General features: G+C 56.1%; 37 protein-coding genes and 3 pseudogenes (1 of these 40 only partly in view). 19 read left to right on the top strand and 21 right to left on the bottom strand.

Annotated features, from left to right (window positions below; all coding sequences use genetic code 11):
* Window positions 1-122: the 3' portion of a hypothetical protein gene (locus KR51_RS06330; protein ID WP_040655362.1), read on the top strand. Its footprint begins 97 nt before the window's first position; 122 of the gene's 219 nt are visible here — the last part of the coding sequence; its start codon lies beyond the left edge, outside the window; it ends in the stop codon at window positions 120-122.
* Between the two features lie 836 nt (window positions 123-958).
* Here KR51_RS06330 and KR51_RS06320 read toward each other — a convergent pair.
* Window positions 959-1,249: a Nif11-like leader peptide family natural product precursor gene (locus KR51_RS06320; protein WP_022605998.1), complete on the bottom strand. Its 291-nt coding sequence runs from the start codon at window positions 1,247-1,249 to the stop codon at window positions 959-961.
* Window positions 1,250-2,353: 1,104 nt separating this feature from the next.
* On the opposite strand from KR51_RS06320, the gene KR51_RS06315 reads away from it, so the two are divergent.
* Entirely contained in the window at window positions 2,354-3,988 is a 1,635-nt protein-coding gene (locus tag KR51_RS06315) for a DUF6930 domain-containing protein (protein ID WP_022605996.1), read from the top strand.
* Between the two features lie 316 nt (window positions 3,989-4,304).
* On the opposite strand, the pseudogene KR51_RS18660 reads toward KR51_RS06315, so the two are convergent.
* A pseudogene (locus KR51_RS18660) lies at window positions 4,305-4,505 on the bottom strand (DUF3616 domain-containing protein); the annotation flags it as partial.
* An 85-nt stretch (window positions 4,506-4,590) separates the two neighbouring features.
* Between KR51_RS18660 and KR51_RS20915 the strand changes: the two are divergent.
* The 4 genes and pseudogenes from KR51_RS20915 to KR51_RS06290 all read left to right on the top strand — a co-directional run bounded on the left by KR51_RS20915 (window position 4,591) and on the right by KR51_RS06290 (window position 8,941).
* Entirely contained in the window at window positions 4,591-4,722 is a 132-nt protein-coding gene (locus tag KR51_RS20915) for a hypothetical protein (protein WP_269634889.1), read from the top strand.
* A gap of 191 nt (window positions 4,723-4,913) precedes the next feature.
* Window positions 4,914-6,740, top strand: coding sequence for an ABC transporter ATP-binding protein (locus tag KR51_RS06295; RefSeq protein WP_022605994.1), 1,827 nt, complete (start codon window positions 4,914-4,916; stop codon window positions 6,738-6,740).
* Window positions 6,741-6,801: 61 nt separating this feature from the next.
* Window positions 6,802-7,011 (top strand): annotated as a pseudogene (locus KR51_RS20555) (transposase); the annotation flags it as partial.
* A 736-nt stretch (window positions 7,012-7,747) separates the two neighbouring features.
* A complete protein-coding gene (locus KR51_RS06290; protein ID WP_022605990.1) occupies window positions 7,748-8,941 on the top strand; it encodes a type III polyketide synthase in 1,194 nt (397 codons plus the stop codon).
* A 203-nt stretch (window positions 8,942-9,144) separates the two neighbouring features.
* On the opposite strand, the gene KR51_RS20125 is transcribed toward KR51_RS06290, so the two are convergent.
* Entirely contained in the window at window positions 9,145-9,360 is a 216-nt protein-coding gene (locus KR51_RS20125; protein ID WP_198016712.1) for a hypothetical protein, read from the bottom strand.
* Here KR51_RS20125 and KR51_RS06285 point away from each other — a divergent pair.
* The 3 genes from KR51_RS06285 to ltaE all read left to right on the top strand — a co-directional run bounded on the left by KR51_RS06285 (window position 9,258) and on the right by ltaE (window position 13,342).
* Complete coding sequence (locus tag KR51_RS06285; RefSeq protein ID WP_022605988.1) at window positions 9,258-9,830, top strand: GNAT family N-acetyltransferase; 573 nt, start codon at window positions 9,258-9,260, stop codon at window positions 9,828-9,830. The genes KR51_RS20125 and KR51_RS06285 overlap by 103 nt on opposite strands.
* Window positions 9,831-10,436: 606 nt before the next feature.
* Window positions 10,437-11,177, top strand: coding sequence for a cupin domain-containing protein (locus KR51_RS06280; protein ID WP_022605986.1), 741 nt, complete (start codon window positions 10,437-10,439; stop codon window positions 11,175-11,177).
* A gap of 1,130 nt (window positions 11,178-12,307) precedes the next feature.
* Window positions 12,308-13,342: a low-specificity L-threonine aldolase gene (ltaE, locus tag KR51_RS06275; protein WP_022605981.1), complete on the top strand. Its 1,035-nt coding sequence runs from the start codon at window positions 12,308-12,310 to the stop codon at window positions 13,340-13,342.
* 864 nt (window positions 13,343-14,206) lie between these two features.
* Here the strand turns inward: ltaE and ptsG are convergent.
* The 3 genes from ptsG to KR51_RS06260 form a co-directional block, all read right to left on the bottom strand.
* Window positions 14,207-16,063 (bottom strand): glucose-specific PTS transporter subunit IIBC, encoded by a 1,857-nt coding sequence (ptsG, locus tag KR51_RS06270; RefSeq protein WP_022605979.1) that lies wholly within the window; start codon window positions 16,061-16,063, stop codon window positions 14,207-14,209.
* A 138-nt stretch (window positions 16,064-16,201) separates the two neighbouring features.
* A complete protein-coding gene (gene ptsP / locus KR51_RS06265) occupies window positions 16,202-18,754 on the bottom strand; it encodes a phosphoenolpyruvate--protein phosphotransferase (protein WP_022605977.1) in 2,553 nt (850 codons plus the stop codon).
* A 631-nt stretch (window positions 18,755-19,385) separates the two neighbouring features.
* Window positions 19,386-20,678, bottom strand: coding sequence for a class I SAM-dependent methyltransferase (locus tag KR51_RS06260; protein WP_232214544.1), 1,293 nt, complete (start codon window positions 20,676-20,678; stop codon window positions 19,386-19,388).
* 41 nt (window positions 20,679-20,719) lie between these two features.
* On the opposite strand from KR51_RS06260, the gene mnmE reads away from it, so the two are divergent.
* Complete coding sequence (gene mnmE, locus KR51_RS06255; RefSeq protein WP_022605973.1) at window positions 20,720-22,105, top strand: tRNA uridine-5-carboxymethylaminomethyl(34) synthesis GTPase MnmE; 1,386 nt, start codon at window positions 20,720-20,722, stop codon at window positions 22,103-22,105.
* Between the two features lie 61 nt (window positions 22,106-22,166).
* Here the strand turns inward: mnmE and mdh are convergent, their stop codons facing one another.
* Complete coding sequence (mdh, locus tag KR51_RS06250) at window positions 22,167-23,117, bottom strand: malate dehydrogenase (RefSeq protein WP_022605972.1); 951 nt, start codon at window positions 23,115-23,117, stop codon at window positions 22,167-22,169.
* A gap of 773 nt (window positions 23,118-23,890) precedes the next feature.
* Window positions 23,891-24,109 carry an NAD(P)H-quinone oxidoreductase subunit O gene (ndhO, locus tag KR51_RS06245; RefSeq protein WP_022605970.1) on the bottom strand — a complete coding sequence of 73 codons (219 nt, stop codon included), beginning with the start codon at window positions 24,107-24,109 and terminating at the stop codon, window positions 23,891-23,893.
* 282 nt (window positions 24,110-24,391) lie between these two features.
* Here ndhO and KR51_RS06240 point away from each other — a divergent pair.
* Window positions 24,392-24,913: pseudogene (locus KR51_RS06240) on the top strand (N-acetyltransferase family protein).
* A gap of 54 nt (window positions 24,914-24,967) precedes the next feature.
* On the opposite strand, the gene crtH reads toward KR51_RS06240, so the two are convergent.
* Window positions 24,968-26,509 carry a carotenoid isomerase gene (gene crtH / locus KR51_RS06235; RefSeq protein WP_022605968.1) on the bottom strand — a complete coding sequence of 514 codons (1,542 nt, stop codon included), beginning with the start codon at window positions 26,507-26,509 and terminating at the stop codon, window positions 24,968-24,970.
* Between the two features lie 309 nt (window positions 26,510-26,818).
* Here crtH and KR51_RS06230 point away from each other — a divergent pair, with 309 nt between their 5' ends.
* A complete protein-coding gene (locus KR51_RS06230) occupies window positions 26,819-28,015 on the top strand; it encodes an AGE family epimerase/isomerase (protein WP_022605966.1) in 1,197 nt (398 codons plus the stop codon).
* 83 nt (window positions 28,016-28,098) lie between these two features.
* Here the strand turns inward: KR51_RS06230 and thiL are convergent, their stop codons facing one another.
* From thiL to KR51_RS06215, 3 genes are all read right to left on the bottom strand, one after another.
* Entirely contained in the window at window positions 28,099-29,106 is a 1,008-nt protein-coding gene (thiL, locus tag KR51_RS06225) for a thiamine-phosphate kinase (protein WP_022605964.1), read from the bottom strand.
* Window positions 29,107-29,188: 82 nt separating this feature from the next.
* Window positions 29,189-30,346, bottom strand: coding sequence for a peptidylprolyl isomerase (locus KR51_RS06220; RefSeq protein ID WP_022605962.1), 1,158 nt, complete (start codon window positions 30,344-30,346; stop codon window positions 29,189-29,191).
* Between the two features lie 43 nt (window positions 30,347-30,389).
* Entirely contained in the window at window positions 30,390-30,584 is a 195-nt protein-coding gene (locus KR51_RS06215) for a hypothetical protein (RefSeq protein ID WP_040655353.1), read from the bottom strand.
* A gap of 168 nt (window positions 30,585-30,752) precedes the next feature.
* On the opposite strand from KR51_RS06215, the gene KR51_RS06210 reads away from it, so the two are divergent.
* Window positions 30,753-32,627: a transglycosylase domain-containing protein gene (locus tag KR51_RS06210; RefSeq protein ID WP_408638084.1), complete on the top strand. Its 1,875-nt coding sequence runs from the start codon at window positions 30,753-30,755 to the stop codon at window positions 32,625-32,627.
* 267 nt (window positions 32,628-32,894) lie between these two features.
* Here KR51_RS06210 and KR51_RS06205 read toward each other — a convergent pair whose 3' ends face one another.
* Together KR51_RS06205 and KR51_RS06190 are read right to left on the bottom strand one after the other, a co-directional pair.
* Window positions 32,895-35,573: a two-partner secretion domain-containing protein gene (locus KR51_RS06205; RefSeq protein ID WP_022605959.1), complete on the bottom strand. Its 2,679-nt coding sequence runs from the start codon at window positions 35,571-35,573 to the stop codon at window positions 32,895-32,897.
* Between the two features lie 1,876 nt (window positions 35,574-37,449).
* Window positions 37,450-40,221, bottom strand: a complete 2,772-nt coding sequence (locus KR51_RS06190; protein ID WP_022605952.1) for a CHAT domain-containing protein — start codon at window positions 40,219-40,221, stop codon at window positions 37,450-37,452.
* A gap of 114 nt (window positions 40,222-40,335) precedes the next feature.
* On the opposite strand from KR51_RS06190, the gene lnt reads away from it, so the two are divergent.
* The 3 genes from lnt to KR51_RS06175 all read left to right on the top strand — a co-directional run bounded on the left by lnt (window position 40,336) and on the right by KR51_RS06175 (window position 45,118).
* Complete coding sequence (lnt, locus tag KR51_RS06185; RefSeq protein ID WP_022605950.1) at window positions 40,336-42,057, top strand: apolipoprotein N-acyltransferase; 1,722 nt, start codon at window positions 40,336-40,338, stop codon at window positions 42,055-42,057.
* A gap of 607 nt (window positions 42,058-42,664) precedes the next feature.
* Window positions 42,665-43,543 carry a ferredoxin:protochlorophyllide reductase (ATP-dependent) iron-sulfur ATP-binding protein gene (gene bchL / locus KR51_RS06180; protein WP_022605949.1) on the top strand — a complete coding sequence of 293 codons (879 nt, stop codon included), beginning with the start codon at window positions 42,665-42,667 and terminating at the stop codon, window positions 43,541-43,543.
* A 147-nt stretch (window positions 43,544-43,690) separates the two neighbouring features.
* Complete coding sequence (locus tag KR51_RS06175; protein ID WP_022605947.1) at window positions 43,691-45,118, top strand: ferredoxin:protochlorophyllide reductase (ATP-dependent) subunit N; 1,428 nt, start codon at window positions 43,691-43,693, stop codon at window positions 45,116-45,118.
* An 80-nt stretch (window positions 45,119-45,198) separates the two neighbouring features.
* On the opposite strand, the gene KR51_RS06170 is transcribed toward KR51_RS06175, so the two are convergent.
* The gene (locus tag KR51_RS06170) at window positions 45,199-46,632 is read right to left on the bottom strand and encodes an MFS transporter (RefSeq protein ID WP_022605945.1); all 1,434 of its coding nucleotides are present in this window, start codon (window positions 46,630-46,632) and stop codon (window positions 45,199-45,201) included.
* 96 nt (window positions 46,633-46,728) lie between these two features.
* On the opposite strand from KR51_RS06170, the gene KR51_RS06165 reads away from it, so the two are divergent.
* Window positions 46,729-47,253, top strand: a complete 525-nt coding sequence (locus KR51_RS06165; RefSeq protein ID WP_022605942.1) for a phosphoribosyltransferase — start codon at window positions 46,729-46,731, stop codon at window positions 47,251-47,253.
* A 98-nt stretch (window positions 47,254-47,351) separates the two neighbouring features.
* Here KR51_RS06165 and KR51_RS17345 read toward each other — a convergent pair whose 3' ends face one another.
* From KR51_RS17345 to miaB, 6 genes are all read right to left on the bottom strand, one after another.
* Window positions 47,352-48,107, bottom strand: coding sequence for a J domain-containing protein (locus KR51_RS17345; protein WP_156914990.1), 756 nt, complete (start codon window positions 48,105-48,107; stop codon window positions 47,352-47,354).
* A 185-nt stretch (window positions 48,108-48,292) separates the two neighbouring features.
* A complete protein-coding gene (locus KR51_RS06155) occupies window positions 48,293-48,889 on the bottom strand; it encodes a hypothetical protein (RefSeq protein WP_156914989.1) in 597 nt (198 codons plus the stop codon).
* Between the two features lie 383 nt (window positions 48,890-49,272).
* Window positions 49,273-51,018, bottom strand: a complete 1,746-nt coding sequence (locus KR51_RS06145) for a chorismate-binding protein (protein ID WP_040655345.1) — start codon at window positions 51,016-51,018, stop codon at window positions 49,273-49,275.
* A gap of 56 nt (window positions 51,019-51,074) precedes the next feature.
* Window positions 51,075-52,073: an MraY family glycosyltransferase gene (locus KR51_RS06140; RefSeq protein ID WP_022605934.1), complete on the bottom strand. Its 999-nt coding sequence runs from the start codon at window positions 52,071-52,073 to the stop codon at window positions 51,075-51,077.
* 216 nt (window positions 52,074-52,289) lie between these two features.
* Window positions 52,290-52,496: a hypothetical protein gene (locus tag KR51_RS06135; protein WP_022605932.1), complete on the bottom strand. Its 207-nt coding sequence runs from the start codon at window positions 52,494-52,496 to the stop codon at window positions 52,290-52,292.
* Window positions 52,497-52,537: 41 nt separating this feature from the next.
* Entirely contained in the window at window positions 52,538-53,914 is a 1,377-nt protein-coding gene (miaB, locus tag KR51_RS06130; RefSeq protein WP_022605930.1) for a tRNA (N6-isopentenyl adenosine(37)-C2)-methylthiotransferase MiaB, read from the bottom strand.
* Between the two features lie 956 nt (window positions 53,915-54,870).
* Here miaB and KR51_RS06125 point away from each other — a divergent pair.
* Both KR51_RS06125 and KR51_RS06120 read left to right on the top strand, forming a co-directional pair.
* Window positions 54,871-55,746 carry a shikimate dehydrogenase gene (locus tag KR51_RS06125; RefSeq protein WP_022605928.1) on the top strand — a complete coding sequence of 292 codons (876 nt, stop codon included), beginning with the start codon at window positions 54,871-54,873 and terminating at the stop codon, window positions 55,744-55,746.
* A gap of 145 nt (window positions 55,747-55,891) precedes the next feature.
* Window positions 55,892-57,625 carry an extracellular solute-binding protein gene (locus tag KR51_RS06120; protein ID WP_022605926.1) on the top strand — a complete coding sequence of 578 codons (1,734 nt, stop codon included), beginning with the start codon at window positions 55,892-55,894 and terminating at the stop codon, window positions 57,623-57,625.
* Window positions 57,626-57,671 lie beyond the last annotated feature (46 nt).

The raw sequence follows: 57,671 nt of genomic DNA, 5'->3' as shown, positions 1-57,671 counted from the left end.
CAGCGACCCTCATCCTCCGTAAAATAGCCGATTCGACGGAGCTGCGCGAATACCAATTAAGCTGGCGGCTGGATTACGGCAATGCCGAGCAAAGTGGACAGTTACTGTTCGGCAACCAGTAGGACAACCCATTATTCGGGAGCAGCGACACCGGCGGGCTTCAGAAAATCGACACAATTTCTCCGATAGATGCCTCGGACTGTTTTCTTGGCAGACGCTTCCATTCCTTCAAAAGACCGCGAACTTTCAAGCTGTTGGCGCATGGCCTCCAGATCTTCTCCTACCCACAGTTTGCGTTGATGAGAGTGGGCATGTCCTGTTATCGGCTCGAAAGTCGAGCGGAAGCCCCGGGCTTGACCTGAAGATTGGAACCAAACCATCTGCCTTGACCTGACTTGCTTTGGTCGGCGCGAGTTTTCCACTCAGTTGTTCTAGCCTCGGTGCTGTCTGCGCCCTACCCCTTTGAACAGCTTCAATTTCGCCGCACAGTAGCTCTTGAGTCGGCCCGTGAATCATGCGCGGAAAACGCTCCTGGGGCTTGTGGAGCGTGCGAAAGAACCGATCGAGGGGCTCCCTGATCTCTGCGGCTTCGATCGGGACGGAGATGACCTGACAGGTCCACAGCTGGTTAGTGGTAGCACGGCTTGATGATGTTGACATCAACATCATCAAAATGCAACTTATCGGCGAGCCTGGGGCGATGGCGACGAGTCTGATTTGCGTCAGCTTGGGCGAACTGCCGGCACCACTGACAAATTAACTTGTAAGTGAACTGGATGCCGCGGTAAAACATAAAGATCTGGATGTCGCCGAAGCTGAGCGGAAGGAATCATAGAGCCAAACACGCGAGGAGATGATGCCTGCCGGGAGGCAGTGACGTTGGCAGGAGATCTCGCTCATCGGGCAAGGGTCACACGACCCAAGACACCAGGCAACACGGTTCAGTTGTCAATCTCGCTTAATGCTTGGAAGGCACGTCACCGCTAAACGGTTGAACTCCCGTAGCAGGATAGTCATCGTGGGGAGGGCTAAAGAGGAGGAGGACTGCTTCAGCAAGAGCGCTAAAGAAACCTGGCTTTTGCTTTAGTTCCGTGAGAGCCTCTTCCACATGCTCTGGTGAGAATTCATACCCTGCTTGACTACCTACTCCAGCCAGCTCTTCATGGCTTGAGGCAAATTTTAACTGGGACTTTATCCGCTCGTCCTTAGCTGCCTCGGACAAGAAATGCAGTACATTTTCTTTGGACATGACTAGCACTTGAACTAATATCTTCTTTCCGCTGGATCTTGAGCTCCGTGCATAAGCTCCGGGGATAGATCCAGCCCTAAGTCCAGGTTAGACTGAATTCCTTTTGTCTCTGCATCCACTGCAATAAATCTTCAGGTGAAGCTATTGGCTCGCTCCAAGTGAAATCTATTGATATTTGTTTTGCAAGCCTTTCTTTAGGAAAGGTTTTGGTATAATTTAGAAATGTATTTTTTGGTGTTGTCCAATACGAAACCTGATTGGACTCAGATCCAAAAGTTTCGGTCTAGGCTTGGAATCCGAATTCAGCAGACGGTGCTCTGGTGGCTATGCGCTGATGCAAGACAGGTAGATATCTTTGTGAAGAAGCGGCAAAAAAATTATTAAATTCCTCAGAGTCTGTGATGTGATTGCTCCCAATTAACTTGTCTTTTGTGATAGTTTCTCAACTTGCCATCTCGATATTTGAATTTTTTGAATTGGATGCTCTGGAAAAGAGTTCGAGATAGCAATTTCTCAAATATAGACTGCTCGGGGAGCATTCCACCCAAAGCACGCAACCGTGTAAAGTCGACCTTGGAGCCGAGATAATTGCGACCGGACTCTTGGCAAGAATTCGAGCCGGTAGCGCTCGCCCGTTCGGTGATTTGAGTCAGTCGATTGTGAGTGCTGAATTCGCGCCGATTGGCAGTCAATACTCTGTCATTGCTGTCGAGTTACTATGGCACTTAGTACTGTGACGTAAAAACTCTCTAGCCGAAGAAACACCTACCACCCCGGCTTACTGACACATCTCCTGAAACCCCTGAAATCTGCCCACTAGCTTGTGTGGTTAGAAGCACTTGCCTCAGTCACTCAGCCCACCCCCCCTTGGAGGGGAGAGCGATAATGGATCCCAATTGAGGATCCCATTAACGATCTGCGGGTGATACAGCCAATAGAATGTTCGACAGGTCACTAATCGTCTCGGTCGCAAAGCCCTGTCAGAGTGCATTTAGCATCTCGCTACTTGCTCGGGCAAAGCATCGGAAAGGTTGCTACGCTGGGTTCTGTAAGAGTCGCCTTTGCTTCGGTTGCTTTTCGATCGCCGTCCGCTGAGAACTGCCCATGACCAGCCTCCATTCCACAACCGTAAGTCGCCTGCAAAGAATCCCTCAAATCCACAGCGTTTGGGAAGGCGACCGCCGGCCGATTGGAGACCTCGGAAGTGCTATTGATGCCGACGAAGACCGCGATGGTGAATGCGTGATTTGGGTGGACGGTTCTGAAGGGATGGTTCGGGCGATCGATGCGATCGAGCCCGACTCCGGCCACGAAGCCGTCGTGCGAACGCTGTTGCGCGCAATTGAAAATCCTCACAGCAACGCTCGCCCGGCGCGCCCGCGGAAGATCGTCGTACGCGATCGCGAAGTGCAATTTTTCCTGCGCGGAGCCCTGCAAAGTCTTGGAATTATCGTCGACTACGCTCCCCATCTCCCGTTGATTGACGACCTGTTTCGCGGTTTCCAGGAAAACAGTTTCGCCCGTCCGCCGCACCTACCGACCCGCTTCGCCGAACTGCTGCCCCAGGCTGCCCGCGAATTATGGCAAACGCCTCCCTGGCATTTCCTGACTGACAGCGACATCCTGGCAATCGACGTCAAACAGCCGGGCATTGAAACCCTTTACGCTTGCGTGATGGGCATGCTCGGGCAGGAGTTCGGCGTCTTGCTCTACCGCTCGCTGAACTCGTTGCGTCAGTTCCGGATGGCTGTTGCCGAACAGGGTTCGATCGAGCACCTCGAGCGCGCCTTCCTGCATCAAGACTGTTGGTTCTTGAATTTCGAGCCCCCTGAAGACGAGGAGGACGCATCCGGTCACTTCACGCTCGACGAGCTTCCAGACCATATGGAACCTTGCTTCGGTAGCGTCCATCCTTACGAAGGTATGCGACCGTTCCTCAGCGAAGAAGAAGCACTGCCTGTGTTTCTAGCGCTGAAAGCCCTTCAGCGTTTTGTCGTACAATCGCGCCAGCAACTGGTGGAAGACCCAATTCCCGCGATCGCCCGCCGCCACCAGATTCCCGTCCCCCAACCCGACGGTAGCGAGCAGCGATTGTTAGTGACCGTGCAGACTCTGCCCGACCTTGCGGCCGAGTTCGCCGAGTGGTTGGATTGCGGTAGCTCTGATCTATTGGACGACGGCGAGAATGAGGCTTCTGAGTGCACTTATTTTCCCCTGCACGATGACTTGATACCGGAAGATTCGTATCTGAGTATCGGTATGGTGGCATGGGAACTTATTGAAATGATGCGCGCGTCCCGCGGCCGGTACTACCAGTCGCGGGACGTCGGTGCAGCCGGGGAAGGCATGCCCGTCGTACTGATTCAAACCTCGCGGCCCAAAGCCAAAGTATTGATCGAGCGCTTGCAAGCTGCGGGCGGTCTCGACGGCATCGGGTTCAACCCCGGAGAAGTTCCGTCTAGCGAGATGGTATTCGACTTAGGTATTTTGCGAACGGGCGACGGCAACTTATTTCTTTTCGGCGAATTCGATAGCGACGACCCAACTCACCGGCAAGCACGCCTCCATTGGGAGCGGCGATCGCGTAAGGTTAAAGGCTTCTGTGCATTAATCGTTGCGAGTGGTTTGACCGGAGCGGCTCGCGGTCAGCCGGGTCTGCGCGAAATGATGGCGGTGTTCGAAGCCAAAGCCCTGTCGGACAGAGATTTTGGCATTGGCGTGTTGCGCACGATATCCTAGTCGAGCTGGAATAGCGTAGATCGACCCCCGGGGCGTTATTGCAGAGCGATCTCGCTACATCAGGTTATTTTCAGCCAGCAGTCGAGCGCGATTGCATTGGCGAGAATCCGGTCGGGGTTGCGCGGCCGTCAGTAAGCCGGCTCATCGAACCCGATCGGCAAACAGTCTTATTGATTGCGGTCGAGGCGCGTGAGACCTTCGGCACGATCGGCATCCCATCCAGACGGGAGCACGAGTAAAAAACTCCACGGACAGGGCTGGCGCTAGGAAAATCTGTTGTGTCCGTATCGCTCGTTTCGTCGCGCAGTCGGTAGGGTCAATACGGTCCATCGAGGTCCACGGTCAAGCCGGCAAGACCGATCGTGTCATCGGCTAACCAGCACCGGTCGCGTACGCCTACCCCATCGAACTCCAGAAAATGCGGGCGAAAGGTTTTTTCAACCGCAAAGCATTTCAACACCGGACCGCTCAACCCCAGTCTGAGCCAGCCACCACGGGCAACCAGTCCCTCGATGTCGAGACTGTTTTCTTACCGGGCAGAACGCTGCGCTCGGCATTTGCCCCAAGAGGCGAGCGCCGAGCGGTGTTTGAAGGTCTTATAGATGTCTGCGACCTCGGCATCGGCTGAGGCATTACTTTTGTCCTCATTACTAGTTGGGTTCAACCGTCGATTGGGGCGGGCGATCGCTTTGTCCCTCGAATCGATCGGTTCGCGTCGCGATCGTCCCACCTGACGCGTCGAAATAGCCAGTTCGCTTGGTTCCCGGCACTCCAACAGACCGCTCGCACAAGTTGCGCTGGCATTTTCCGAGCGTGTAGCTATCGAGCGACAAAACCGCTCTAAGTGCCTGTATGGCCGCTGGAGTATAAATGTTAGGGTTGGGGCGGTTGTGTGTAAAGTTTCTTAATACACGCGAGTGTTGCAATGACCGCTGTAGAACGCATTGACCTCCCTGAAGCCAGCTCCGAGAGCGACTGGCGTTTGCTGCTAAAACTCATCCCCTACGCACGCCGCTGCCGGGGTCCACTAGCAGTTTCGCTGGTTCTGCTGGTGCCACTAGCTGTAGCGGGTGCCATACAGCCGCTGCTGATCGGCCAGGCTATTTCGTTGCTCAACGGGGAAGCAACGTGGGTTTTTTTGCGCGATGCAGGCGTGATGGTAGCGATCCGCCTCTTGGGAATGTTGCTGCTGGGGACGATCGCAGTCCGGTTGGTATTCGCCGCCGCGCAAGGCTATCTCGTGCAGCGCGTCGGTCAGGAAATCACCGCCAGCATTCGCGAAGATCTATACCGACACGTCACCTCACTCTCGGCAAGCTTCTTCGACCGGACCCCAGTGGGCAAACTCGTAACGCGGTTGACGAGCGACGTAGAAGCGCTCGGTGATGTGTTTTCGACCGGAGCTGTTGGCATCGTCAGCGACGTAGCCAACATCGGTGTCCTCCTCGTGACGATGTTTTCGCTGCAGTGGAAGCTTGCCGTCATGTTGATCGGCCTCCTGCTGCCTGTGGCGGGAGCGATCGTGTATTTTCAGCAACAATACCGCGAGGCGAATTACAAATCGCGCGAAGAACTATCGAAGCTCAACACGATGCTTCAAGAAAATGTTGCAGGCATTAACATCGTGCAGCTGTTCCGACGCGAACAGTACAACAGCGATCGCTTCCGTCAGACGAATAAACGTTTCCTCAAGCAGGTCAATCGCACGATTTTCCACGACTCAGCCGTATCGGCAACGCTGGAGTGGATCGCGCTGGTGGCGATCGCGGGTGTTTTGTGGCTGGGCGGGTCGCTAGTGCTCGGGGACGCAATGGAGTTGGGCGCCCTGGCTAGCTTCATTTTGTTTGCGCAGAAACTATTCGACCCGCTGCGACAGTTTGCCGACAAATTCACCTTGCTGCAATCGGGATTTACCGGCATCGAACGTATCACCGAGCTCCTGAGCGAACCGATCTCGATCCGCGATCCGGATAGCGAGCGCCGCCAACAACTCGCCAGTTCGCCGACGGACGCGCGCAGCGGCGAGATTCAGTTCGAGAACGTTTGGTTCGCCTACAAAAACAACGAATACATCCTCAAGAACCTCAACTTCAAAATCCATCCGGGCGAGAAGATTGCTTTCGTCGGACCGACCGGAGCAGGCAAAAGCTCGATAATCCGACTGTTGTGCCGCCTGTACGAACCCACGCACGGGAGTATTCTCGTTGATGGCATCGACATCCGCGACCTACCCCAACAAGAACTGCGCCGCCACATCGGCGTGATTCTGCAAGAAAGCTTCCTCTTTGCCGGCAGCGTTCGCGACAATATCACCCTAGGTGAACCATACACCCTTGATGAAGTGCGCCGGGCTGCTCGGCTGACCGACATCGATCGCTTCGTGGAACAGCTGCCCCAAGACTACGACACCGAGTTGCGATCTCGCGGCACCAATCTCTCGGGCGGCCAGCGGCAGTTGCTTGCCTTTGCGCGCGTGGCCATCCGCGACCCTCGCGTCCTCGTCCTCGACGAAGCGACGGCCAGCCTTGACGTCGGCACCGAAGCGCAAATCCAAGCCGCCCTCGATCGCCTGCTGGTGGACCGGACGGCGATCGTCATCGCCCACCGCCTCTCCACGATCCGCGACGTCGATCGTATCTTTGCCCTCAAGCGCGGCGAAATTGTTGAAACCGGCACCCATGAAGATCTTCTCTCCCGGGACGGTCTCTATGCCAGCTTGTACAAATTGCAAATGCTTGGCAGCGCTGCTTGAGCCGATCTATTTGGCCGATCTATTTAAATGCAGCGAACTTGCACTCATATACGATCGCATTGAGTTGCTGTGGATGTGGTCTGCCGTAGAGAAGGGCTTGAAGTTCTGGCTTTCTGTCCCGACCAACCTCAAAAACCAAGATGAATAGCAGCTATTCGTCGCCTGCGTCGACGGACTGACGGGTTTCCCCGAAGACATCGAGACCGTTTTTTCTCAGAGCCTAGTCCAGCTATGCATCCTTCACCTGGTGCGCAATTCACTGAACTACGTTCCCTAGCCTGGATTATTCATGAACTTTTATGCGGAGACCCTAAACCTATTGCCGTTCATGGCTTGCAGACTCTTTTGCTCAATGACAGTGCGTTTCTATACACGTAGATTGGAGCCTAGTCAGAGCAAGGGTATGAGGCTACTTCAAAATCTTCGTGAATAATCCAGGCAAGAGCAACTCGACCTTGCACGATATGCGCTTGGTGTCCCAGGCAATTTTCCGAGTTCTAAGGAGGGGCTGTGGCGACTCAAGCTTCACTAGGGTCTACTGAGCGAGCAAGGGTTGGAGTGTCTGCCACACCCCCCAAGAAAAAAGTGTTCCTCTAGCCGGCAATGGGTCCAACCCAGCAAACCCGTTCACCCCTTCACGACGATTTCCCCAAACTTCGATGCCCATGCCAACCACAACGAAGCTCACAAAATAGCATTGCTTTAATTGTCGACCCCAGCAGAACCTCTCCGCCAAGGATGTGAAAGGGCTTATCCAAGCGTTGACGTCGTGAAGGTTGATTCTTAGATGAGTGAAGCCGATCCCTGCTTGGAGAGGAGCATCACTCCTACCAAGGCGATTGGCTTCAGCTCTAGACCGGTTTCGTTGATGGAAATACCTTCCCGAGCAGGCTTTTGGCTTATTCACTCGGTAGCAGACCAGCGACTAGGTATTTAAACCACTTTCTTGGCGATTTGCTGTATGATAATGTGAATTTAACTACCGAAGAATTTCACTTCTAACTAACATGGTAATTGACTTTTCCCGAAAACTCGAACCCTCGATTGAAGGTATTGCCACCGGTGTACCAGCCCATGTTGTTTTTCAGGATGATGCTGCAGAATTTGTGGCAAATATCCCCGAACTAAAACAGCATGAACACCGCATAAAAAAGATATATAAAAATACACGAATTCAAGCTAGACATTTGGCAATCAACTTGTTGACTAATGAAACATTAGCCTTCAGTCGAAAACGAAATACTATTGAAGAGAGGATGCACTTGTTTGAAAAATTCGGGGTGCCGTTGGCTACCGAAGTAGCAAGTAAAGCCTTTTTAAGAACTTTAAAATGCACTCGCTTTCTCACTTTGGATGACCTTAAAGAAAGTGTTGGTTTGATTGTTTTTGTTACCAGTACGGGCTTCTCCGCACCTGGCATAGATGCCAAACTCGTCAAAATTTTAGGACTAAGACGCGATATTGCTAGGATACCCATTAATTTTATGGGCTGTGCTGCGGCAATGAATGGAATTAGGGCAGGCTGTAACTACGTTCGAGCAAATCCGAGCCGTAAAGCATTAGTTATTTGCCTCGAGTTAAGCTCTATCAACGCTGTTTTTGAAGACCAGATGAATGATGTGATAATTCATAGTATCTTTGGGGATGGTTGCGCTGCCGTAGTCATTGGAGCATGTGAGGGAGAAGAATTAAGCAAAAGACAAAATCGATTCGTTATTCGAGACAACTTTAGCTATCTATCTAAGAATACAGAGGATGGAATTATTCTAGGGGTTAGGGATAACGGTGTTACTTGCTTACTCTCTCGCGAGTTGCCAAATTATATTCAAGACAACGTGGGAAGCATCATCAACAATTATCTGGAAAGCCGTAATCTCACAAAAGCAAATATTGATTTGTGGGTTGTCCACCCGGGTGGGACTAAGATCGTCGAAAATGCCCAAGTTTCTCTCGGACTTAGCGATCGGCAGGTCGCCCATTCCTGGGAGATCCTCGCTCAGTACGGCAACACGCTAAGCTGTGCAAGTCTATTCGTAATAGACAGAATGCTATCGAGAATAGGCAGCACGGAAGCCAATTCAGACGGTAGCAACGAGGTAAATGAGAAAAACTTTCTAGACGGTCGTAAAACATCATTAGGAATTGCATTTTCCTTTTCCCCAGGGGTTGGTATAGAAGGATTGCTGTTTGAGATGTTTTAGTTTTGGATGGTGATATGCAAGGTGTCTGTATAGGAAAGCTTAAAAGACATGTAGCGGTCGGGAAGACGGTCAGAACCTAGAGGCGGGAGTGTCGGGAATTCCATACCAGAGTAAGCTCAAGCTCTGGCTCTGGCATGGGGTTTACAAATTTTCTTGAGGATCTCCTCTCGGAATACAGGAGCACCGCAGACTGAGTTATGGAGCTAATCGAGGTGAAATATTCCGCTCTCTTCTAGAGAAGAACCTTTTTGCGAGTTTTCAAAATTCCATGAGAGATCGTGCTGATTATCAATTTTTTTGAACCAGGTTTCTAGAAATGAAGAAGGTGACTGCATTTCAGCCAGAAACACCTCGTCTAACCATGCGGCAATGGCAAGAGTCCGATCTCCCACATTTCGCAGCAATGAACGCGGACTCACGGGTGATGGAATACTTTCCCGCACCCTTGAGTACGGAGGAGAGTAATGCACTCGCCAAACGTTGTAGGGAACGCATTCAAAATTGCGGGTGGGGACTTTGGGCCGTCGAGCTGAAAAGTACGGCAGAATTTATCGGCTTTGTTGGACTGAGTCATGCACCCGACGTACTCTCCTTCGCACCTTGTATCGAGATCGGCTGGCGGCTGAACTATTCGGCATGGGGACATGGCTATGCTACCGAGGCGGCAAGAGCAGCACTCCGAGTAGGTTTCGAGGAACTGAATCTCAGCACTATCGTATCGTTTACTGCCATTGGTAACAGGCGATCGCGTGCCGTCATGGAGCGCTTGGGCATGACACGATCGAGTACATTTCTTCACCCAAAGGTATCGCCCTCTAGTGGACTCCAACTACACGTGCTCTATCGGATCGCACGCGAGGTTGGCTCTGATACACAGGATTCCCAGTAGGAAACACTCGGATCGAATCTAAGCGATCGCCTTCAAACGCCTGGCTTGCTAGTAGCAGTCCGTTCGACCCGCGATCGCCGCATTCATGACTGAGGTTGGCAAAACATTCGGCACTAAGATTTAGACGAATGTTGAAATGCCCGGGTCGTCGCGGTCGAGAGCGGAAACGCAAGCGTGGGCGAAATGAGTAATGAGAGTCTGCGAGAGGACGATTGGCACTTCCAATTGGACGATTCACGCCTGAAGCTGAAGAACCTCTACCCAAAAACTCCTCTTGACACAGCACTAGCTCTCGCAGGCAATGACTATCAGTCTTAAATAAGATGACACAGTGTAGGTTCCTCTGCCCTCTCAGCTTTGTTTAGACCTAAGTGTCGATTGCTTGACATGGAGGGAGGGGTGGTCTTTTCTGCGGAAAATGTGCTCAATACTACAAAGTTCTTTCTGGGATCTGTTTTTTTAATGTCCCGGAAGAAAAGCTAAAGATGAACTCTGTATTGCCCGTAGATGGGCATATAATTTGGCTGTTCGCTTTAGTCAACCGGGTTTCACCATCGGGGAAACCTAATTTTGCTCGACAATTCACAACAATTCAGGAGAACAAAAATGACGACTTCGGGAAATGTGACGGTAATTCCAGTCCGCGAAGCCTTCCAGAAGTGCTTCAGAAGTGGTCAAATCTCCTCTGGCAACGTTCTCGATGATGTTTTTGTGCAAACGTGGAACGGCGAGTCAATCTCACTGGATGAAAATGCAAGTCATTTTTTCATTGTTTTGAGCGGGGATTTGTTTGTAGCTTATGAAGGGAAGGAGATTCATCTCACAAAAACTTGGTACGGGGTATTACCTGGCGCGCTTAGGGTGTCAGGAAATGGCTCTGCTCTCATCGTTTCAAGTTTGAATTACATCAGCATTCCGCTCTTCGGTGGACCACTGGAAGAGCACGGGCGTCTTCGCTATGTCGATGGGTGCACAAATTCGCTTTTGCTCGCTCCGCCGGTGCTTGGAGAACCATGCCTCAACTTCTTGAACCTGCCCGCCGGTACTTATCAGACCCCGCACACCCACCCAACCATTCGCGTCGGCATGATCGTGAGCGGTAACGGTGGTTGCGGGACCGTAGAGGAGCGGTTGGTCTTCGAACCGGGCAGCGTTTTCATCATCCCACCCGACACTCTTCACAGTTTCCAGACCGACGATGAAAATATCCGCATTATCCTCTTCCATCCGGACTCAGTCGTTGGCCCGACGCATGACAATCAGACCATGCTAAACAACACTTTCGTTGAAGGTATCTGCGCCAAAGGTTTGACTAATCTTCACACTCGCGATTTGCAACCAGTATGAAGGTGATAACCCCCGGATTGTTTCGTTGACGAAAATTGGTTTCGTGGCTGTAAAGTAGCGATTGGTCCCAAAAGTTTTTTGATAGGGAAGTCCCGTCCAAAACTTTGGATTCCTTGCTTGTTTTGGATTACGTATCTTTATCGTAAATTTTTGGGACTAATTTCATGGACCTTTTTTGGCGGGAAGCGGCGGATAGGCAGGGTCGAGATGACTTGCTATGCAAATCGATGCTGCTATATTCGGTCGATTTTGCCAATCCTGAAGCGCGGACTGGGTCTATTTGGGATAAGTCCTCTGGGCTCTGATGAGCTGCTCTGGTTCGAGTGTCTGCTCGTTGTTCGGTTGCACAGTTTGAATGAGCTAGAATTGAAGTACGGATTGAAACTTACCATGGATTTATACTGTTTTTGCGCGCTCAATTTACATAGATCCTTCCCGGATGAGCTGAGTCATTTTCGCTTTCACAATGCGCATTTGTAGAGTAGTGTTTATTACGACTTTATGACCCGAGTTTGCGGTCAGAACGAGGGCCACAGTCTGAAGTTAAAGCAAGCGAGGGATTGAATGTAAACGTCATCTTGGCGAAAATTCCGCCTAGTCCAGCACATGAATAGATACCTCAGAAAACTAGGGTTGGGTTGAAGTACCCGTTCGTCAATGTGTGAGATTTAGAGCTGCTACCAATAATCGAAAGGTTAAGAATGGTTCATAATCTAAGTCTTGATGTCTTCAGACCCCAAAGCGCTGCTCGGATAGGTCACTTTCTCGCAAATGTGACAACTAACCTAGCCTCGGCCAGCTCAAGGACCGATCGCGATAAGCCTCAAGGGGCTAGGCTTCGAGTGACGTCCCACCATTTCAGGCTCGAGGTGTTCAATACGCTGGTAGCGCTCACCGCGACGATATGCGATTGCTTCCTCCAACTCAAAACCTTTCGCCTCCTGCCCGACGGAAGATTCCCCTTTCAACCGCATCAACCAATCGCCCGAGCAAATCAATCGATAGAGGTTGCATGTTAGGGGCCGGTTTCCTTCGCCGGCTCTCTGCTTGAACCAAGAAAGGTTTAGAAAAACCTAAATCCGGTTCAAATTAGTTGGGAAATGCTCTAGACCAATAAAGACCCAGGCGACATGGAACAGAATCTCGAACTAGATTTCAGAAGCGATACCGTCACCAAACCCTGCTTACGAATGCGAGAGGCCATGTTCAAGGCCGAGGTTGGCGACGACTACTACCGCGATGACCCGACGGTTCAGGAACTAGAGCGTTTCGCCGCCGACCTTTTCGGAAAAGAAGCGGCTCTCTTAACATCTTCGGGCACGCAGTCCAACCTGATTGCCATCATGTCTCACTGTCAGCGCGGCGAGGCCTTTATCGTCGGGCATCGCTCTCATGCCTACCTCCGCGAGTTGGGTGGGGCAGCTATGATTGCTGGAGTGCAGCCGCAAGTTGTCCATAACCGCGCCGATGGCAAATTGAGCCTGGAGGACATCAAAGCTTCTCTTTTTCCGGCCTCTATCTTGTTTGCACCTGTACGGCTGATTGCAGTTGAGAACACCATAGACGGCATGGTTTTGCCGCTGGACTATTTGAAAGACGTCGCCGATCTGGCTACAGAACACGGCTTGCAAGTCCACACAGACGGTGCGCGGATCTTCAATGCCGCCGCCGCAATTGGCTGTCCAGTTTCGAATATTGCCTGCTTCAGCAACACAGTCAGTTTTTGTCTTTCCAAAGGACTTGGTGCACCAGTTGGTTCAGTACTTGTTGGGTCTGCGCAGACGATCGAGAAAGCTCGCAGGCATCGGCAGATGCTCGGCGGTGGAATGAGGCAAGCTGGAATTCTTGCTGCAGCAGGCCTTTTCGCTTTGCAGAACAATGTTTCACGATTAGAGCGCGATCATGCACGTGCCAAAGAGCTTGCAGATGCCTTGTCAAATCTACCCGGACTGACTGTAGAAACTCCCCAAACGAACATAGTGTTCTGCAATGTGGATGCCTCTGTTCAAGGCAAGTTTTCTGAGTTTCTGAAAAAGAACGGCATCCGTGTTTCCGGAACGCCAGATCGTCAGCGTTGGGTCACACATCTTGGAATTGATGACGTTGCCTTAGCCACCACTGCAAACCTCCTCACTCAGATGCAGGGTAACTGCAATGAAAGCTGAAACAATTAATTAGATCGAGTGAAGCTTATATCGATAGGAACCGGTTGGGTTAATCCCTGTGGAGCATGGCCCGGAAGATAGCGATCGTATCCAGCTGACTCTATGCGAACCTTTGAGACAAAGTGGGCATATGCTAAGAGGATTACTACCATTTTTCGGTCCAAACCTCCATCGGCACTCAATTCTTCCGGGTAGTGGAAGGGCAGTAAACCAACTTGCTTGCACAGAGCTAGTGCCAGAAGCGATCGCTACCGTGCGGAACGCAGTGACCTCGATAAACCGATCTACTAAGGGACACCTCTATACATTGAGAGATTTTAGTGTATTGGCCACTGAAATGCCCATGCTGCCGTGCTCACCTTCAGTCTTGAGCGAATTAATCGAGGTGCCCTAGGGAAGGTGAGCAATTGATGCCACCGCTACCGGATTCAATCCGACAGAATAAGTAATAAAACCTGGGCTAGCCAGCTTCGCACTTATCTGAGGCAATGAGGCAACCAACTTGCCCGACTGACCTCTCGGTAGATGACCGTTCTGTTGCCAACTCTAGGTACATGCTAGGTTGCCGAGCAATGGACAATACGGTTGAGGAAAGGGATGGCCGTCTGCTGGATTTGTCACCGAGAATCTAGAGTGCTTCACCGACAGAGATTCACTTGCCTAGACAATAAACTTGACTGCACCGCTGCGGGTATCGCCGGCTGAAGACTGCGAGAACTTGCCAGAGTCGCCAGAGGTGAAGGTTTACACCGCGATGATTAGGGTTAGGTTCGGGCGTTTGGCACGATCGCACACACCCCAATCCTTTTTTAAACAGTCTTAAAGGTAAATGCGGAGTTTCAAGCCTCTAAGGTTTTCGGTTTTCTAGGTTTTAGTTTCGGTCTTTGAGTGGAGAACCTTACGTACTTCATTCACATATTGCTCCGCATTTAAACCAACGACTAAATGCAAGACCCGATCTCGGACGCGCATCGCGGCCTGCACTCCAGACTGTTTCAAAACAGTTTCATCAATCGCAGATGGATCTGAGATCTCGATACGCATCCGCGTCAGTGCTACGGGCGCGATCGCCGCAATGTTCCCGACTCCTCCCACCGCATCCACTATCAGTCGGGCTTTGCTCTCCGCATCTGGATCTGGCTTAACTCCAGACAGTTCTTTAAACCCAGACCCCATTGACTCTTCTGGAACGGCAACGGTTGCCTCATCGGCTTCAGGTCCGGCTGTCTTCAGGTATTCGATCATATCGGTTTTTAAATTTTCCGATCGCGGTCCGAAAATGGCTTGAGCATTACTGCCAATTTGAAGCACTCCAGAAGCGCCAAGGGCTTTCAGGCGAGCAATATTCACTTTACCCATATCCTTCACGCCCACTCGCAGGCGGGTGATGCAAGCATCTAAGCTTTCAATATTGCTGCGCCCCCCAAAGGCAAGCACCAACTCTTTTGCCATTGCTTCGGCATCCTTCGGCAGTCCAGCAGCCACATCACCAGTAATCTCTTGTTCTTCTCGACCGGGTGTTTTAAGGTCGAGACGCTTGATTGCGAAGCGGAAGCTGAAGTAATAAAGTGCTGCGAAGAACGGTGCAAATGCCGGAATCAGCCAGATCTTCGTGCCCAGGTTGTAAAAAAGGAAGAAGTCGATGAAGCCGTGGGAGAAAGTGAATCCCATCCGTCCTCCCGAAACGACGAAGAAAAAGTCTGCGAAGCTAGCGAGTGCGGCATGAAGTAAAAATAAGACCGGTGCGACAAAGACAAAGGAAAACTCGATTGGCTCGGTGATACCGGTCAGAAAAGAAGTGAGTGCTGCCGAAATCATAATCCCGCCGACCTGCTTGCGATTCTGAGGCTTAGCGCAATGCCACATCGCGATCGCCGCCGCTGGCAGTCCGAACATCTTGAACCAATAAGCCCCCCCGAGGATACCGGCTGATGGATCCCCTGCGAAGAAGCGGTTGATATCTCCAGTGACTATGTCTCCACTAATTGGATCGGTAAACGATCCGATCTGGAAGAAGAACGGCACGTTCCACACGTGATGCAATCCGAAGGGGATTAACAGTCGTTCGATAAAGCCGTAAACGGCAACTGTAATCGGAACGTTTCCACTTTCTGCAGCTGCCGTCGCAAATCCATCGATCGCCTCGCCAATGGGCGGCCAAACCAGACTCATGAGAATGCCAATTGCGATCGCTGCAAACGCAGTAATAATCGGCACAAAGCGCTTGCCGGCAAAGAAGCCGAGGTACTGAGGCAGCCTAATCCGAAAGAATCGGTTGAACATGTAGGCAGCCACGCAGCCCATAATCAAGCCCCCAAAGACCCCGGTGTCCAAAGCAGGGATCCCCAAAATCGGCTTCAAGGTTGTGGGGTCTAGGTTGAAAAACAGAACTGAAGCAACGCCCAGCGTTGCCAGAAATACGACGAATCCAACCACCGCGGCTAGGGCTGAGACACCGTCGTTGCCGGTGTAACCAATGGCAACAGCAAGTGCGAAAATAATGGGCAAGCTAGCGAAAATTGCATCGCCGGAGCTTTTCATAATCTCTGCTAACCAAGCCGGCAGCCAGCCGAACTTAGCTCCGGTCAACACCCCCTGCTCGATCTTCTGCAACTCGATCAAGCGAGCGCTGCCCAACCCCAATAAAACACCGGCCACGGGGAGCACAGACACCGGCAGCATCAGGGACTTTCCCATTTTCTGGAGCAATCCGAAGCCCATGCTCCACCAATGTTGCAAGCTGGAGCGTTCTGAAGAAGTTCTTGCAGCGCTTGACATAGATATCAGTTCTCGCGAATCAGTTTTTGTGAATTGGGTTTCGCCGAGTAAGGGAGGTTGATGGTTGATGCGCGACGCAGCTCAATCCCCTTCCAGAGGAACAAGATTGCGAACTTCAGACGCCGTTTCCAAGGTTAGGGCGCGCTCAGCCAGATCTCGACAGCGAGCGAGGTCGAGCGATCGCACCTGCGCCTTGATGCTGGGAATAGTCGAAACACTGACACTCAATTCCTTGATGCCTAACCCGATTAGGATAGGAACCGCTTGTGGGTCGCTCCCGATGCCGCCGCAGACTCCAACCCATATGCCGTGTTGGCTGGCTCCTCTCACCGCTAAGTCGATCAACCCCAAGACCGCCGGGTGAAGTCCGTCCAAACACGGGGCGAGTTTGGGATGCCCGCGGTCCATTGCCAGGGTGTACTGGGTAAGGTCGTTGGTGCCGACCGAGAAGAAATCCACTTCCTTTGCAAGCCGCTCTGCCATGATTGCGGCTGAGGGCACCTCGAGCATGATTCCGATCTCAACGGGCGGGACGTCAAGGCGCTGTCGCTCCTCTTCCAACATGGCTTTTGCCATTCGCAGTTCTTCGATGCGACCGATCATCGGGAACATAACGCGCAATTTGCCCTTGGTAGAGGCTCGGAGAATTGCCCGCAATTGGGTGCGTTGTAATTCAGGTTGGTCGAAACCGAAACGAATACCCCGCTCGCCCAAGAACGGGTTTTCCTCGTGCGGCATTGGCAGATAGGGCAAGGGTTTATCGCCCCCCACATCCAAGGTACGGATGATAGCGGGTTTATCCGGACCCAATACTTCTGCGATGCCCCGATAGATGCCAGTTTGCTCGTCCTCCGTGGGTGCCTGGGGGCGTTCCATGAACGCAAACTCCGTGCGCAAGAGCCCCACTCCTTCCGCCCCGAGAGCAACTGCTTCTTCTGCATCCTTTAGGCTGCCGATATTGGCTGCAACTTCGACTGGGTGACCGTCTTGGGTAATGGCAGGCTCGAAGGCAGTCTGTAGTTCGGCTGCTCGCATGGACTTTTGGCGCGCGATGCGGAGCTGGGTCCGCTCGAGTTCTGCCTCCGATGCATTGAGGCGGAGGGTTCCCTGAGTCCCGTTCAGGATAACGGGCGTCCCATCTGCCAAGTCCATCACGCGGGCTTCGGCTCCTGCGAGAGCGGGAATGCCCATCGATCGCGCGAGGATGGCGACGTGGGAAGTAGAACCGCCGGCGAGCGTACAGAACCCCACAACCCGGTCGCGATCCAGGTTAGCCATGTCGGAAGGCGTCAGGTCTTCCGCCAGCAAGATGGTATTGGTGGGATATTTAACGGCGATCGCTTCGACCCCAGTTAGAATACGCAGAACTCGCTGCCCGACGTCGCGGATGTCGTTTGCGCGCTGTGCTAATAGCTCGTTGCTCAGTTGCGATAGCCGCTCTGCTTGGGCAGAGTACGTTTGCTGCCAGGCGAAGGCAGCACTTTTTCCCTTGTCAATCGCGCTCGTAGCCGTGTCGAGCAGGTCGGGGTCGTCGAGAATTTCTTGGTGGGCGGCAAAGATAGCGGCTTTGCCCGGATTCCCTTGAGCGTGGACTTTGGCACGCAAGGACTCGACTTCTAGCGCCGCCGCGGCGATCGCATCCTCCAACTTCCGACGCTCGCGGGCTGGCGATTCGCCCTGCTCGTCAACATTCAACGTCTGTTCGCACACTCGGAAAGTTTTGCCAACGGCGAGACCCGAGGAAGCAGCGACACCCATGATGAGGTTGGGGTCCGAAGACTTGGGTTGAGGGGGAGGGGACTTCAGGTCGGATTGGGCGATACTGGCAGGAGCGGGAGAGGCACCTGCTTCACCGAGCCCGGAGCGAATGGCTGCGGTTAACGCCAGAATGGCATCTTTAGCATCCGGTCCGTCCGCATTGAGGGTAATCCGATCGCCATGGGCAATCTGCAGTCCCATCAGGGCGACGACACTCCGGGCATTGGCGCGATCGTCTCCTCGCAGGAGCTGGATGTTCGAGCGATACTTCTTTGCCAAGTTGACGAGCACTGCGGCCGGCCGGGCATGCAACCCGGAGGGATTGGGAACCACGATCGGCTCTGAAATAACGACTTCGCCTCCAGTTGTTTCTGCAGCGTTCGCTGGCTCGGTCAATACGAGTTCCAGGACGGTGTCGCGCCCGGATTCCACCATCCCCGACTGCTGGATATACTCCGCGACCCGATCGCCGTTCGTGACAACCATCTGCGTCAAAAGACTTTTGGCATGGAGAGCGACGAAATCGATGTCGAACTCGATCAGGACATCTCCAGCTTTCACGCGATCGCCGAGGCGAACGTTGGGCGAAAATCCTTTCCCCCGCAACTCCACGGTATCCAGCCCGATGTGCATCAGCACTTCAATGCCCTCAGCCGTCTCGAGCGTGACTGCATGGTTAGACGGATGCAGTTGAACGATTTTCCCATCAACTGGAGCCCTCAACGTTGCAGTAGTCGGATCGACTGAAACTCCATCCCCGACCATCTTCTGGGAGAAGACCGGGTCTGGAACCGACTCTAGATCCAGTGCGTAGCCCGATATCGGTGCGGCCAACTGAATCGTCTTGGCTTCACCTGCGCGGATCCGATCAGCCATGTTCGATCGTCCTGCACGAGTTCGATCGTTCCGCATGAGAATCAAAATATATACATGATGTATAGGCCTGCTTGGAGCGTTTCCTAACCAACCTTCGAACAGCTAAGCATCGATAATACATTTAGACATCTTCGATCTTCGATTGTGCAAAGACAAAGCAACTGTAAAGCTGCTTAAAACATTTCAAGCTTGATACTACCGTGCATGCAGACTTACTTTCTAAAAGTCGTCCAGAGATTCCCTTCATCAGGTCCGATCGTGTGGATCGGGTACACTCAAGTCAAAAAGCTGAAGCGATCGCGAAAAGAGAGATATATCCTAATCAATGCTGCAGCAATATCTTTGAATATGACTTCAAACAAACCAAAACCCTCTAGTTTAATGTTCGAGATAAGACACTAAGACTCTTTGCCCGATTTTATAGCACGCAGTTTGGAACCTGCTTCTGTATGCTTGCGTTTCTGTCACAGAACTTCAAGCTCCGAGCAAACAACTGTAATAACGATGCGTTCCGGCAACCCTCGATCGGAACCTTTTGCCACCTACTCTTGCGCTGAGCTAGTGCAGGACTTTGAGGGGGGTTCGCAGCCTCAAGAACCAAACAGATGACCGTAGAGATCGTCCAAAAAACCTATTCTCGGTCGAGCAGCGATCGCGCCACCTCCACGCAGACCTGCATGTCAGCATCGGTCTTGATTGCTTGAGTATCGACACAAGCCGTTGCGGCCCGATAGCCACGATCGCGGAGCGCTGCGAGCAGGCGATCGCGTTTGGGCAGGTCGATGCGCCCCCGCTTGCCGATTTCGCCCAGGGGAAAGAACCAAGGTGGACAGTCCGCTTCGGCAATCATGGCCGCCAGGAGCGTCGCGCGATCGGCCCAACCCCAGGCAATCGCCTGTTGCTGCATGGCTTGCAACCACTCGGGGTTGTGGAGAGCGCCCAACCATTGCGGACCGCTGTGGGTGAGGTCGCCGCCATCGCACGCGCACCGCGATCGCCCGAGGCGGTGCCAGGCAACGCGCGTGTAGTTCCCACACCGACGGCAGTATCCCAGGAAGCCGTAGTTTTGTGGCGTCAAGACGCGGGGCGATACGTAACGCACCAGTACGCGATAGGTCGAGCCCGTGAAATAAGCAAACACCGGTTCGATGCCGCGATCGAGCCCGGCTGCCTGACGCTGCGCCGCCCCGATGAGAACGCGTAGGGCCTGTTCGTGGGCGGCGGGATGCAACCGCGTGTAGACACCGTAGGCCTGCAACGCGCGGCGGGGCAAATTTCCCGTTCCCGCCCGGCCGTCGGTGCTGGTGAGGTACAGCAAACCCCCCAAACACGTTGCCCACAACGCCGTACCGAGATACTGTGCCGGCGTCCCGAAACTATCGATGTCGACCAGGTCGTAAAAGTCTTGTTGGCTGTAGCAGTTGAGAAACAGGCGGTGGGCATTTTCGACCGTGATGCCCGCCCGGCCGGCCGCGATCGCCGCTTGCAAGTTCTCCGCCAGCAATGCCTTCATGTCTGGGTTGCCGTCGTTAGCTCGCACGAAGTCGGCATGACTTTCGAGCCAGTAGCGCAACGATCGCACCCCACAGCCTGCCATTGCGTCGAGGACACGCAGGTGACCGACGCGATCGCGGTAGACTGCAGCGGCAAGCACGCCTAAATCGCGGACGACGCGGGTGGTCGGGCGGTAAAAGGCATCGCCAACGCGGAAGGACGCGCGACCTTCGTGGTGCAAACCAGCAGTGGAGTCGTCGCAATGAGTCACGGGCGATCGCATCGAGTAACTCGACGATCTTGCCACGCCCTTTGGCGAGAGCGATCGCGATCGCTTGCGCGGCTCTGCAGGCTGCGCGGCGATCGCGTGGCATTTCGGACACTCGCTGGCGAGCTGTGGTGTTATCCTGGCGAACTGAGTCCGCACCATGTTTTACATTCATTCGGTGGTGCTTCACCGGGAAAACTGTCGTGTCCCAACCCGAGATCGCGCAACAGGAGACAATCGCCGCGATCGCCACGCCGGTGGTATCGCAGCAGGGCAGCGTTAGCATCGTGCGGCTGTCGGGGGCAACGGCCGTCGCGATCGCCCGCGCGCTGTTTCGCGCGCCGGGTCGCCAAGCTTGGGAATCGCACCGCATTCTCTACGGCACCATTCGCCATCCGGACACGCAGGCGATCGTTGACGAGGCGCTGCTATTGTTGATGCGGTCGCCGCGATCGTATACGCGAGAAGACGTGGTGGAGTTCCACTGTCACGGCGGCATCGTACCCGTCCAACAGGTTTTGCAACTGTGCGTTTCCCGAGGCGCACGGCTGGCACAGCCAGGCGAGTTCACCCTCAGGGCGTTCCTCAACGGCCGCATCGACCTCACCCAAGCCGAGAGCGTGGCCGAGTTAGTCGGCGCGCAATCGGTGCGGGCATCGCAAGTCGCCCTGGCCGGATTGCAAGGCAAGCTCGCCCAACCCTTGCGACAGCTGCGCGCTGGTTGTCTGGACATCCTCGCTGAAGTCGAAGCCCGCATCGACTTTGAAGATGACTTGCCGCCGCTAGACGTCGATGCGGTTCGCGATCGCCTGACCGCAGCTCTGCACGAAGTCACGGATATCTTGGCAACGGCGGAACGCGGCGAACTGCTGCGCGCCGGGTTGGCAGTGGCGATCGTCGGGCGACCGAATGTGGGGAAATCTAGCTTGCTCAATGCCTGGAGCCGAAGCGATCGCGCGATCGTGACCGAGCTGCCGGGGACGACACGCGACGTAGTGGAATCACAACTAGTTGTGGGCGGCATTCCCGTGCGCGTCTTGGATACGGCTGGGATTCGCGACACGGGCGATCGCGTCGAGCAGCTGGGCGTGGCGCGCTCGCGCGCGGCAGCGGCAGCGGCAGATTTGGTGATACTGTTGGTCTCGGCGGCAGACGGCTGGACGGCCGAGGATGCGGAGATTTACGGCAGCGTCTGCGATCGCCCGCTGCTGCTGGTCGTCAACAAAGTCGATCTCGCCCCTCCGGAGCGCGTGCGGGTTCCCGCGGCGATCGCGCAGGTGGTGCCGACTGTTGCGGCGCGTCAGGAAGGTATCGACGCATTGGAAACGGCGATTCTGTCTGCAGTGCAAGCGGATGGAATTGCGATCGCCAACACGGATATTGCCATCAACCAACGCCAAGCTGCCGTGCTGACACGGGCACAGGTGTCACTGCAACACGTTAGCGAGGCGATCGCCGCTCGGTTGCCCCTGGATTTTTGGACTATCGACCTCCGGACCGCCATCCGCGCCCTCGGGGAAGTCACGGGTGAAGACGTTACCGAGTCAGTGCTGGAGCGCATCTTCAGCCGCTTTTGTATTGGTAAGTGAGCGCGGGTAAGTGAACGCGACTGCCCTCTGTTGGCGATTTATCCCAGCACGGTTGAGGTATTTAACCGTTTTCGAGGGCCGCGCGGGCGATCGCGAGGTTGGTTCGTACGGACTCTGCTGACGTGTGGAGAGCGTGGCGCTCGGCAGCGGTCAGCGATAGCTCGTGGATTTTGCCTGCACCGCGGCGATCGATGAAGCACGGTACGCCGACGAAGAGATCGGTGATGCCGTACTCGCCATTCAAATACGTGGCAGCGGGCATCAACCGGGCGCGATCGTGCACGATCGCTTCTACCATCTGATAGGTTGCCGACGCCGGAGCGTAGAACGCGCCGCCCGTCTTCAAAAGCTGGACGATTTCCGCGCCACCATTGCGCGTGCGCTCCACCAAGCGGGCGATCGCCGCCTCGTCGAGCAGCTCGGTAATCGGGACGCCGCGCACGGTGCAGTAGCGCGGCAGCGGGACCATCAGGTCGCCGTGGCCGCCCAATACCAACGCGCTCACCTCCGCCACATCGACGTTCAATTCCAAGGCAATAAAGGTTTGCAACCGAGCGGAATCCAACCCACCGGCCATCCCCAATACCTGTTGTGGCGGCACGCCTGCTGTTTCCCAAGCCAGATACGCCATTACGTCGAGGGGATTGGTAACGACGATGAGGATCGCCTCAGGGGAGCGAGCGATCGCCTGCCGGGTCACATCGACGACGATGCGGGCGTTGGTAGCAATCAAGTCGTCGCGACTCATGCCCGGTTTGCGGGGCAGTCCAGCCGTGATGACGATGACGTCCGATCCGGCGGTATCAGCGAAGTCGTTCGTGCCGCAAATGTGGCGATCGTGCCCCTCCAAGCTCCGCGCCTCCAGTAAATCGAGCGCAATGCCTTGGGGCAAGCCAACAGCAATATCGACCAACACGACGTCGGCAAGGTGTTTCTCGATCAAGCGCTGAGCAAGGGTGCTGCCAACCTTACCGGCACCGACAATGGAAACGAGCGGAGAGCGATCGACCACGATGTAACGGCAATGTAATGCCTGACAAAGTAATAACTGACGAGGTCACTATTTGACAACAGGTAAAACTCTTTCCCTACCTACCAGCGATGCTGTTCGGTCAGATCGATCAAGGGACTGGGTAAACTGCGAATAAGCTGGAGCTATTTATCCGTATTTCTTCGAGCATATTCCTCGTACTATTACTCCAAGATTCGGACTATTGACCCTATTTACCATTTTAACTTCGTTCCAGTGCTTCCGGCCTGTGCAACTAAAGTATAACCAAAGCCCGCAAGTCAAAATACTCATAACGCCCTCGGAAACTGCCATCCCTTTTGCGAGTTCTAGTGCAGAAGCAAAACTGGCATCCGAATAGCGATACCAGAACCTCAATCTACAAGATTGACACATTTGTATTGACCAAGAAAACCTTTAACTGTCTGGCGTTCGCAGTCTCTCCAAGAGGATCGCTCGTTAGTTAGATCGAACTTCTCTTTCTAGTAAATAGGACATCAGAGTCTTAAGCTTATTTTTGTCTTCGTTGCAATGACTCGCGATCTTTGCTGCTAAAGACTCGTGCGATGGATCGACTGGTGATAACCGGACATCAACCGTCTGAGCTTATGAAACGTTTGAATGCGATTAGACTATTTGCTCGACCAGCTACATAACCTGCTTGCATTCACGCTTAATAGTTTATTCCCAGTAGCAAGCGGCAAAAAGATTGACGCGCAAACGGCATTCGATCCACCGATTGCGCGAGGAATTCCCGCTGCCCGGCACGATCGCGCCTACTCGGCAGGAGTCAGTTGATCGAGGCGCAACCACACCGGCGGCGTCGGCACGAAGAATTTTACAAATGCATAGTCCCCATCCGTTTCCAGGATTTCGCCTTTGGTTTTGAAGATGTACTCCGGAAAGCGCGGGTCGCTTGCCCCAGCTTCGAGACTGTTTTCAAGCTGCTCGGGTAAAGCATGCACCAACGAGCCGCGTTTCAGTTTGGTTACCATATCGTCCGTTCGAGAATCCCTAAGGTGAACTTTGCTGAAAACCAGCTATAAACATTGTGAGCGATCCTGTCGCAACGCGATCGCCATCGTGTGTTCGCTTCAACTGACTCTTTTTTTATCGCCCGCTTCAGTGACCGGGAATCTTGCCACGCGCGATCGCGCCGACCGATGCACCACCTTACCTGGATCCGATCGGCACAGCAAGTGACGGATCGAACGAGCAAACCAGTCCATCCTTAACGCTACAATCGCTGACTTCAACCTACCCCCACATCGCAAAGCATGTCCGTATCCTCTGCTCGCCCTACCATCCGCCCGGCAACGCCCGACGACGTCCCCAAAATATTCGAACCGATCGTGGCACTTGCCGGCTACGAGCACCTAAGCGATGTCGTTACCGGAAACCCCGAACTCTAGCACGAGCTCCTGTTTGGCGCGCGTCCTTATGTTGAAGCCGCGATCGCCGAATGGCAAGGGGAAACGGCCGGTTTCATCCTTTTCTTCCACAACTACTGGACGTTTTTGACCAAACCCGGCATTTATCTCGAAGACCTCTTCGTTCTGCCGCAATTCCGGCGGCGCGGCATCGGCAAAGCCCTGCTGCGCTACCTCGCGCGACTCGTGCGCGATCGCGACTGCGGGCGATTGGAATGGAGCGTCCTCGACTGGAACGCACCGGCGATCGGGTTTTACAAACAAATAGGTGCGGTCATCCTGGAAGAATGGCGGATCTGCCGCGTTACGAGTAATGCCGCGATCGCCTTAAGCGAGCTGGAGCTTGAGTCAGGCGAACGGACCGAATAAGTGCCGGTGAGGCGATCGTCGTTTCACACTGGCTCGGTCGCTCGCCACCGAACTCTAAGCCTTCAACCCCAGATCTACAGCAATCCGGTGCGCGCAGGCGAAACCAGAGAAGGCAACGGCATTGAGTCCTTGCCCCGGAAAGGTGCTGTCGCCAACGCAATACAACCCCGGTACCGCCGTGCGATTGAACGGCATCCCCAGCAATCCCAACAGCTTGCGGCGCGGAATCGGACCGTATGTGCCGTCCGCGCGACCGAGAAAGCGGCGATGGGTGCGCGGCGTTCCCACTTCCTGGTAGTCGAGACCGGCTTCCAAGCCCGGGAAGACCCGCTCCAACCGGGCAATCAGGCGCTCTGCCGCAAAGTCTTTTTTCCGTTGGTACTCGCTAGGCGACAAATTCTGCCACCCGTCGATCCAGGTCGGCGTGAAAGTATGGAAAATATGATGTCCGGCCGGGGCCAAGTCGGGGTCGAGCAACGTGGGTATTGACAGGAAAATCGTCCCTTCCGAGCTTTCCATCTGCGCCCAGTCATCGAGCAGGATGTGGTGGCAGTCGGCGTTCGGTGGCACGACATCAGCCTTCACGCCCAAATGCAAGCTCAAGAAGCTCGGCGACTTTTGATAGCGCTGTTGCCAGCGTCGCTCGCGCCCGGGTAATGCCGACGCCGGTAATAATTTCTCGAAAGTATCCCAGCGCGTTGCGTTCGAGACAATACGCCGCCCCAGAAACTCGCTGCCGTCGGCCAACCGCACGCCCACGGCGCGCTTGCCCTCCTGCAAAATCTGCGTGACTCGGGCTTTGTAGAGAATCTTGCCACCGGCAGCTTCCAATCCTGCGACCAGCTTCTGTGCGATTTGCCCGACGCCGCCTTTCGGATAATTGATGCCGCCGTAGTGGCGATCGCTGAACACCATCCCCGCGTTGATCGCGGGCGTCATGTCCGCAGGCACCACCGACCAGCAGTAGCACTCGATGTCGATGAACCGCAGCAACTCCGGGTCGCGAATGTATCGCCGCGCCAGGTCGCCCGCGTTCTGAGGGAGATAGCGCGCCAGCCCCAAACAAGCCAAGGGATGCTGGAAGAACACGCGCGTCAGATAGCGGGGCTCCTCCAGCGACAGCAGCTCCATCGCATTCAGGCACTCGAACACCCGCCAGCATTCGTCGTAGAAGCGGCGAATGCCCGTTCGCTCGCGGGGAAAGCGATCGCCCAACTCCTGCAGAAACCGTTTGTAATCGCGATGAACGCGCACGCTCAGGTCGTTCGGCAAGTGATAGTGAATCTGCACCGGGTCGGGGATGGTTTCCAGGCTAACGCCAACGGCGTCCAGCGCTCGCGCGAGCAAATTGGTGGTGCCTTCGGTTCCGAATCCGAAAATCATCGACGCACCAACATCGAAGCGATAACCCGCCCGCTCGAAATATCCGGCACTGCCACCCGGTATCAGGTAGCGCTCCAGCACCAAGACCGATGCACCTTTGGCCGCAAGCTGCGTTGCCGTTACCAATCCGCCGATGCCCGAGCCGATGACGATCGCGTCGTACTCTCTTTGCCCACTGGTTGCCGCAACTGCTGCTGGCGCTACTGCACTCATCCCGTTCGATCCGCACCCTTACCCTACTGCCGGCTTTTAGTCTAACCGCAAACCTCAACCATAAAAAATGCGGGCCCGATAACCGAGCCCGCGTTCGTATCCCGCTTTCAGAGGAGAACCCTGACATGACCTCACTGTAACTCTATTGAAAATTATTGTCAACACTAATGCCATTAGTTTTCATTAAGCTTTGCTCGGACCGATCAGATGCTCGCGCAAATGGCTGTCGTATCCCTGTCAGTTCGTTAGACTGGCGGCGACTACAACCGCCGGGCGGTATGGCTCTGATAGATTTCGAGGGATTGCACCATGACACCATCTCCGGTCGCGATCGCAGCATACCGCCGCAAATACGAACGCGAGCTGTTCGAGCGTGTCATACCGTTCTGGTTGCAGTACTCTCTCGATCGCGAGCGCGGCGGCTACTTTAACTGTTTGGACCGCGACGGCAGTCTCTACGACACGACCAAGCACGTATGGCTGCAGGGACGCCAAGCGTGGCTGTTTGCCAAGCTGTATCGCACGGTCGAGTCAAAACCCGAGTGGTTGGCGGCCGCGCGCTTGGGCGTTGATTTTCTGCAGCATTTCGCCATCCGTCCGGACCGGCGCGCCTATTTTTCCCTGACTGAGGATGGCAAGCCCATTCAGCTGCAGCGCAAAATCTTCTCTGAGTGCTTCTACACCATGGCACTAGCGGAGTTTTCCCGCGCGAGCGATCGCCCGGACTTACTAGCGGCAGCGCGCGACGAACTCGCAACGCTGTGGGATTGGGCGTACGACTGGAGCTATGTCGGTCGTCCGGTGCTGGCCGGTCAGCACCCCGCGCAGAGCCTTGCCGTACCGATGATTTTGCTCAACCTGATCGAAGAAATCGCACCGGACGACGCCAGCGAATACGCCGTCGAAGTCGAGGACTGCATCCGACGCATCCTACTGCACGTAAACTCGGACGAGCAGCTGGTCTACGAAACCGTTGCGCCGGACGGCAGCCAAATTGCTTCGCCACAAGGGCGCTTGCTCAATCCCGGACACGCGATCGAGGCTGGCTGGTTCCTGCAGCATTGGGCACAGCGCCTGCAGCGGGAGGATCTGTCCGCTGATGCGATCGCGATCGTGCGCTGGTCCTTCGCACGCGGGTGGGATGACGAATACGGTGGCATTTTCTACTTCCTCGACGCCGAGGGGTACTCGCCGACGCCGCTGGAGTGGTCGATGAAGCTGTGGTGGGTGCAATGCGAGGCGCTGTACGCGCACTTGCTTAATTTCTCTCTGACAGGCGATCGCGACGATTGGGATGCCTTCGAGCGCGTTGATGCCTACTGCTTCGAGCATTTCAGCGATCCGAAATTCGGCGAATGGTTCGGCTACTGCGATCGCCAAGGGAACGTCACCCATCGCTTTAAGGGCGGTCCCTACAAAGGCTGCTTCCACGTTCCGCGTGCCCTGTTGCTCTGTTGGCGTTTGCTGCAGGCGCTGGAGACTCCCAATACCCAATCCGTTGCTTAGTTCGGCGATCGCTCCAATCTGCGCAACGCCACTTGCAGTTCGATCTCATTGCTTAATTGTCCTCATTGCTTACTTGTCGCCCGCTAGAAATGCTGGAATGTTTTGTCAATAGTCAGTACTCGCGTGCTGTTAGCTTGCATTAGCACCACCTCAGAACCGGGGAGGATCTCGCCGACGATCGCTGCCCCGCCACCGATTGCCGCTACGAGCTGCTGGGCGAGTTCCGGTGGTAGGCAAAGCACGAGTTCGAAATCTTCCCCACCGTAGAGGGCCCACTCCAGCGCGAGCTCGGTTCCAACGTAGCGAATGACATCCGGCGATTGCGGCACAGCAGTGGCATCGAGCCGCGCACCAACGCCGCTGCTCGCGCATAGCTGCCAGACGGCATCAACTAATCCGTCACTGCTATCGGCGGCGGCCGTGCGGGACTCGGCCGCGATCGCCCGTAGCACGGGCACCACATCCAACCGCGGTTTCGGGCGTTGGTGGGTGAGCCGGAGACGCTCGCAGGCAGCGGTTTCGAGGCGAAGGTTGGATTCCGGATGCAATAGCAGCTCCAGCCCCGCTCGTGACGCTCCGTGAATGCCCGTTGCCACGATCGCGTCGCCGGGTTGCGCTGCCGAGCGCTGCCAAACCCGATTCGCCGGCGCTTGCCCGATCGCGGTGATGGCAATCGTCGCGGTTTCCGAACGGGAAATGTCGCCACCCCAAATTTGCGTGCCGCTTGGTTGTAAACACGCGCTCATGCCTGCATACAGCTCTTCTACCCAGGTAACGGGTTGGTCCGAGCGCAAACCCAACGCCACGGTGATACCCCAAGGCGTCGCCCCCATGGCAGCAAGGTCGGACAAATTCGCGGCCGCCGCCCGCCAGCCCGCATCGGCTGCCGAAGTACTGCGATCGCTAAAGTGCACCCCGTCCACCAGCATGTCGCTCGTAACGACCAACACGCGATCGCTGTCGAGGGGCAGTACGGCAGCGTCGTCACCGACGATCTCGCGCGGGCAAAAGGCTTGAAGGCGCTGCAACAACCCGCGCTCGGCTAGAGTGCCGACGGTGAGTTCGGTTGGGGAGGTCTCGCGATCGCTCATCGGTATGCAATCGGTAATTCGCGATTGTTTCGGCGCAACTGCCTTCAAGGCGACAGCGATCGCCTGCAGCAAACGCGATCGCCTAAGCGGTTGGGCGCACTAGGTTCTCCAGACCGCTTACCGTTCGTGCTGACAGCACCTTGTCATCAGTTGTGAGGGCGCTGAGGATTTCACTGCCGTCTACCACGTAGCCGAACACGGCATAGCGACCGTCCATAACGTTAAAGCCCGGCGGCGTCAGTTCGGAATCGTACTTGAAGAAAAAGAACTGGGACGATCCGCCATCGGGTTCCGCATTCGGACGCGCCAGTGCGACTGCCCCGAAGGACGAAAACGGCAACACGGGAGGATCTAGATAAAGTCCGGCTTCTTCAAATGTGATGCCGTAGAGCGGCTCGGCATCCCCCCGCGCGCGAACTTCCAAAGGTACGGCACGATACGTACCCGTCTCCGGATCGATAAAACCGTCTTCCGGACCCACCGGATCGCCCGTCTGTACCACGAAGTCATCCGAGCGAATCACCGGCAGCCCGTCGTAGAAGCCGCGATCGACCAAGTCGACGAAGTTACCCGCCGTTATGGGGGCGTTGTAACCGTCAACGACGATCGTCAAAGTGCCTTGAGTCGTCTCTACGTCCACCACAGCCCGACCCTTCAGCCGGGGAAGATTGGCATATACTGCGGGGATTTCAAAAGGAAATCCTTGCACCATTGCCTCTTCAACAACGTCGAGCCGGTTGAGGATGATTCGGCGTTGTGTCCAGATTTGCTCTTTATCCTTGACTTCTGCGGCATCGCCGAGCGCGATTAGCGCGGTGCGAATATCCGCGAGCGCTGCTTCGGCTTCGGGTCTGCGCTCGGCGGGGATGTCGGCCAAGATGTCGTCGAGGTGAGTTGAGAGCGTCACGGATGCCGTTTTGATGTCCCGCCGCACTGGGCTCCAGCGGCGGCTGCGGAGCTGCGTCGAAATGTCTTCAATGCTTTTTTGCAGGCGCCGGGTCGGCTGGTTATCGATTGGCAGAGCGTAGCGCAAAAGGGCGGTTGGGTCGGTAATGGCATCGCCTTCGGGTAGGATGCTGGCACGGGCAGGGGGAGCGGGCTCCGATGCATCGCCGCCGGAGTTCCACCACGCGCCGCTCAATCCCACTGACAGCAGTGCCAGTACTAACGCCAATGCTCCTGTTTGCAGCCAGCGCCAGGTGGGGGCTGCCGTTCCAGATTGCTTCGCCGGTTTCGTCATTAGGTCCTGCTCGCTTGCGTTCGGTTCCCGTGCGCGCGTTCCGCTAGATCCGCTCGGCAAATCCAGAGAACGTGGAGTAAAGCTCGAAATCACCAATCGATCTTGCCATATCCTCGACACCCCGTGCGCCAAAGGCAGACTCAGCAAGGAACATTCCCAAACCCGGTCGGTCGGTCCCTGCAGTGCTCGCACGGCACCCGCGATCGCTATTTGCAAAGACTGCCGCAATCGGTGCCACAATCGTGTTGGTGCCAAAATTGTGATAGGGTTGCGCGCGTCGCGCAATTTACCACGTTTGCCGTCGAGTCGAGGAAACAGCCTTATCGTGTCCAGTCGTACGCTCAAGCGCGATCGCGAGCAATCGGCCGCACCCCGCCATCCCCGTCGCACCGGTTGGCGAGCGGCATTGGGCTTTACGGGTGGCGTGGTCCGCGTCACCTTCGGGACGTTTGTCTGTCTGACGTTACTGACGACCTCGGCAGTAGCAGGTGGATTGGTCGGATTGGCTCTAAGCTTCCGCAACCTCCCCGACGTGCGCGTGCTGAGCAAATATGCGCCAGCCGAGACGAGCTATATCTACGATGTCAAAGGACGCTTGCTGTTGCGTCTGCACGCTGAAGCCAACCGCGAAGTCGTGCTGTTGCCGGACATCTCCGACGAACTGAAACTCGCTGTTTTGGCGATTGAAGACAGTCATTTCTACCACCACCAAGGCATCAATCCAACCAGCGTCGCGCGGGCGGGTGTGGTGAATTACCGCAGCGGTGGGGTTGTTGAAGGTGCCTCGACAATCACCTTGCAGCTGGTGAAGAACTTGTTTCTGACGCCCGATCGGACCGTTAGCCGCAAGCTGGCCGAAGCTGTTTTAGCGCTGCGCATCGAGCAGATTTTTGAGAAAGACGAAATCCTAGAGTTGTACCTCAACGCAATCTATTGGGGACATAACAACTATGGAGTCGAAACCGCTGCTCTGACCTATTTCCAGAAGTCATCCTCGGAGCTGAATCTGGCAGAGTCCGCGATGATGGCCGGGTTGATCCAATTACCGGAAATCTACAGTCCGTTTAACAATTACGACGAAACCAAGCGCCGCCAACTAGTCGTACTGGACCGAATGCGCGATCTAGGTTGGATTACAGCGGAGGAAGCCTCGCAAGCATACCGCGAGCCCTTGTTAATCGGACGCCCAACTGCTTGGGAGCGCAGCAAACTGCCGTTTGTAACCGATGCAGTGACCCAGGAATTGGAACAGCGCTTCGGACGAGAAGTATTGCTCGAAGGTGGGTTACGGGTGCAAACCACGGTGGACTTCGACTTCCAGCGGATGGCAGAGTCGGTGGTGAAGAATGCCCATCAAGGTTTGCGCGATCGCGGCTTGAATGCCGATCAGGTCGCGCTAGTGGCGGTGGACCCGCGCACGCACTTTATTAAGGCAATAGTCGGCAGCGTCGATTATGAGTCCAGTCAGTACAACCGGGTGTTGCAGGCTCGCCGGCAGCCGGGCTCGTCGTTCAAGCCCTTCGTGTACTACACTGCATTCTCGACAGGCGTCTACGATCCCGATTCGATCGTTGAGGACACGCCGGTGAGCTATCGCGATGGCTCCAACTATTACTCGCCGCGCAACTACGGTGGTAACTTTTCCGGCCCGGTGCCGATTCGCACGGCACTGGCGCAGTCGAGTAACGTGCCGGTGGTTAAGCTCGGCCAGGAAATCGGGTTGGACAATGTCATCAACGTAGTGCGCGAGCTTGGAATCGAAAGCCCGCTGCAACCGGTGGTCTCGCTACCGTTGGGGTCGATTGGCGTGACGCCTTTGGAGATGGTGGGAGCGTATGCGACATTTGCTAATGGTGGCTGGCATGACGAAACCTCGATTATCGTGCGCGTGACCGATAGCTCTGGGAACGTGTTGTACGAGAACCAACCGCAGCCGCGCTTGCTGCTCGACCCTTGGGCTGTCGCATCACTGAATAGCGTGCTGCAAACCGCGGTCGAGAGCGGAACCGGCACGAATGGGCGGATTCCCGGCCGGCCGGTGGCAGGCAAAACCGGCACGACGACATCCGAACGTGACGTTTGGTTTATTGGATATACCCCGCAGCTGGCGGCGGCTGTTTGGATCGGCAACGACGACTATCGTCCCTTAGGAGTAGGCATTACGGGTGGAGGGTATGCTGCACCGGTGTGGCGGTCGTTCGTCGAGCAGGCACTGGCAAACGAGCCGGTTCTAAACTTCCCTCCTCCCAGTGCCTTTCCGCGCCCGGAGAAATCGGAGTAATCGGACGCGATCGCGACGCCTACCGTATCCACGAACATGGCAACGGATAGGTTGGTTGAGACAATCTCCAGAATAGAAGTCCCGATATATAGACGATTCAGACTTGAAGTGTCCCAAGCGGCTCATCAAATGCCTTACTTCAGGAGCGCTGGTCCGGGTTGCATACTTCGATCCATCCGCGCGAACTATTAACTGCAATCTGTCATCGCGCTCTATAATCCGCGTTCTTTAAGCCACAATCTGTAGAAAAAAGTTTTGAGGTTGGTATTACGGCAACCCAACGGGTTTTGAGCCTGCCGACAGGCGACAGGTGCTGCCCGTGGGCTCGGACGCCACGAGTCTGACGCGACCGTGCGGGTCAACTACCCATGTTTCTGCCTCTACCAGTTGGCGACTGCCAGGATGTGATGACGTTTCTGCTTCCGGTAAATCTAGATCTTCCCAGACCCCAAGATCGCCAGCGGCCTCGGTCGGTGCGATTGGAATGCCACCGCGGCCGAGGTTGGTGAAGCGGCTTTGCAAGACGCCCGTGTTCGCACCGCAGCTTTCCAAGGGAGCAGGTGTCTCGGTTTCGCTCGGTAAAACTGCTAGCGACCGGCTGGGATCGGTTTCAGGGTTGAAGATCTCGACGTTGCCATCAATACCGAACTCCGAGCTGGCGTCGATGCTTCCAGGTGGGAAGAAGATCGTCTCGGCCGTAATGAAGATATTACCGCCGTTCCCGCCGACAGCTCTAGCAGTAATGGTGCTGGTGTCGAACAGAATTACCGAATTCGAGATTGACGACGAAGCAAGCGGGCCGATCGTGATGTTGCCGCCGTCGGCCGGGCCGGTGGCGCTGGTCGAAATGCTGCTGCCGTCCCGCAGTCGCAGGTCTTCACTGCGGATAATGATGTTGCCGCGACCGCCAGCTGTTTCGGCATCGATGCGACTGTCCTGCAAGTAGAGGCGATTCGCTGCCAGTTCGATGTTGCCCGCTGCGCCGGTTTCCGTCGTACCGCGAACGCTAATGCGACCGCCATCCTCGAGCTGCAATTTCTCAGTAGCTGTTAACTTGATGTTGCCCGCATCTGCCGAACTGTTGTTCTCAGCGGCGATCGCGCTACCCGCGCCGCGAATGTAAATATTTTCAGCCGTCACGAAGAGCCCGCCTGGCGCCCCCGTCCCTGTGGCACTGACACTTAGGCGACCGCCGTCATCGATCTTCAGATCGTCGGTAATATCCAGCGAAACTCGGCCCGCATCGCCAGCACCAGTGCTCTCAGCTGCGATCGCGCTGCCGCTGCCGCTAACGCGAACGTTGCCAGCTTCGATTGTCAGCTCGCCGCCCGCACCCGTGCTGCCATCAGTCGTGCTGGCTATAATTTGACCCCCGTCACGGACGATGATGCGATCCGCAGTGATGGCGATCGCGCCACCATCGCCTGTAGTGCCCACACCGGTTGTTCCCGTCGCGATCGTTGCGCCATCAGTGACGCTCAGGCTAGGGGTTTGGATATCGATGCTGCCGCCATCGCTGGTTGCGGTGCGCTCAGAGGTCGCGAACACCCCGCTTCGCAAGGGGTTATCTTGCTCGATGAGGGTACCCAGGCCGGATATCTCAACCGATTCGCTTGCTCGGATAATAATGCTCCCGCTGCTACCTTCACCGGTTTCGCCAAATCGATCGCCTTTCGTCGAGCTTGCAATTAAGACACCGTCGCGGACTATCAGGCGGCCTGTTTTGATCGCAATAGTGCCAGCATCGCCTTCCAGAACAGGATTGTCCTTAAGGGCGAACGAGTCGGCGCGGATTAGGGTCGGACCGATGTCGGGGTCGCCTGCCAACTCCACCAACTCGCTGGCTGAAATCTCGATATTGCCGCCATTGCCTTCAGTTTGTGTCGTGGCAAAAATAAACGATTCATCCAGCACCCTCACGATCGGTGCAACGAGGCTAATATCACCGGCACTTCCTGTACCGCTAAAAACTGTTGTCAAGACTTGCGAGGATTTATCAATCACGATTTCGCGGCTAGCGCGAATGAAAATATCTCCACCGAGTGTGTTTCCCAGCACCGCTGCAGAAACTTGGGTGTTGCTAATGGACACTTGCTGCCCTTGCAGTTCGATGAAACCGTCACTCGACCCAAAAGTAGGAAAGGTATTTGCGAACACAAGGGCATCGGCAATACGAACGTTACGAAACTCTCTGACAGAGCTGAAGTCAGCTGACCAACCATCGTCCTGTGCAAGACCGACGCGACTGCCGGGTGCAACGCCGCCCAGAATGATGCGGCCGCCGAACGCTGTCAATCCCCCTTGATTCCCCGCAGCAGCTTTTCCAACAATTTCGATATCGCCACCAAGAAGAGCAAGGGTTTCCCCATAGGGAACTGTCAAACCGTTGGCAAAAGTGTCGAAATCAAAAAACTCCGAGCGGCTGACAATTGGAGCAGCGCGATCCCCAAACTGCAGTCCGACCGGTGCGCTCACAGTCAGCAAAGGTGTGGCGTGAACGTCCGTGGCGCTGAAGAATGTTCCATCGGCAAACTCGACGCGATCCGCAGTGCTGCCTATGAAAGACCCCCCGATGTCGAGTTCGGCACCAGGACCAAATATAATCCCGCGTGGGTTGATCATAATCAAGTCAGCACCACCCATGGCGCGAATGACCCCATCGATATGGGAGGCATCGTTTCCTGTGACCCGACTAAAGATATGATTCACGTCGATTGCGTTATTAAACGTTGCAGACCCCCCCGTAGGCAAGGAGAATCGTTCGAAGCTGTGAAAAAGATTACCGCCCGCACGTTTGCCACCGTCGATGGTAAAGTCAGTACCGTCCCCACGAACCTGCGTCGAGAGCGTATCGTCCTCCACGACTTGAGCGAGCGCGGATGAACACCATTTCAGGCTGCAGCCCAACACAAACACCAGCCAAAAGCGGACAACAAGCAGCTTCATATACGCACATCCCCCATAATTCATTAGTGAATGTAAAGCGTAAAACAGCGAAGGAAACTCATGGGGTCAACTCCAAACCCGGAACATTTGCCGTGCAACAGTCCTGCGCAATAAGGTTGGAGCAGGTGCAGAATCCGCATTTGCCAAGTACTAATAGGCTTTTAGCAGTCAAACGACACCGCTGCCCCATATCTCAAATCAGTCTTACAGATCTACAGTTCGGCAGGTTCGAGTTGCTGTAGTGCGGACATGGGAAAAACTTTCGCACCAAGCCGCATCGCTCCAGTTGGCTAGAATTTTAATCTGTTCCAGGGAAACCTATTGGAACTGACCCTAGGAGCTCCTCAAATTAACGGTAGGGCGCGAGTGCAAACAGCCGCATGTGAATGATGCGCATATGCCTTTCGCCACAACAGCGACGGTGTGGGACCGACCGAAGAGTTTTTAATTACAAATCGCACACATATTGACACCGCCCACCCAAAATGCATATTGTCCATTGTGCAAGCAGTTGAGGTTGCAATTAGATAACCCCCAAGACACAGGCGCTTGCGCAAGTGAATCGGTCATATCAGAGCTTGCAGGATTCGTCGCAAGCGCACGAACTTTGCTGGAGCAAATGGCTTGCTGGAGCGGGCGGGCGGGAGACTTCATGGCACTGTTCTCGGATATCGCATTTGCGTGCCGAGTGCTAATAGGGGACTTCTGGACGGCGATCGCTTTAGCTGATAGCTCGGCTGCTCTGACCGGTGTTGGTACTATACCGAGACCGAGCCCAATTAGCAGAGCCAGCCCTAACGCGATCGCAAATCTTTTGATGTTCATGGTTTTCTAGTTAGCCAACAGTAAAGGACTCAAACAACTAGCTCGCACTGCATATTGTGCAGGGGTTTCAGCCTTATCTCTCGATAAGAACTGAATGGACGGAGTGGCGATTTGGAAATACAATCGGAAAATCAAGATCCATTTACCCAGAGCATTTCCACTCTTATGGATAGCGGCACGGCAACTGTTGCACTTGAAGGTGAAGAATGTACCCCGCTAGGCAAAAGGAGGTGAGATCGAACGAAGGGTTATCTTTTACAAATCAAGCATTCCCCGACGCTTGGAATCCAAATTCCCGGTAGCCCATTGACTAAGCAGCTACCGCAGCCACCGAAGCTCAACTCCAGCGCTCGCGCAATCGGATAGGTGATATGCGAGTGCTCGGAATTCGTCGCGAGCGCGTGGGCTTTGCTGGAGCAAATGGTGTTCTGGAGAGGGCGGACGGGCAATTCAATAGCACCGTTCTCAGATTCGGCGTTTGTGAGCGTGGAGCTAGCAAGGGAGCTTGTCGCGTCGTTCGCCCTAGAAGCCAACTCTGATGCTCCAACCGGGGTGGTTAGAGTACCTAGACCAACCCCAAGGAGCGGGGCCAGCGCGATCGCAAATCTTTTGATGTTCATGGTTTCCTAGTTAGCCTTCATTGAAGGGCCTAAACAACCCACTCGCACCCAGCTTGGCGCACGTGTCGCAGTCATAATTCTCGCTATGAACGGGCCGAACAGAGTGTCTGTTTGGTAAAGCGAGAGCAAACTCGCTCCCAAATGGGCGGGCTGTTAAAGCTGGCGTTATCTGTTTAGAAATCTTCCAACCAATTTTCTCACAAGAACATCTGACTGACAAGGTAGATTACGACCGGCAGGTGAGGTTTTCGTAGCAAGAGGAATGTGAAAGTCAAGACGACTGAATGGAATGAGGCGTGAATTCTTGCTTGGTCGTAGCTGGAATCTTCATGCCGTTTTCGTATTGAGATTGCAAGTGCGTGATTGTCTCGGTCATTGGAACCAGATGGGTCGCATTCGCAGAGGTATGGGGGGACGAAATCGAAATTTGACTAACGCCAATTCCCCACGAGTACGTAGGGTCCCCAATCAAACGGATTCTGAGATTCCGGACGGGCGGCGAGTTGCTGCTGGGCGCGGTGAAGAGCTTCGGCTTTACTGACATTAGCAGCGATCAACTCGCTATAGAACTTTTCCATTAACGCGAGCGTGGAGTTGTCGCTCACTAGCCAGAGCGTAGCAAGAGTGCTGCGCGCGCCGGAGCGGACGGCCAGTCCCGCCAGTCCGAGGGGTGCACGGCTATCGCCGAACGCAGTCTGGCAGGCGCTGAGGATAAGGAGTTCGAGGCGTTGGCGTTCGGACAGCACGCGCGCGCGCAACAGGCCGTCTAGTTCGCGCGATCGCAAAAGCCGACCGGAGTTGCCGTCGCTGGCATCGTCATTGTAGGTCAGGATAAACGTCTCTTCGGGGTCGGAGCTGAAGCTGCCGTGGGTTGCTACGTGCAAAACGGAGACATCACTGGTAGCTAGGTTGGCTTGCAGGGTAGCCGGCGTAAATTCCTCGTCGAGCAAGACCGTGGTGTCCTCGACACTCGTGCGGATCCGTTCGAGTTCGGCGTCGGCTGCCAGGGCGGAAAAACTGCGGTTTTCGGCTTCGAGTGCTCGACTGATGCCGGCAGCAAGAACTTGAAGCGGTTCGCGATCGCTGCCGAGGTCGAAGAGCTGCAACCCAGGTAAAACGGCAGTAGCGTAAGGTTTCTCGACGACGTATTGGTCGTTGCGAGCATCGTAGAGCACGCCAACCGGTATGTTGCGAAAGTACCCATCGAGGATGAAGACCAGCGTGTCGATATTGTCAGTCCTTGCGGCGATCGCAGCTTCAGCTGGCGCGACGATCCACTCATAGGCCCGACCGGCCCGGTCGAGGAGGCGGCTGGCGTCGCGGGCGAAAAGTGCCCCCCGCAGCTCCTGCAACGTTTGCTCGACCTCAGCCCGGCCGACGTCCCAGGTGCGAAGCTGCAGGCTGCCGTCTTTCGGCAGTTGCGTAATGACCGCCAGGCGATCGGGCAAGACGATCGGGTAGACCAGTGCAGCCCGCGGATCGAAGGTTTCGAGGTCGCGATCGATCGCCAGATCGACTCCAAGTTCGCAGCCGAGGTAGTTTTCCAGTTCCGCCAGGTGCAGGGCTTCAATCGCGGCGATCGCGGCAGCAAGGTCGCTCTGCCCGGGCTGGCGATCGCTGCGCAGCAGCAAATTGACGAGTTCGCGATAGAGGGGTTCGACGTTGTCGCGAAAAGAGAACTGCACGTCGGGGTTGACGGCAATCAGGTCGCCGCGCACGGTTTGAAGCGTGGAGACAGCCGTTTGGTAGGCGGCGATCGCGTCGTCGGGTTGTCCCTGGCGGGCGCGGATCCGCGCGAGCTGCCATTCCCAGCGGTAGCGAATATCGGGGGCTTGGATGTTAGCAAGCACCAATAACGCATCGCGGGTCAACTGCTCGGCCGCGTCGAGCTGACCGTTCAGTTCGTATAGGCTACCGAGTTGGCCGAGGGCGAAGGCCGTAGCGCGCGGGTCGGCAAGCAAACGAGCGTCTTCCGCAGCATCGGCGACAATCGTGGCGATCGCGCGTCGGTCGGGGAGCCTCTCGCCGACCGGTGTTGCGGCAATCGTTGAGGGACAAAAGTCTGCCGAGCCAGCTGCTTCCGGGAGCAAGCATGTCAGGCTTTGGGCAAAATTCAGGCGGGCAAAGATACTCTGGCGGCTGGGCGGCAGCGCGCCGAGGTCTGTCGCGATCGCGTTGGCTAGTTCGGTGAGTCCTTGGCGCTCTCCAGTACGGACGGCGAGGGCCAAGATGTTGATGCGAGCACTGGCGCGAGTGTTGGGAGGGCTTGCGAGCCGGGCGGCTTCGCGGTAACTGGTGCGAGCAGCGGCGGCGAAACAGGTGGCATCGGGAATCCGTTCGTGGCTGTTGGGGTTGGCAATGAGGCGATCGCAGACGGCATTGCTGGCAATGGCGCCAGGATCGAGTCGGTCGCCGCGGGCGAGGGCGCGATTGAGCAGAGCGCTATAGGTGTTGCCTTGCTCGAGCCAGATTCGGGCGCGCAGATCGTTCTCGGTCGCAAGACTGCCGGCGCGCGCAAGCGCGCGTTCCGAGTCCTGCAATAAGCCGATGCGCCGGAGCGCCGCGCCGAGATGTTGGTAACCCGCTGCTTGCAGCGTAGAGTCGGCAGTAGCTTCAAGACTGGCAGCAACGGTCTCAAGAGTTCGGGAAGCTTCGCGGCTGAGACCCAGAGCTTGCAACGCTTGTGCTTGGTTGAGCTTGCTGAGCTGCACCCCGTCGACGCGATCGGCTGCGAGGTAGTTGCGGGCGGCAGCTTCCCAGGTCTCGACCGCCGCGAGATCGTCCCCACGCGACCATTCGAGGCGACCGCGTGCGTTCAAAATTTGGGCGCGAAGCTCGGCGTCATCGGGAGCGCAAGCGCCAGCCAGATCGAGGCTTTCGGCGATCGCCCCATTGGCAGACTCCCACTGCCCGAGGTGCTGGCGAGCCAGCGATAAATAGCGCAGGGCGCGCGCGCGCAGGATGCAATCGGCATTCTTGTCGAGGGTATCGACCACACCTTGCCAAGCATCGGCAGCAGCACTGAAGCGTTGCGCGCGATAGTGCTCGAGCCCCGGCTGCAGGAGCGCTACAACCGTATTGGTTTGGGCGGCTACGCGAGCGGGCGGCGCGAGTGCGGCAAACAGCGGCAGACCGAGGGCGATCGCCGCGCCCAAGAGTCCCAAAAGCAGCCATCGAAAGAACCGCCTCGTGCAATTAGCCATGGGTTGGTGGGAGGTACAGCGCCAATAATTCGCAAATCAATTCTATTCGAGGTGATCGGGCTCAGCAACTTGCCCTTCCGCCGATCGGCCATTTAGAGTAGCGTTGCCCGGCCGATGCGACAGGGGTTGTCGGCGATCGCACTAAGGTTGCAGCAATTCACCCGCTCGCGACCCGAGCGCGTTACGACAACCGGAGCTGAGGATACGCCCGACGAGCAATTCCTCTGCGCACTCCGATGCCTGCCCGTTGGTTCGCGCGCGGCAACCGATCTCCATGTCCCCTTGGCACCTCGCGACGGAGCTGCAATGTTCATCGTCCCGAACGTCCGTCTTAAGTCCGCGCGATCGCGCCTGCTGCTCTCATTGGCGGGCGGTATTTTGATGGGTTTAACCGTCGCGCCCGTGTCGGCTTGGTGGCTGGCATGGATCGCGCTGGTGCCGCTCTGGCTGGCGGCGACCGGTAGCAATTCTGTGCGAGCGGCATTTTTATGTGGCGGTGCATGGGGCTTCGGCTTTTACGCCACGATGCTGAGCTGGTTGCTGGGGATGCACCCGATGACGTGGCTGGGCGTGTCGTGGCAGACAAGTTTGGCGATCGCGTTGGCTTGCTGGCCGGCAGCGGCGCTGTGCTTGGCAGTACTGCCGGCTGTTTGGGCCGGCGGGCTCTGTTGGGTCGCTCGGAGCATGACTGGCAGCGCGACTGTAGTGGTCGGCGCAGCCCTCTGGTGCGCGCTAGAAACGCTGTGGAGTTGGGGACCAGTCTATGCCGGACCGCTGGCATTTACCCAAAGTCCGCACAATGCTATTGGTCTGCACGCAATGCAATTGTCCGGACCGGTGACGGTATCCGCCGCAATTGTGGCTGTCAACGGACTGCTCGCGATCGCGATCGGCAAACGCAGTCGTGGAGCGATGGCAGCGTCCCTCGCGGTACTCGTTGGCGTCCACGCTCTCGGCGGCGTTCTATACGCCCGATCGCCAGCCGACGATCCGGCAGCAGCGCTAAATGTCGGCATCGTTCAGGGCAACATCCCCAACGAGATCAAGCTGACGTCAGTCGGGTTGCGGAAGGCCCTGACCGTTTATACCGAGGGCTATCTCGAGCTGGCCGCTGCTGGGGCGGACGCCGTATTGACGCCGGAAGGCGCGTTGCCGATGTACCAGAACCGACTGCTCGGGAGTGCCCTCGGGCAAACGATCGAATTAGCAGGCATACCCGCTTGGGTTGGCGGCTTCTACAAACTCGATCGCGATCGCTACACCAATGCGTTGTATGCCCTCGATGGGTCTGGGGAGTTTGGCGATCGCTACGACAAAGTTCACCGAGTCCCGTTTGGGGAATACGTGCCGTTGGAGTCGATCCTGGGCGGTATCGTACAGCGCCTGTCGCCTCTGGACGAACACCAGCTTGCAGGCGATCGCGACCAGGTTTTCTCAACGTCTTTCGGGATGGCGATCGTCGGAATCTGCTACGACTCGGTATATGCCGAGCACTTCCAACGTCAGGCTGCGCGCGGCGGCGAGTTCGCCCTCGTTTCGTCTAATGACGACCATTACGGTCCGACCATGCCCGCCCAACATCACGCTCACGATGTCTTGCATGCGATCGCGCTCGACCGCTGGGTGGCTCGGGCGGCAAATACCGGACACTCGGGCGCGATCGACCCCCACGGCCGCACGGTTTGGCTCTCGCAGCTGGACGTCTATGTCGCGCGGGCAGAGACGATTTATCGCCGCCAAACTCTCACGCCCTACGCCCGCTGGGGCAATTGGCTGACACCACTGCTGTTGCTCGTCGGGGCAATCGCATGGGGGCAATCTCGACGCAAGTCTTAACATCCGGCACCGAGTCGGGGAAAATTCATCATTCTTCATGCCTGACGCAGTCAGCTGCTGTCGTTCGCCCGTAATCGCTGTAATGGTTATCGGGGTGCCGCTGTCGAGTGAATTTGCCGAGTACTGCGCCAAGAAAAATTTTTCGGGTTTAAATCCTCTCGAACCCCTTTCAAAAGGTGTTTTCAGAGATCGCCAACCCTAAACCTTGAACTTGACAAAGCACAAGTCCTCAAGGATACGCGACCGGCCGACAAGCGGTCTGGTCCCCATAGCCCCCCCGGCAAGGGAGGGCTAGCATGGGAGTAACCTAGTTTTATTTTTGTTCTAAATTACTGAATTTAGAAACAGCAAACGTGATAGGATGCGGTTTCGAGTAATAATTTTCTCTATTGCGGCTTCAGCTAGAAAAAAAGCTATAAAGAATGCTCTGGTGGCTTCAGAGACCTTAGCTTGTCGGGGGAACGCCTTTCCTTCCAGCGGTGGGTTCGCAATAATTGCACAAACGACAACTGCACCACCAACTGCCGGAAGCTTGCTGGCGATTCAGAGCGATCGCTGCGATCGGATCCCGGCGGATTATCCGGGCGTAATTTAGGAAATCAAGTCAGTGAAACTTTCAGTCTACGGAAAAGGCGGAATCGGCAAATCCACCACCAGCTGCAACATTTCGGTGGCGCTGGCCAAGCGCGGCAAGAAAGTCCTGCAAATCGGCTGCGATCCCAAACACGACAGTACCTTTACCCTCACGGGCTTTCTCATCCCCACGATCATCGACACCCTGCAGGAAAAAGGCTTCCACTACGAAGACGTCTGGCCGGAAGACGTGATCTTCAAAGGCTATGCGGGCGTGGACTGCGTTGAAGCAGGCGGACCGCCTGCCGGCGCGGGTTGCGGCGGCTACGTGGTCGGCGAAACCGTCAAGCTCCTTAAAGAACTCAATGCCTTCGACGAGTACGACGTCATCCTATTCGACGTTCTCGGCGACGTCGTCTGCGGCGGGTTTGCTGCCCCGCTGAACTACTCCGACTACTGCTTGATCGTGACAGACAACGGTTTCGACGCGCTGTTTGCTGCCAACCGCATCGCGGCATCCATCCGCGAAAAAGCCCGTACCCACCCACTACGCCTCGCCGGGTTGATTGGCAACCGCACCTCCAAGCGCGACCTGATCGACAAGTACACCGAAGCCGTGCCGATGCCGGTTTTGGAAATCCTGCCGCTGATCGAAGACATTCGTGTCTCGCGGGTAAAAGGGAAAACCCTCTTCGAGATGGCCGAAAGCGATCCGTCGCTCGATTGGGTGTGCGAGTACTACCTAAACATTGCCGACCAGGTGCTGGCACTGCCGGAAGGGGTCGTCCCGACCGACGCACCCGATCGCGAGCTGTTCGGGTTGTTGTCGGACTACTACCTCAATCCGCCGGCCGACAAACCAGGCGTCGTCCCGGCTGAAGAAGCCGACGAACTGGCAACGATGATGGTCTAGATCGCTCGCGATCGCGTCGCTTCTCGGCCGGCTTCCCTCGTTGCAGCGGCGCGATCGCTCGTGACTGAATTTGCAAGTTTGTATCTAAAAGTTGCAAACCGATTTTCACATTGAGAACATTTCCAGGACCCGCAAGGAGTTTCGACCGTGACTGCCACTCAACCCAACACAACTGCCCTGAGTTTCGAGTGCGAAACCGGCAATTACCATACGTTTTGCCCGATCAGTTGCGTCGCATGGCTGTATCAGAAAATTGAAGATAGCTTCTTCCTCGTCATCGGCACCAAAACCTGCGGCTACTTCCTGCAAAATGCCATGGGTGTGATGATCTTCGCCGAGCCGCGTTATGCCATGGCCGAACTTGAAGAAGGCGATATCTCCGCTCAACTCAACGACTACGAAGAACTCAAGCGTCTGTGCTTGCAGGTGAAGCGCGATCGCAACCCCAGCGTCATCGTTTTTATCGGCACCTGCACAACCGAGATCATCAAGATGGATCTCGAAGGACTTGCACCACGCCTTGAGGCCGAGCTGGGAATTCCCATCGTCGTCGCGCGCGCCAATGGTCTCGACTATGCCTTTACCCAGGGCGAAGACACGGTGCTCGCGGCGATGGCCAATCGCTGTCCGTCCGAAGCTCCGGCGGTAAAGGAGACGACAAGCGAACCCGGTCAGGGAAATGCGATTTCGCGGTTGCTGAATTTCGGTCGCAAGCAGGAAGAAATCGTGGCGGATGAGTCGCAATACGCCGACCACCCGCCGCTGGTCCTATTCGGATCGCTGCCCGATCCGGTGGTCACGCAACTGACACTAGAACTGAAGAAGCAGGGCATCAAGGTGTCGGGTTGGCTGCCCGAGAAGCGCTTTACCGAACTGCCAGTTATCGAGCCGGGGTACTACGTGTCGGGCGTGCATCCGTTTCTCAGTCGGACGGCCACGGCGATGATGCGCCGCCGCAAGTGCAAGTTGATCGGATCGCCATTTCCTATCGGTCCCGATGGAACTCGCGCGTGGATCGAAAAACTCTGCTCGGTGTTCAATATCGAGCCGAAAGGTCTGGCCGAGCGCGAAGCGGAAATTTGGGCGAGCGTAGAAGACTACGTGAAGTTGGTGCGCGGGAAATCCGTCTTTTTCATGGGCGATAACCTGTTGGAAATTTCACTGGCACGCTTCCTTGCCCGCTGCGGAATGACCGTTCTGGAAATTGGCATTCCGTATATGGACAAACGCTATCAGGGGGCAGAACTGGCACTCCTCGAGCAGACGTGTCATGAAAAGGGCACGCCGCTGCCCAAAATCGTCGAGAAGCCGGACAACCACAACCAACTCCAACGGATTCTGGAATTGGAACCGGACTTAGTCATTACCGGCATGGCGCATGCTAATCCACTGGAAGCGCGCGGCATCGACACCAAGTGGTCGGTGGAGTTTACCTTCGCGCAAATCCAAGGCTTCACGAATACCCGCGATTTGTTAGAGCTGGTGACGCGTCCGCTCCGTCGCAACACTCACTTGAAAGAGCTGGGTTGGGATAAGTTGGTCAAGTCTGAGGATGCTAAACGCGTGACGGTGTAGGCGGAGCGTTCCTTAAACTAACTCTAGAGTTCGATTCTCACACTGCAGGCGATCGCTTTCCTCATAGGCGATCGATTTTTTCAATCGCTGGTTTGAGCATCGGATGCTGCTGCCAGTTCGCGTTCCTTCAGTTGCAGCAAAATCTGCGCGTGAATCTCGCGCGAAATCGGATAGAAATAGGTTAAAACAACCCCAATAACCAGGAAGATTGCCGGCAATACGGCCACGCAGAAGCGAATGGCCAACAGGGCCAAATCGGGTTGGACGTCGGCTCCACCTCGATACCCCGCCCACTCCAGTGATTGACCGACAAGGAACAAGCCGGCTGCCAAACCGACTTTCTGTAGCAGCACCATGAAGGCGTAAAAAATTCCCTCGCGCCGCTGGCCGGTTTGCAGTTCGTCGAGATCGATGACATCGGGCAGCAGCGACCACGGAACCAGGTATGCCGTGGAAACGCCGCACCCCGCCAGCATTGCTAACGGGTAAATCCACGTTCCGGTTTCGGGGCGCAGCAAGAAGATGCCGACCTGCGCGATCGCCCAAATCCCAGCTCCAGCGTAGAAAACCGCCTGTTTGCCGAAGCGGTTGCTGACTTGGCTCCACACGAACAGCATCGCGATCGCCGTGCCTTGCACCGTCAGCGCCACCGTCGAGAACGGATCGAGCGGCAGCCCCGGCACCGGCGGTAATTTAATCCAGTCCTCAACGAAGTAAATTAGTACCGATGCGGTAACTTGAACTGCCAACCACGCACACAAGTAAATTCCGACGACGAACAAGAATGCTCGATTGCTGAAAACAACTCGAAGTTGCTCTAGGAAAGTTAGGGACGCGTCATCGGCCGGGGAATGTTGGCGATCGTTTTCTGCCACGCGCGCGCGCGTTCCCCACACGCATAGGTATAGCGGAACAGTTGAGGCGATCGCGGTAATCGCTCCGATGGCTAAGTACTGATACCTGGGGTTGGCAATGACGGCAATAATGATGCCGGCATACAACAACGAGATGATGCTGCCGCCGATCGAAAACGCAAAGCGAAAGCTATTCAAACTCGTGCGTTCGTCGTAGTCGTCTGTCAACTCGGGAGTGAGTGCCGTATAGGGCAAATTAACTGCCGTATAGGCCAAATTGAACAGCACGCCCATCGCCACGTAAAACCAGAACAATCCCCAGATTTCAAAGTCCGGAACGACCCACTGTAGCAAGAAGATAATTCCAAATGGGATGCCGCCGAAGATCATCCATACGTGGCGACGACCCCAGCGGCTGCGCGTGCGATCGCTGAGCATCCCGACGATCGGGTCGTTAACCGCGTCGGAGATTTTCCCGAGCATCAGGACGTTGCCGGCCAGTCCCGGTGGCAGTCCCGCGACATCGGTTAAAAAGCGCAGCAGGAAAAACACCTGCACGTTAATCGTCATCGCGCTAAGATCGCCCGCACCAAACGCCAATTTTGTAAGGAAACTCAAGCGTTGGGGCGAGTCAGATCGGACGGCTGCAGGTTTGTCCATACCAACGGCTCCAAAAGGGCAATTTTCCGGATCGGGTAGAATTGCGAAAACCACGCTTGTTATAGCACCCGCGCGCCGCGTTATTTTCCCCTTGCCATGCCAGAGCTCTACGTGTCCTGGTCGGACTATCACCACACCATCGAACAGCTCGCCGTTCGCATCTACAATTCAGGCTGGCAGTTCGAGCATATTGCCTGCCTCGCAAAGGGGGGTCTGCGCGTTGGCGATATTCTCAGCCGGTTGTTCGATCGCCCGCTTGCGATTCTGTCGGTGTCGTCCTATGGCGGTGCGGACAACCGCGAGCGGGGCAAGGTGCGGGTATCGGAGCACCTGTCGATGACTGAGCCCAGCTTGGGTCCGAATCTCCTCTTGGTCGACGATCTGGTCGATTCCGGCGAGAGCCTGCAGGCGGCGATCGCCTGGTTGCACGCTGGCTATGGCGACGCGATCGAGGACATGCGAACAGCCGTGCTGTGGTGCAAAGATTGCTCTAAATTTGCCCCCGATTTTCACGCACATTACTTACCCGATAATCCCTGGATTCACCAGCCGTTCGAACCCTACGAGCAAATGACGCCGGCCGAGCTGAGCACCCGCTACTCGTCGGCAGCAGCGATGTAACGCAATTTGTTCGCGCTCGCGCCACCTCTGCTGAAGCAGCTGCAAAAGTAGCTTCAGAAGAAGCCCTTCGAGTGCTTTCCCTCAGAGATTTAATGCGCTTATGCCGGCCAGAAACTTGCGGGGTCGAACGGGACGGGCGCGCGGAGGCGGCGCTCCAGTTCGTTATCGGCGATCGCGGCAGTTGGTCGGAGCTTTTCCCAGTTTCTGCGCACGATTTGATAGAGCCGTCGGACATAGGCAAACCTTGCCTGCGCGAGTTCTGTAGGATGAACGCTGACATCGGGATGCTCGCGCTTGAGCAGCTCGCGATAGTTGGCTTCCAGCTCGGTTAGCGTTGCTGGCGATCCCAAAACACGCATTGCCGGGCTCTCTTGCGAACCGTTGAGCGGATCGCCGGGCGGCAACAAACGTTCGGCAATCAGCAACAACGTTAGGTTCGCAGAAGCACTCAGCCGTCGCTTTTCGGATTCGAGGGCGAGTTCGAGTTGGTGTGCTTTTTCCTGGGCGAACGTCAGCCGCTGGCGCATCGACCCGATTTGAGCTTCGAGCCGCGCGCGAAACTGCTCGCGATCGTATTCCGAGAAGTCTGCGGTTGGTGTGGCATGCCGCAGCTCTTCGATCGCTGCGCGGCGCGCGAATTCACAGCGGTTGAGGTTGGAAGTGAGACGCAATCCAGTTTGCTGCTGAAAGGTCCGGAACGCCCCTGCCGTCCACGCGCGTTTGATGAAGTCGAAGAAACCAAGTAGGAGTTGCTCCGAGCTGCGGTGGCGGGGGTTGAGAGCTGCCAAACGCTGCAGATCGCGCGGCGTGTAGGTGAGGTATTCGACGCGTTCGACCAGCGTGGTAGTCATCATTCTCTTAAGGGGGATAGGATTTTTATCGTCAAGGACCTGTAAACCCGACAACTGCAGTCTTAGCTGCCAATGCATCGATAGGGTGTGGAGGTGCTAACAGCAGCGGATGACACCAAGTTGCCGATAGCAGCCGCGACCATCGCTGGGGTGTTGTCCCGAGCTGCTCGAACGGCCGCGCCCGCGAACTAGTCGGCAGCCGGAATGCAGTCGGTGAGGCGATCGCGCAGGACTCCGCGCACGCGGGCCACCGTATCGGGCGATTCGTCACCTAGGACTTCGGCAGCAATTTCCGCTTCCGTCATGCCCATCGAGGCAGCTGCAACGATGTCTTGCTCTTGGGGCGTTTGACCGACTAGCTGCGCCATACCGTTTTGACGCTGGCGTTCGGCATCCAAAACGCTCCCAAAGCTGGCAAACTGCGGCGTGGCAACGCTGAAGGCTGGAGCATGAGCAATCGTGCGCTCCTCGAGTTCGAGCGATCGCTGGGCGGACATTTGTGCGGCTTGCTCGACAAACTGTTGGGTATCTGACAGCAGGCGTTGATAGGTTTGCTCAGCTTGCTCCTTCATCTCGCGCTCGAAGCGATCGCGCAGCAGAATGCGAAAGGCATGCTCGGCTTCCTCAGCAGCGATCTGGGCGCGCGTTCGAGCGGCAGCAGCGGCGAGTCCGTCTAGCTGGTCGAGAAGTTGGCGGTGATTGCTGTTTTCCATCGATTGACTCCAAATGGTTCCCGCTTTGCTATCTTCAAGATCTTCAGGAATGTAGTTCGTGGGTACTGACAAGAGCGTTATTTTGGTACATAAGAACTACTCATAAAACAAACTTAGCTCTGGTTCCCTTAAAAAGTCAAGGTGTGATGGGTTTGCGACCGCAGGTCCAAAATCGCTCGGCTACCAGGATGAAGATGACCGTCCCATAGCGTGCACTTAGAGGGATGCACTGCTCGAGCAGCGATATTGGCTATGCTTGCTGAAGCTGACAATGCGATTGATGCAGTGCCGAGCGCGATTCTGCACAGACGGGACGGCAAGCAATAGGTGCGAGCAGCCAGCTGGAGTCGCAACCGCCAATTTGCGTGTCGGAGCGGAACGCAATGCCAACCGGTAGGGGTCGCGAATTCCGATCGACGTCTCTGGTTGCGATTTCGGAAAAGGGCACTTCGATTTCACTCGCTAATCAGGATTGCCGATCGCCACTGTTGGACGGAGTTTATAACAAAAAGCCGATTGCAGCGTTTGAGGTCGGCTACTGCGATCGCCTGCTCGCTAATCTTTCCTTGCTTCAACAGCCACGAGCGATAAGTGCCTGCCAGTAGCCCACAGTGTAGGGGTGGCGTGACGAGTTGCCCGTCGAGCTCGGCAACGAGATTGCAATAACAGGTTTCAGTCGCTTCGCCGTCTCGGTTCCAGAGCAATACGTCGTCGCAGTTGCCCCGTTCGGCTAGCGCGCGGTCGTAAATCCGTCGATGCGTGGTTTTGTGATAGAGGAAGCGATCGCCTGCATCCACGGGCTCTCGTGCCAGTTGCAAACGCACGGTTGTTGCAGCTGGCTGGTGGAGATAGTGCTCTAGCCGCACTGCACCCGATTTGGTGACGAGCAGGCGGACTTTGTGCGGGTGCGGCGGCAGGCGATTGCCCAAGCACTCTAGGTTTTGCCGGATGGCGGTCGCGTCCAACGCATGGGCAAAGTATGCAGCCGAGTCTTGCAAGCGTTGCAGGTGCAGCGAGAGTAAAAAGTACCCGTCCCTTGGCGTCCAGAGCAGCGTTTCAAGCAGGGAAAACCTCGGCTCGACATAGCTCAGCACGCGCGCCTTCGTGTGGCATTCTTCCTGTTCGGCACGATCGCTTGAATCCCAGACAATACCGCCGCCGACGCCGTATTCAGCCGTTTGCGCGCGCCGATCGACGAGCACCGTGCGGATCGCGACGTTGAATTGAGCGCGATCGCGCGTGACGAATCCGATCGAGCCCGTATAAATCCGACGCGGGCTATCTTCGAGCTCGGCAATAATTTCCATCGTGCGGGCTTTCGGTGCACCGACAATTGACGCTGGTGGAAAGACAGCACGAAATACCTCGGCAAGACCGGCATCGCTGGTGCAGTCAACGGTACTGGTCATCTGCCAGAGCGTTGGATACTGCTCGAGGTCGAAGAGACCCAGGACGCTGACGCTACCGCGATCGGCGATGCGGTTGAAGTCGTTGCGCACCATATCGACGATCATCACGTTCTCGGCACGGTTCTTTTCAGACTGCTGCAGCCAACGCGCCCGCACGCGATCCTGCTGCGACCACAGACCGCGCGCGATCGTGCCCTTCATCGGACGCGAACTTAGGGAACGTCCCTGCCGCTGCCAAAATAGCTCCGGCGAGCTACTACAAATCGTCCAGTCAGGAAGCTGCACGTAAGCACTATAGCCCGCACCTTGTGCCGCGATCGCTTGCTGAAATAGGTCCCACGGCGCGAACGTTAGCGGCGAGCGTAACCGGAACGAATAATTCACCTGATAGGTGTCGCCCGCAGCGATGTAAGCCGCGATGCGGCGGATGGCATCCCGATAGCCGCAGTCGTCCACCGATGGTTCCCATAACAGGGGAACGTTGGCGGGGCGGGTGTCCGGCCAAGCGAACGACTCGGGGCGCGGATAGATGCCAAACCAAGCTAGCGGAAACTCCCCTGGAGATCGTGCTATCAGCGCTGAATCGAATCCGGGAGCTGCTTCGTAGGCAACAAACCCAGCAGCATAGCAGCCGGTTGCTGTGACTTGGGCTTGGACGGTGTTAAGAACGCGGACAACTTCAGCCGGCGATCGCGCAACGTAAATCTCCGTCGGCGCGCGAAACAAGAGCCAGTGGCGCGCGGCAGCGTCGTGTAGCAGAACGGTACGATCGGAAAATGCGGGAATGCTCAAGGCTCGGATCGGTCTCGGGAGCGGGAGCAAGCTCGCTGTAGGCCTATCGCTACATCCTAGGCCGGAACTTGCTGGCGCGATCGCAGGTAGCCTTCCCCGATCGAGAGCGCGATCGCCTCCCCACCCAGGCAAAGCCAGCCGCCGGTGCTTCCGAGAGCCGCGATTGCTAGGGCAGCTGTTGCTGTTAGAGCTAGATAAGTCGCGGCAACGCTCGCGTGGGACCACCCGCTTTGTTGCAGGCGCTGATACAGATGGGTGCGATGTGCCTGGAAGATATTTTCGCCGCGCAGCAGCCGTCGCGCCAAGGTGTAGACGGCATCGCCGACTAGCGGCAGCGTGACTGCCAGCAGCGTCCACGCTGGAGCGGGCTCGGAAACATTCAGCAACGCGATTGCCACGCACGCGCCGAGCACCGTAGAGCCCACATCGCCCATGAAAATTTTTGCCGGCGACCAATTCCGTACCAGGAATCCGAGCAGCGATGCCACTAACAACCCCCATAGCGGCTCTTCCGTAGCGGTTGCCAGGAAACCAAGCTGTAAGGCTGTCGAACCGGCAACCAGGCCGTCCAGGCCGTCCATGAAGTTGTAGAAGTTGACCAGGGCTGTGAACCCGATTGCTGTGAGCACCCAGGCGATCGCCGTGCCGATGCTGCCCCAAGCACTCAACCACGGTTGCGGGAACGCGCCGAACCAATAGACTGCCAGTCCGGCCGCAGAGAGTTGCACGAGGTAGCGCGCACCTGCCGGAACGTTGCCGCGATCGTCGAGGATGCCAACTACTGACAGGGGTAAAAGTACCGTCCAGAGATGCCAGAAGATCGGCGCAGCAGCGCGATCCACGAGCGCAAAGACCGCACTGGCGATCGCGAATGCAACCACGAAGCCCAACCCTCCCCCACGCGGCGTCGGTTGTTTGTGGGAACTGCGCTCGTTTGGCACGTCGAGTAGCTGCGATCCCCAGCGCACCTCGATGGAGCGGACGGCACCTAAGCTGATGAGAAAACTGACAGCGGCAAGGAGATAGATCGATCCGGGCTGAGACGCAAGAGGCATGAGCGACGACATTTATGGCGCGCGACGCCGCAGATTATAGCAGTAGCCTCCGGGCGATCGCTGTTGCGCTCTGGCCTCAGCATCATGCTTCCAGACCGTTCTGCCAGCATCGTTGAAGTCCGGGCGCGATGGAAGGCAGGCAATTGCCCGGCCGGTGACATGTCCGCAGGCAGGGTAGCGTTGAAAAAGCGATTGCAGCTGACTAACCTACGGTAGCTACTTCATCTTAGCGACGGTGTAGAGCGCCCAAATCCAATTCAGGAAGGCTATCGGTCCGCCAGCGATGATGCCGACACCCGTGATGCTAACGCCGCCAGCGATCGCGAGGATCAACAATTGGACGATGCCGATGCCGATTTTGCCCGCGACGAGCGTGCCAACGCCTGGCAGGAAAATATTGAGAATAATCGCGAGAGTTTTCACGAGGAACCTCCAAGCAAAGCACGTTGAACAGGTCTTCGTTCCTAGACTAGCGCTGGAAGAACTTGGCGATCGTCCACCGGCAGGAGTTCGCCCGTTAGGCTAAAGGCACGTACTTGAGAGATACGCACGCGCGCGAGCTGCCCTTTCAACAATCCGATATCGCCAGGCGCAAAGGTTAAGCGGTTGGTGCGGGTGCGCCCCATCACTTGGGTTGGGTCTTTGGGGTTTTGTCCTTCGACGAGAATCTCTTCGATGCGGTTGGCGTAGCGCAGCGATCGCTCGGCCGCTTCGATGGCGACTAGATGGTTGAGACGCTGCAGGCGATCGCGTTTCGTTTCCTCATCGATTTGGTCGGGATGAGTTGCCGCCGGCGTGCCGGGTCGCGGCGAGTAAGCAGCGGTATTGAGTTGGTCGAAGCCGATTTCAGCGACCAAATCCATTGTGTTCTGGAATTGGGCTTCGGTTTCGCCCGGGAAGCCGACGATCGCGTCAGCGCTGATAGCAGCGTCGGGCAAATAGCGGCGGATCTTATCGACAACGCGACGGTAGCGATCGCGCGTGTAGCCGCGTGACATGGCGCGAAGAATGTCGTCGTCGCCGGATTGAAATGGCACGTGGAAGTGCTCGCAGACTGTCGGCAGTTCGGCACAGGCCCGAATCAAGCGTTCGTTGAAGTAGCGGGGGTGGCTGGTGGCGAAGCGGATGCGTTCGATACCCGGCACGTCACAAACGTAATAGAGCAAATCCGTCAGCGTATATTGGTGCCGCCCCTCAGGTGTAGAGCCGGGGAGGTCGCGACCGTAGGCGTCGATGTTTTGACCGAGTAACGTCACTTCTTTGAATCCCTGCTGCCCGAGGACTTCCATCTCGGCGCGAATGACTTCGGGATAGCGAGATTGTTCGATGCCGCGCACATTGGGGACGACACAATACGTGCAGCGCTCGTTACAGCCATAGATGACATTGACCCAGGCGGTGACGGTGCTATCGCGGCGGGGTTTTGTGATGTCTTCGACGATGTGAATCGGTTCGGTCGCGACAACTTGATTGCCAGCAAACACTTGTTCGAGCAAGTCGCCAAGTCGGTTGGCGTGCTGGGGTCCCATCACCAAGTCCAGTTCCGGCACGCGGCGCAACAGTGCTTCGCCCTCTTGTTGGGCGACGCACCCGGCGACAACCAGAGTGAGGTCGGGGCGATCGCGCTTGCGCTTGGCTTGCCGCCCGAGATAGGAATAAACTTTCTGCTCGGCGTTATCGCGGATCGTACAGGTGTTGTAGAGAACGAGATCGGCGCGATCGGGATCGTTACAGGCGTGCCAGCCGAGTGCGTCCAATATGCCGGCCATGCGCTCCGAGTCGGCTTTGTTCATTTGACAGCCGAACGTGGTGATGTGGTAGCGGCGATCGGCGTCGGTCATAACGAAATACGGTGCGACTGCAAGGGTATGGCAACTCAGCCATTATAATTTGTCGTTCCGGGCAGCAGTCTTGTAGTCTAATGGGGCATTCGATCTATAAGGGAAATAACGCCCATAGCTGCACGATGACTGGAGGGTATCTGTAAAGAATGGATTGAGCCACAAGTCGAGGCAGTATCAACAGCAACATCTTCTCTCCGATCTCGCCACTCTGCTTACAGAGAAAGTGATTTTGCCCGCGTGAATATGACTATTCTTGACCGTGTGTTGAGCTTGGCAGGTAGGACACTGATGTATGGCGAGACAGGTATAACTTCAGGAACACCTAGTAAATCTATCATTACTGCTTGGGTTTTACAGCATTTCTCAGTCTCGTGAGGTACGCTCTCCCTTCTAGAAAAACTTTCAATAAAACTAATCCAAAAAAACATGTGTACCTCACTAGCTAAGCAAAGGCTGTATCCCGTTTTCCCTGTAGTTAAACTTGCTCAAGTGATTGCCGGTATTCTCTTGAATTTAGGCAATCGACCAGTTGGTTTCTACAAACAGTCGATCTCGTGAGAATGAGCCTTGCTTCTGCACGCATCCGATCGAGATTTCGACCCCTTGTTTGATGCTGCTGGTCTCGCCTAGTGTATATAGTCGCTTTGCTTGCTCGGACTACGCGATCGCAAAACCACACGGGACCAGGTAGTTCGTCCGATCCCGAGCAACGAGCAACTAATTAGTCGATCCTAAGGTTTTGTCAGCCTCTTTCTGTATAAAATAGGCTAGTAAAGAAGGCTCAATTTTCTCATACTCCGTTTCGGCCGCAATTGCTTTTTATTTGGCGTCAATTCGTGTAATCAACTGTTTGTTAGGCTAGCCGCAGGCCAGCTCGCGATCGCGTGACATACCCAATGACGTCGCGCTCGCCGTAAGGTTTACTGTTTAATGCTGTTTCTATTACTTGACACATGCATCTCATTACCGGTCGCACGCAACTTCTCGGCGTCATCGGCGCTCCGGTCGAACACTCGCTATCGCCCGTGATGCACAATGCCGCGATTGCTGCTCTCGGACTCGACTACATTTACGTTCCTTTATCAGTGGCAGTCGGTGACCTGCCGCGGGCAATGGCAGGCTTTGAAGCGATCGCGCTCGTCGGCTTCAATGCAACGATTCCGCACAAGCAAGACTTGCTGCCGCTGTTGACAGAGATTTCACCAACCGCAAGACAAGTAGGCGCGGTTAACACGGTGTGGCGGACGGCAACGGGCTGGGCGGGGACGAATACTGATGCAGCGGGGTTTGTGGCGCCGCTGCGAGAGCATCGCGATCGCGACTGGCAACAGGTCGTCCCGGTCATTCTCGGCAACGGCGGCGCGGCCCGAGCGGTGGTAGTTGGTTGCGCGCAGCTGGGCTGCCGCCGAGTTGTGGTGGTCGGGCGCAACCCGGACAAGCTGGCAACCTTCCAGGCAAGCTGGCAGGATGTCGAACTGAGCGCGAAGGTTGATACTTGCACGTGGGACGTATTGCCCGAACTTCTAGCAACAACGGAGCTGCTAGTCCACACCACGCCAGTCGGCATGACCCCCCACCCCGATCGCTTGCCAGTCGATGCATCGACACTCGCGCGCTTGCAGCCGGGCGCGATCGCCTACGACTTGATATACACGCCGCGTCCGACCCGCTTTCTGGAGGTGGCGCGGGGCTCCGGCGCGATCGCGATCGACGGGCTGGAAATGCTCGTGCAGCAGGGGGCTGCTTCCCTGGAACTTTGGCTACAGCAACCGGTCCCCGTAGACATCATGCGCCGCGCCCTCGACGATTATTTGATTGAGAAAACATAAAAAATTCGCGATGCAGCTGCCGCGGGCGATCGGCATCATAATCGGTCGCGCGGGACTGAGACCGTTGCAAGGGAATACTTTTTCCCATTGCTGTTTGTAGCAAATGAGACAATTAAGGTGCAGGGGATCCGGGGTTCGACGCATCATGAATTTTTCAATAAAACGGTTTTTACAGTCGCGCCAGGCGATCGTGCTATTGGGCGCGATCGGATCGACCGTGCTCGGTGGCTGCTGGATACTCCCAGGACCAAACGGTAACGGGGGTCGCCGCAGCGGTTTAGAAATTAAGTTCCTAGCCGGAAGTGCTCTGGACCACTTTTGCGAAGAGGCAGCAGAGCGGCTGAACGCGCGGAATCCTCGCCTGGATGACGGCACGCAGTATTACCTGAGCTGCGAAGTACTGGGTAGCGGCGATGTTGTTTCAAGCGTGACCGATCTCGGACGGCAGTTACGCAATGGCACCATCGAAGCCGACGATCCTGCATTTCCCACCCTGGTATCGGTCGACGGCGGCATTTATCACGCTTTGTCGATCTACCAGATAGATCGGATCTTCCCCGGGCAAAACTACATTCCCGGTTTAACCGACGCGCCGCTGCTTGCATACAGCCCGATGGTATTACTCGCACGGTCGGATATTGCTGACGGACTGCGGCAAGTCCCCGATCCATATGGGGCAATCGCGCAATTCGACAACCATCGCGATATCGATCCCAGCAGCCCGCCGCTGCCGGTGCGCTTCGTACACACCGCGCCGACGCGCTCGAACTCCGGCTTGCAAACTCTCGTGGCGCAATTTGCGGCCGTGACCGGTAAGCGCCCGGAAGAGATCGATATTTCCGATGTGAAGCAATACCAAGACCAAGTGCGCGCGATCCAGGCTAAAATCACTCGCTACGGTACTTCAACGAGTTCGCTGGCGCGGGACATGGTGCAAAACGGACCGTTCTGGGCGTCGACGGGGTCAGTGTACGAATCGCTGGTAATTCGCGCGAATACGGAAGCGACCGACGGCACGCGCTACGAAGCCATCTATCCGGCCGCGACCTATACCTCGAACATGCGCGCAATTTTACCGAACGCGCCATGGGTGAGCGATCGAGAGCGCGCTGCCGCCCTAGCCATCATCGAGTTCTTGCGATCGCCCCAAATCCAAGAAATTGCCACCGATTTGGGACTGCGCCCGGGGGTCCCTGGCGTGCCCCTGAGTGCCAAGTTCGATGAAAGCTATGGCGTCATTGCCAACCCGCAATACGACTCCTACCGACCGCCGCAACCGGAAGTTGTGGCAGCGATGCTGGAAAGCTGGCAGCTCTTTGCAAAGAAATCCTCGCAAGTCGTCGTGGTTGTAGACGTCTCCGGTTCGATGCGCGGCAAGAAGCTAGCTGCAGTGCAAAATACGCTGCTGAGCTACATCAACAATTTAGGACCCAAGGAGCAAATTACGATCGTGCCGTTCAGTAGCGATATCGGCGAGCCGGTGCTCGTGGACGGGACGCCCGCAGGACGCGATCGCGGCATTCAGTTCGTCAGCCGCCTGCGCGGGAGCGGCGGGACGCGATTGTACGACGCCACGCTGTTTGCTCGCGACTGGCTGCAGAGCAACTACCGCGAAGATGCTATTAACGCCGTGTTGGTCCTAACCGACGGGGACGATACCGACTCGCAACTGCCCTTCGGCGGACTGCAGCAGCGTTTAGAGAGTTCCAACTTCGAGAGCGATCGCGGCGTCGCCGTTTTCACCATTGGCTATGGCGGTAGCGGTGGATTCAATCCCGATCTCTTGAAACAGCTCGCCCACACTAACGGCGGGTACTATAGCGAAGGCGATCCCGAAACCATCGTCAGTTTGATGGCCGACTTGCAACTAGAGTTTTAGGGACCGAACAGGCACACCAGCCAAGGCGATCGCGCGATCTCTTGAG

The organism is Rubidibacter lacunae KORDI 51-2, assembly GCF_000473895.1.
GTDB lineage: Bacteria > Cyanobacteriota > Cyanobacteriia > Cyanobacteriales > Rubidibacteraceae > Rubidibacter > Rubidibacter lacunae.
This window is presented reverse-complemented; position numbering and strand designations above follow the sequence as displayed.

What these genes read in the sequence shown, in the direction of transcription:
- KR51_RS06320 (WP_022605998.1), bottom strand. Translation starts at nt 1,249, where the DNA reads ATGTCCAAAGAAAATGTACTGCATTTCTTGTCCGAGGCAGCTAAGGAC.
- KR51_RS06315 (WP_022605996.1), top strand. Translation starts at nt 2,354, where the DNA reads ATGACCAGCCTCCATTCCACAACCGTAAGTCGCCTGCAAAGAATCCCT.
- KR51_RS20915 (WP_269634889.1), top strand. Translation starts at nt 4,591, where the DNA reads ATGTCTGCGACCTCGGCATCGGCTGAGGCATTACTTTTGTCCTCATTA.
- KR51_RS06295 (WP_022605994.1), top strand. Translation starts at nt 4,914, where the DNA reads ATGACCGCTGTAGAACGCATTGACCTCCCTGAAGCCAGCTCCGAGAGC.
- KR51_RS06290 (WP_022605990.1), top strand. Translation starts at nt 7,748, where the DNA reads ATGGTAATTGACTTTTCCCGAAAACTCGAACCCTCGATTGAAGGTATT.
- KR51_RS06285 (WP_022605988.1), top strand. Translation starts at nt 9,258, where the DNA reads ATGAAGAAGGTGACTGCATTTCAGCCAGAAACACCTCGTCTAACCATG.
- KR51_RS06280 (WP_022605986.1), top strand. Translation starts at nt 10,437, where the DNA reads ATGACGACTTCGGGAAATGTGACGGTAATTCCAGTCCGCGAAGCCTTC.
- ltaE (WP_022605981.1), top strand. Translation starts at nt 12,308, where the DNA reads ATGGAACAGAATCTCGAACTAGATTTCAGAAGCGATACCGTCACCAAA.
- ptsG (WP_022605979.1), bottom strand. Translation starts at nt 16,063, where the DNA reads ATGGGCTTCGGATTGCTCCAGAAAATGGGAAAGTCCCTGATGCTGCCG.
- ptsP (WP_022605977.1), bottom strand. Translation starts at nt 18,754, where the DNA reads ATGGCTGATCGGATCCGCGCAGGTGAAGCCAAGACGATTCAGTTGGCC.
- KR51_RS06260 (WP_232214544.1), bottom strand. Translation starts at nt 20,678, where the DNA reads ATGGTGCGGACTCAGTTCGCCAGGATAACACCACAGCTCGCCAGCGAG.
- ndhO (WP_022605970.1), bottom strand. Translation starts at nt 24,109, where the DNA reads ATGGTAACCAAACTGAAACGCGGCTCGTTGGTGCATGCTTTACCCGAG.
- crtH (WP_022605968.1), bottom strand. Translation starts at nt 26,509, where the DNA reads ATGAGTGCAGTAGCGCCAGCAGCAGTTGCGGCAACCAGTGGGCAAAGA.
- KR51_RS06230 (WP_022605966.1), top strand. Translation starts at nt 26,819, where the DNA reads ATGACACCATCTCCGGTCGCGATCGCAGCATACCGCCGCAAATACGAA.
- thiL (WP_022605964.1), bottom strand. Translation starts at nt 29,106, where the DNA reads ATGAGCGATCGCGAGACCTCCCCAACCGAACTCACCGTCGGCACTCTA.
- KR51_RS06220 (WP_022605962.1), bottom strand. Translation starts at nt 30,346, where the DNA reads ATGACGAAACCGGCGAAGCAATCTGGAACGGCAGCCCCCACCTGGCGC.
- KR51_RS06205 (WP_022605959.1), bottom strand. Translation starts at nt 35,573, where the DNA reads ATGAAGCTGCTTGTTGTCCGCTTTTGGCTGGTGTTTGTGTTGGGCTGC.
- KR51_RS06190 (WP_022605952.1), bottom strand. Translation starts at nt 40,221, where the DNA reads ATGGCTAATTGCACGAGGCGGTTCTTTCGATGGCTGCTTTTGGGACTC.
- lnt (WP_022605950.1), top strand. Translation starts at nt 40,336, where the DNA reads ATGCGACAGGGGTTGTCGGCGATCGCACTAAGGTTGCAGCAATTCACC.
- KR51_RS06170 (WP_022605945.1), bottom strand. Translation starts at nt 46,632, where the DNA reads ATGGACAAACCTGCAGCCGTCCGATCTGACTCGCCCCAACGCTTGAGT.
- KR51_RS06165 (WP_022605942.1), top strand. Translation starts at nt 46,729, where the DNA reads ATGCCAGAGCTCTACGTGTCCTGGTCGGACTATCACCACACCATCGAA.
- KR51_RS17345 (WP_156914990.1), bottom strand. Translation starts at nt 48,107, where the DNA reads ATGATGACTACCACGCTGGTCGAACGCGTCGAATACCTCACCTACACG.
- KR51_RS06140 (WP_022605934.1), bottom strand. Translation starts at nt 52,073, where the DNA reads ATGCCTCTTGCGTCTCAGCCCGGATCGATCTATCTCCTTGCCGCTGTC.
- miaB (WP_022605930.1), bottom strand. Translation starts at nt 53,914, where the DNA reads ATGACCGACGCCGATCGCCGCTACCACATCACCACGTTCGGCTGTCAA.
- KR51_RS06125 (WP_022605928.1), top strand. Translation starts at nt 54,871, where the DNA reads ATGCATCTCATTACCGGTCGCACGCAACTTCTCGGCGTCATCGGCGCT.
- KR51_RS06120 (WP_022605926.1), top strand. Translation starts at nt 55,892, where the DNA reads ATGAATTTTTCAATAAAACGGTTTTTACAGTCGCGCCAGGCGATCGTG.